This is a genomic window from Ralstonia pickettii, assembly GCF_001699815.1.
GTDB lineage: Bacteria > Pseudomonadota > Gammaproteobacteria > Burkholderiales > Burkholderiaceae > Ralstonia > Ralstonia thomasii.
On sequence record NZ_MCGB01000024.1, the window covers coordinates 1 to 46,047 of the forward strand.

At 64.6% G+C, this 46,047-nt stretch carries 40 protein-coding genes and 1 pseudogene; 19 read left to right on the top strand and 22 right to left on the bottom strand.

Annotated elements, in window-relative coordinates; translation table 11 throughout:
- Positions 1–58 precede the first annotated feature (58 nt).
- The gene (locus tag BEK68_RS02965) at positions 59–901 is read left to right on the top strand and encodes a class I SAM-dependent methyltransferase (RefSeq protein WP_024541783.1); all 843 of its coding nucleotides are present in this window, start codon (positions 59–61) and stop codon (positions 899–901) included.
- Between the two features lie 44 nt (positions 902–945).
- On the opposite strand, the gene BEK68_RS02970 is transcribed toward BEK68_RS02965, so the two are convergent.
- Entirely contained in the window at positions 946–2,418 is a 1,473-nt protein-coding gene (locus BEK68_RS02970) for a sensor domain-containing diguanylate cyclase (RefSeq protein WP_024541782.1), read from the bottom strand.
- A gap of 83 nt (positions 2,419–2,501) precedes the next feature.
- Complete coding sequence (locus BEK68_RS25675) at positions 2,502–2,690, bottom strand: hypothetical protein (RefSeq protein WP_161779849.1); 189 nt, start codon at positions 2,688–2,690, stop codon at positions 2,502–2,504.
- Between the two features lie 295 nt (positions 2,691–2,985).
- Between BEK68_RS25675 and BEK68_RS02975 the strand changes: the two genes are divergently transcribed.
- A complete protein-coding gene (locus tag BEK68_RS02975) occupies positions 2,986–5,226 on the top strand; it encodes a M1 family metallopeptidase (RefSeq protein ID WP_024541781.1) in 2,241 nt (746 codons plus the stop codon).
- 107 nt (positions 5,227–5,333) lie between these two features.
- Here BEK68_RS02975 and BEK68_RS02980 read toward each other — a convergent pair whose 3' ends face one another.
- From BEK68_RS02980 to BEK68_RS03010, 7 genes and pseudogenes are all read right to left on the bottom strand, one after another.
- Positions 5,334–5,657, bottom strand: a complete 324-nt coding sequence (locus BEK68_RS02980) for a P-II family nitrogen regulator (RefSeq protein WP_024541780.1) — start codon at positions 5,655–5,657, stop codon at positions 5,334–5,336.
- On the bottom strand, positions 5,654–8,803 hold the full coding sequence (locus BEK68_RS02985; protein ID WP_024541779.1) for an efflux RND transporter permease subunit: 3,150 nt from the start codon (positions 8,801–8,803) through the stop codon (positions 5,654–5,656). The genes BEK68_RS02980 and BEK68_RS02985 overlap by 4 nt, the downstream gene beginning before the upstream one ends.
- Positions 8,800–10,020 (bottom strand): efflux RND transporter periplasmic adaptor subunit, encoded by a 1,221-nt coding sequence (locus BEK68_RS02990; protein ID WP_024541778.1) that lies wholly within the window; start codon positions 10,018–10,020, stop codon positions 8,800–8,802. Before BEK68_RS02990 ends, BEK68_RS02985 begins: the two co-directional genes overlap by 4 nt.
- Positions 10,017–11,362, bottom strand: a pseudogene (locus BEK68_RS02995) (TolC family protein). The gene BEK68_RS02990 and the pseudogene BEK68_RS02995 overlap by 4 nt, the downstream one beginning before the upstream one ends.
- Positions 11,363–11,475: 113 nt before the next feature.
- Positions 11,476–12,003, bottom strand: a complete 528-nt coding sequence (locus BEK68_RS03000; RefSeq protein WP_024541776.1) for a hypothetical protein — start codon at positions 12,001–12,003, stop codon at positions 11,476–11,478.
- Positions 12,004–12,067: 64 nt separating this feature from the next.
- The gene (locus BEK68_RS03005; RefSeq protein ID WP_004631535.1) at positions 12,068–12,469 is read right to left on the bottom strand and encodes a winged helix-turn-helix transcriptional regulator; all 402 of its coding nucleotides are present in this window, start codon (positions 12,467–12,469) and stop codon (positions 12,068–12,070) included.
- A gap of 168 nt (positions 12,470–12,637) precedes the next feature.
- The gene (locus BEK68_RS03010; protein ID WP_024541775.1) at positions 12,638–13,726 is read right to left on the bottom strand and encodes a tartrate dehydrogenase; all 1,089 of its coding nucleotides are present in this window, start codon (positions 13,724–13,726) and stop codon (positions 12,638–12,640) included.
- A 283-nt stretch (positions 13,727–14,009) separates the two neighbouring features.
- Here BEK68_RS03010 and BEK68_RS03015 point away from each other — a divergent pair, with 283 nt between their 5' ends.
- From BEK68_RS03015 to BEK68_RS03030, 4 genes are all read left to right on the top strand, one after another.
- On the top strand, positions 14,010–14,339 hold the full coding sequence (locus BEK68_RS03015) for a DMT family transporter (protein WP_024541774.1): 330 nt from the start codon (positions 14,010–14,012) through the stop codon (positions 14,337–14,339).
- Positions 14,340–14,359: 20 nt separating this feature from the next.
- On the top strand, positions 14,360–15,196 hold the full coding sequence (locus BEK68_RS03020; RefSeq protein WP_024541773.1) for an FMN-dependent NADH-azoreductase: 837 nt from the start codon (positions 14,360–14,362) through the stop codon (positions 15,194–15,196).
- A complete protein-coding gene (locus tag BEK68_RS03025; protein WP_024541772.1) occupies positions 15,079–15,516 on the top strand; it encodes an Rrf2 family transcriptional regulator in 438 nt (145 codons plus the stop codon). Before BEK68_RS03020 ends, BEK68_RS03025 begins: the two co-directional genes overlap by 118 nt.
- Before the next feature lie 97 nt (positions 15,517–15,613).
- Positions 15,614–16,225, top strand: coding sequence for an NAD(P)-dependent oxidoreductase (locus BEK68_RS03030; protein ID WP_024541771.1), 612 nt, complete (start codon positions 15,614–15,616; stop codon positions 16,223–16,225).
- Between the two features lie 35 nt (positions 16,226–16,260).
- On the opposite strand, the gene BEK68_RS03035 is transcribed toward BEK68_RS03030, so the two are convergent.
- Positions 16,261–17,748: an ATP-binding protein gene (locus BEK68_RS03035; RefSeq protein ID WP_024541770.1), complete on the bottom strand. Its 1,488-nt coding sequence runs from the start codon at positions 17,746–17,748 to the stop codon at positions 16,261–16,263.
- Entirely contained in the window at positions 17,745–18,422 is a 678-nt protein-coding gene (locus BEK68_RS03040; protein ID WP_004631528.1) for a response regulator, read from the bottom strand. Before BEK68_RS03040 ends, BEK68_RS03035 begins: the two co-directional genes overlap by 4 nt.
- Before the next feature lie 233 nt (positions 18,423–18,655).
- On the opposite strand from BEK68_RS03040, the gene BEK68_RS03045 reads away from it, so the two are divergent.
- The 3 genes from BEK68_RS03045 to BEK68_RS03055 all read left to right on the top strand — a co-directional run bounded on the left by BEK68_RS03045 (position 18,656) and on the right by BEK68_RS03055 (position 22,402).
- On the top strand, positions 18,656–19,975 hold the full coding sequence (locus tag BEK68_RS03045) for an Nramp family divalent metal transporter (protein ID WP_024541769.1): 1,320 nt from the start codon (positions 18,656–18,658) through the stop codon (positions 19,973–19,975).
- Between the two features lie 142 nt (positions 19,976–20,117).
- Entirely contained in the window at positions 20,118–21,218 is a 1,101-nt protein-coding gene (locus BEK68_RS03050; RefSeq protein WP_024541768.1) for a GGDEF domain-containing protein, read from the top strand.
- A 53-nt stretch (positions 21,219–21,271) separates the two neighbouring features.
- On the top strand, positions 21,272–22,402 hold the full coding sequence (locus BEK68_RS03055; RefSeq protein ID WP_024541767.1) for a mechanosensitive ion channel family protein: 1,131 nt from the start codon (positions 21,272–21,274) through the stop codon (positions 22,400–22,402).
- Here BEK68_RS03055 and BEK68_RS03060 read toward each other — a convergent pair.
- The 8 genes from BEK68_RS03060 to BEK68_RS03095 form a co-directional block, all read right to left on the bottom strand.
- Positions 22,392–23,282: a hypothetical protein gene (locus BEK68_RS03060; RefSeq protein WP_024541766.1), complete on the bottom strand. Its 891-nt coding sequence runs from the start codon at positions 23,280–23,282 to the stop codon at positions 22,392–22,394. The two genes, BEK68_RS03055 and BEK68_RS03060, sit on opposite strands and share 11 nt — an antisense overlap.
- 3 nt (positions 23,283–23,285) lie before the next feature.
- Positions 23,286–25,004 carry a DUF2334 domain-containing protein gene (locus BEK68_RS03065; RefSeq protein ID WP_065851564.1) on the bottom strand — a complete coding sequence of 573 codons (1,719 nt, stop codon included), beginning with the start codon at positions 25,002–25,004 and terminating at the stop codon, positions 23,286–23,288.
- Between the two features lie 23 nt (positions 25,005–25,027).
- Positions 25,028–25,480, bottom strand: coding sequence for a hypothetical protein (locus BEK68_RS03070; protein WP_004631522.1), 453 nt, complete (start codon positions 25,478–25,480; stop codon positions 25,028–25,030).
- A gap of 9 nt (positions 25,481–25,489) precedes the next feature.
- Positions 25,490–26,749 (bottom strand): non-hydrolyzing UDP-N-acetylglucosamine 2-epimerase, encoded by a 1,260-nt coding sequence (gene wecB / locus BEK68_RS03075; protein ID WP_004631521.1) that lies wholly within the window; start codon positions 26,747–26,749, stop codon positions 25,490–25,492.
- 260 nt (positions 26,750–27,009) lie between these two features.
- Positions 27,010–28,743: a bacteriophage N4 adsorption protein A gene (locus BEK68_RS03080; protein ID WP_024541763.1), complete on the bottom strand. Its 1,734-nt coding sequence runs from the start codon at positions 28,741–28,743 to the stop codon at positions 27,010–27,012.
- Positions 28,740–30,851: a glycosyl transferase family protein gene (locus BEK68_RS03085; protein ID WP_024541762.1), complete on the bottom strand. Its 2,112-nt coding sequence runs from the start codon at positions 30,849–30,851 to the stop codon at positions 28,740–28,742. The genes BEK68_RS03080 and BEK68_RS03085 overlap by 4 nt, the downstream gene beginning before the upstream one ends.
- 740 nt (positions 30,852–31,591) lie before the next feature.
- Positions 31,592–33,430, bottom strand: coding sequence for a methyl-accepting chemotaxis protein (locus tag BEK68_RS03090; RefSeq protein WP_024541761.1), 1,839 nt, complete (start codon positions 33,428–33,430; stop codon positions 31,592–31,594).
- An 89-nt stretch (positions 33,431–33,519) separates the two neighbouring features.
- The gene (locus BEK68_RS03095; protein WP_024541760.1) at positions 33,520–34,233 is read right to left on the bottom strand and encodes a glycine zipper 2TM domain-containing protein; all 714 of its coding nucleotides are present in this window, start codon (positions 34,231–34,233) and stop codon (positions 33,520–33,522) included.
- A gap of 271 nt (positions 34,234–34,504) precedes the next feature.
- Here BEK68_RS03095 and BEK68_RS03100 point away from each other — a divergent pair, with 271 nt between their 5' ends.
- Positions 34,505–35,437, top strand: coding sequence for a 2-hydroxyacid dehydrogenase (locus BEK68_RS03100; protein WP_024541759.1), 933 nt, complete (start codon positions 34,505–34,507; stop codon positions 35,435–35,437).
- 23 nt (positions 35,438–35,460) lie between these two features.
- On the opposite strand, the gene BEK68_RS03105 is transcribed toward BEK68_RS03100, so the two are convergent.
- The gene (locus BEK68_RS03105) at positions 35,461–36,717 is read right to left on the bottom strand and encodes a branched-chain amino acid ABC transporter substrate-binding protein (RefSeq protein ID WP_004631515.1); all 1,257 of its coding nucleotides are present in this window, start codon (positions 36,715–36,717) and stop codon (positions 35,461–35,463) included.
- Positions 36,718–36,946: 229 nt separating this feature from the next.
- On the opposite strand from BEK68_RS03105, the gene BEK68_RS03110 reads away from it, so the two are divergent.
- From BEK68_RS03110 to BEK68_RS26070, 5 genes are all read left to right on the top strand, one after another.
- The gene (locus BEK68_RS03110) at positions 36,947–37,612 is read left to right on the top strand and encodes a TetR/AcrR family transcriptional regulator (protein WP_004631514.1); all 666 of its coding nucleotides are present in this window, start codon (positions 36,947–36,949) and stop codon (positions 37,610–37,612) included.
- Positions 37,613–37,653: 41 nt separating this feature from the next.
- Positions 37,654–39,099 carry an MFS transporter gene (locus BEK68_RS03115; protein ID WP_024541758.1) on the top strand — a complete coding sequence of 482 codons (1,446 nt, stop codon included), beginning with the start codon at positions 37,654–37,656 and terminating at the stop codon, positions 39,097–39,099.
- Positions 39,100–39,193: 94 nt separating this feature from the next.
- A complete protein-coding gene (locus tag BEK68_RS03120) occupies positions 39,194–39,628 on the top strand; it encodes an HIT family protein (RefSeq protein WP_004631512.1) in 435 nt (144 codons plus the stop codon).
- 91 nt (positions 39,629–39,719) lie between these two features.
- Complete coding sequence (locus tag BEK68_RS26065) at positions 39,720–39,899, top strand: ATP-binding protein (protein ID WP_004631511.1); 180 nt, start codon at positions 39,720–39,722, stop codon at positions 39,897–39,899.
- 21 nt (positions 39,900–39,920) lie between these two features.
- Positions 39,921–40,163: an ATP-binding protein gene (locus BEK68_RS26070; RefSeq protein WP_268747290.1), complete on the top strand. Its 243-nt coding sequence runs from the start codon at positions 39,921–39,923 to the stop codon at positions 40,161–40,163.
- 8 nt (positions 40,164–40,171) lie between these two features.
- On the opposite strand, the gene BEK68_RS03135 is transcribed toward BEK68_RS26070, so the two are convergent.
- A complete protein-coding gene (locus tag BEK68_RS03135) occupies positions 40,172–40,534 on the bottom strand; it encodes a DUF2917 domain-containing protein (protein WP_004631509.1) in 363 nt (120 codons plus the stop codon).
- 255 nt (positions 40,535–40,789) lie between these two features.
- Here BEK68_RS03135 and BEK68_RS03140 point away from each other — a divergent pair, with 255 nt between their 5' ends.
- The gene (locus tag BEK68_RS03140) at positions 40,790–41,746 is read left to right on the top strand and encodes a TauD/TfdA dioxygenase family protein (protein WP_027692993.1); all 957 of its coding nucleotides are present in this window, start codon (positions 40,790–40,792) and stop codon (positions 41,744–41,746) included.
- Between the two features lie 2 nt (positions 41,747–41,748).
- Here BEK68_RS03140 and BEK68_RS03145 read toward each other — a convergent pair whose 3' ends face one another.
- The gene (locus tag BEK68_RS03145; RefSeq protein ID WP_024542640.1) at positions 41,749–43,275 is read right to left on the bottom strand and encodes a M20 family peptidase; all 1,527 of its coding nucleotides are present in this window, start codon (positions 43,273–43,275) and stop codon (positions 41,749–41,751) included.
- 152 nt (positions 43,276–43,427) lie between these two features.
- Here BEK68_RS03145 and BEK68_RS03150 point away from each other — a divergent pair, with 152 nt between their 5' ends.
- From BEK68_RS03150 to BEK68_RS03160, 3 genes are read left to right on the top strand one after another with little or no spacing between them, the layout of a single operon-like run.
- Positions 43,428–44,237 (top strand): MetQ/NlpA family ABC transporter substrate-binding protein, encoded by an 810-nt coding sequence (locus BEK68_RS03150; RefSeq protein ID WP_024542641.1) that lies wholly within the window; start codon positions 43,428–43,430, stop codon positions 44,235–44,237.
- Positions 44,238–44,257: 20 nt separating this feature from the next.
- Positions 44,258–45,394, top strand: a complete 1,137-nt coding sequence (locus BEK68_RS03155; protein WP_024542642.1) for a methionine ABC transporter ATP-binding protein — start codon at positions 44,258–44,260, stop codon at positions 45,392–45,394.
- Positions 45,375–46,028: a methionine ABC transporter permease gene (locus BEK68_RS03160; protein ID WP_004631504.1), complete on the top strand. Its 654-nt coding sequence runs from the start codon at positions 45,375–45,377 to the stop codon at positions 46,026–46,028. The genes BEK68_RS03155 and BEK68_RS03160 overlap by 20 nt, the downstream gene beginning before the upstream one ends.
- Positions 46,029–46,047 lie beyond the last annotated feature (19 nt).

A 46,047-nucleotide genomic window follows, 5' to 3' on the forward strand; every position in this document is an offset into this window, starting at 1 on the left:
CTCCGCGCCGCCGCACCGATCCCATTCCGTGCGACATGTCGCCCAGGCTGTCCTGACGATGTCCAACAAGACCCACGAAATCCGCCCCAACCAGTCGATCGAGCTGCTCAAGGAACTGCACATCCTGACGCGCGACGGCAAGATGAACCAGGACAGCCGCCGCAAGCTCAAGCAGGTCTATCACCTGTTCCAGTTCATCGAACCGCTGATGGCCGACGTGCAGCAAACCAAGGGGCATGTCACGCTGGTCGACCACGGCGCAGGCAAGTCGTACCTCGGCTTCATCCTGTACGACCTGTTCTGCAAGGAGCAGCCGGGCGATGGCACCTCGCACATTTACGGCATTGAGACTCGCGAAGAACTGGTCGCCAAGTCGACCGAGCTTGCCGCGCGGCTGGGCTTCAAGGGGATGTCGTTCCTGAACCTGTCGGTGGCGGAGTCGATTACGTCTGAACAGCTGCCGGCCACGATCGACATCGTGACCGCACTGCATGCGTGCAATACCGCCACGGACGATGCGATCCGCTTTGCGCTCGAAAAGCATGCGCAATACATCGTGCTCGTGCCGTGCTGCCAGGCGGAGGTGGCCGGCGTGCTGCGCAAGAACAAGGGCAAGTCGCTCGGCAATGCGCTCACGGAAATCTGGCGCCACCCGCTGCACACGCGCGAATTCGGCAGCCAGGTCACCAACGTGCTGCGCTGCCTGCAGCTTGAAGCGCACGGCTATCAGGTCAGCGTGACGGAACTCGTCGGGTGGGAACACTCGATGAAAAACGAACTGATCATCGCGCAATACAAAGATCTGCCGCGTCGCCGCCCGACCGAGCGGCTGAACGAGGTGATCAGCACGCTGGGCCTGGAAGAGCTGCACGAGCGGTTCTTTGCACCGGCCGGCTCCTGAAGAGAGAAGAAGCAGTAGCGCACCCGACGCACAGATCTCCGCCGTTATGCCAGACGCCTGCCTTCGTGCTGCACCCGCTTGTCTTCGTACATCGCAACATCGGCCTCGCGCAGCGTTTCTTCCAGACGCCCGCCTTCGTGGCAGGTGGCGTAGCCCATGGAAAACCCAAGCTCCGCGCCCGGATAGAACTGGTTGTTGAGTTCGACCAACTTGCGCAGGCTTTCCACCAAGGCCGCACCGGCGTGTGCGTCGGCGCCGGGCAGCAACACGGCAAACTCGTCGCCGCCAATGCGCGCAGCGTGTGCAGGTTTGTCGATGGCCTTGCTGAGCACCTCGCCGGCGCGACGCAGCAGCGCGTCGCCTGCGGCGTGGCCGAGCTGGTCATTCACGCGCTTCAAGTCGTTCAGGTCGATCATGATGACCGTGACCGGGAACGGGCCCTTGCGCTCCAGCCGGTTGATCTCGTCTACGTAGAACGAGCGGTTCTTCAGCTTGGTGAGCACGTCGTGCTTGCCCAGATATTCCAGGTACGACTCGGCTTTCTTGCGCGCGGTGATGTCGGTCAGCGCCAGCAGCACCATGTCCCAATCCTGCTCGCGGCCGGGGAACACCGAAAACTGCAGGTGGATGTTCAGCGTGTTGCCATCCAGCCCGTAATTGACGACCTCGCGCTGCTGGAAGAGCTTGCCATCCCACAGGTCGATCAACTGCTCGCGAAAGTGCGGGCGCATGTCGTCGCGAAAGATTTCCGGCAAGCGGCCAAGCAAGTCGTTGCGGTTGCGCGCCTTGAACATCTCCAGCGTGAAGCCGTTCACGTCGAGCACCTGGATCTCCTGCATGCAGCGCTCGACAAACTCCGGATGCACATCGGTAAACGTGCGGAAATCGGTGATGCCCTGCATGCGCACTTCGTCCAGCAGCATCTTGATGGTGCTGAAGTTCTCCACCCACAGCGACACCGGTGCATGCTCGAACACGCCGCGCGCGTAAAGCTGGCTGGCGGCGGCTCGGCGGCGGGCGTCTTCGAGTTCGGTGATGTCGTCCACGGCCACCAGCACGCGGTCCCACGGCTGATCGTGGTCAGGCAGGACAACGCCCTTGAGCAGGATGTCGAGGCGGCGGCCGTCAAGCGTGTAGTTGACGCTGCGGCTTTCGAACCACGGCTCGCCAGACCAGAGCTGGACGAGTTCGCCCACGTGCGCTTCAAGCATGTCGTCGCGCAGCACGTCAGCCAGGCGCGCGGTGAGGGTTTCCGTATCCGGGGCGGCGTACATGGACAACGTGCGCCGGTTCACGCGCAGCACCTTGATACAGGCCGAACACGCCGCCACGCGAGATACGTCCTCTTCCAGAAAGCGCTGCAGGTCGGTTACGCCGGCGGCGCGCCACTGGGCAAAGAGGCGGTGCAGATCGCTGTAGTCCTCCAGCCACAATGACGTGGGGGTGACATCGAAGAAGTCGATCAGGTTGACACCCACAGCCGCCGGGCTGTTGACGCTATCGGACGCGGATTGCATGAATCGCTCTACGGAAAACAGAAAACACTTCGCAAACCTTGCGAGCGTACCGGTTTTGTGAAAAACCGCGCACAGCGTCCGTCTCATCCGGAAGGATTACCCCCATGCAGGCGATGCGCGGTCAGCTGCTGCAGCGCAACACCTCGTTGAATACCGGGAAAGTTCCCCGGCCAGATTTTCCGACGCTGCGCCGCATTTAGTTTTTCTTTATCTGACGTTGTAAAAATAGCCGCTTCGATTTTTAAGATATTTTCATGAAGCGGGGTATGCATTTCATTTTTTCAACGTGCCTTGCAGAAGTCGCCCATCGCTCGGGAAGGCGCCCGCAGCTTTGCGGATGCGCATACCAAAAACTGCAAATTCCGCTGCAGATTCTCTCGCGCGTGATTTAAAAAACTTCGTCTCGATTCGCAGGCCGTTTCCTCCAGAATCCGTGCATCCCGTGCGCGGGCAGTGATTTGCACCGCGCAAGAAGCGGGTAATTCCTTGTCCCGATTCTGCGGCCTGCCCCCCGATTTTCTTTTGAGCCCTGGGCCGCCGATTCGTTTCCACCCCAGGAGAAATGCAATGCGGGATTCGACAACCCACCGTCGTACGGCCACGACACACACCGGACGGGCCTCCAACGCCCGGACACGTCGCTCGTTCAAGCTGGCACTCGTGGCACAGGCTGCGGCCGCGCTGATTCTGGCCGCGTGCGGCGGCGGCGGAGATGACGCGCTCACGCCGGCCGGCGGCAAGCTGGACGCAAACGGCTCGCAGCAGCAGGGCAATACCAATACCGGCAACACGAATGCACCAGCGCCGGCAGTCGACGCAACGGTGCCGCCGGTGGAACTGCCGGACTACATCAGGCCGGTCAACTACAAGCTGTGGTTCCGCCCGAGCGCAGACCTGAACAGCTTCTCTGGCCGCGCCGACGTGGAGATCAAGGTCACCAAGCAGACCGGCGCCGTGACGCTGGCCGTGCGCGACCTGAAGCTCGACGCCTCGCGCCTGACACTCACGCCCACCTCGGGCGGCGGTGCATCGCGCGTGCTGGTGCCGATTCCACAATCGCAAGGCGCCTTCTACGACCTGCGCGACCCCATCGGAGACATCAAGCCCGGCAACTATGTGCTCCACATGGAGTGGACGGGCACGATCAACTTCACCAAGGCCGAGGGCATCTTCAAGCTGGGCCTGCAGGCGGCAACGGGTGAGAGTTCGGACGCCATCGTCACGCAAGGCGAATCGAACTTCGCGCGCGAGTGGTTCCCGAGCTGGGATGAACCGGCCTTCCGCAACACCTTCGAGGTGACGGCGGAAATTCCGGGCGACTGGAAGGCCGTGGCCAACGGCAGGCAGACGGGCGCCACCAAGCTGCCGGATGGCTATCAGCAGGTGTCGTTTGCCAAGACACCGTCGATGCCGGCGTACCTGCTGTTCTTCGGCGGCGGCAAGTTCGACATCCTGGAAGACCAGTTCACCAACCCGCTCGACGGCAGCAGCATGCGCCTGCGCTGGTGGGTGCCGCCCGGCGAGGCGCACTCGGCGGTCTCCGGCATGCAGTTCACCAAGGAAGCGCTGAACCACTACTACAACTACTTCCAGATCCCGCTGCCGTTCGACAAGATGGACACCATCGTCGCCAACGACAGCTACAACAACAAGAATGCCGGCTTTGGCGGCATGGAGAACTGGGGCGCCATCTTCGAGTTTGCCGACCAAGTGCTGGTGCCGCCCGATGGCGCACCGACAACGGTCCACTCGATGGGCAAGGCGCGCTCGTTCGTCGTGGTGTCGCATGAACTGGCGCACCAATGGTTTGGCGACCTCGTCACGCTGGACTGGTGGGACGATATCTGGCTGAACGAGTCCTTCGCCAACTGGTTCGAGAACGTCACCAAGATCGCGCTGCACCCCGAGTTCCAGGGCAACACGTGGGCCGACTATGCAGCCGTCAAGCAGCGCGTCTACACGTTGGACCTGCAGCCCACCGCCGTACCGGTACAGCACAACCTGAGCGATGCCGGCTCGATGGACTTCCTCGACCGCTTTGCCTACAACAAGGGCGGCCATGTCCTGCAGACGATCGAGAATTACGTCGGCAAGGACGCCATGCGCCGTGGCCTGCAGAGCTACCTGAACAAGTACAAGTTCGGTAACGGCACGCCGCCGCGCCTGTGGGCGGAGCTGGAAGCCGCCAGCGGCAAGCCCGTCGGCAAGGTGGGCGACAGCTTTGTGCGCCAGACCGGCGTGCCGCTTGTCACCATCGATGCACAGTGCAACCCGGCCACCAACCAGAACGTGCTGACGATCACGCAGAAGGCGTTCCCGAACAAGAACGTCTATTCCGGCTATCAGTGGAATATTCCGCTCACCATCGCCTATGGCGATGGGCTGGCGCAAACGCAAACGGTCGTGCTGGACCAGCAGACCGCGCAGGTCACCCTGCCGACGTGCTCGGCCGTGCTGGCGAACCCGACGGGCCTGGACTACTACGTGACCAACTACAGCCCGACGCTGTGGAGCGCGCTGCTGGCGCAGGCCGGTGCCATCAGCAACAAGGCGACAACGACCAACATCGCCGGCGATGCGACGCAGTTGTACAACGCGCAGATCATCGACAAGGCGCTGTATGACCAGATCGTCGGCATCCAGAACATGCAGCCGGCGGTGGCAACGCTGCGTGCCCAGGCTGTGACGCCGACGGGCTCGCTGCGTCCGCAAGCGGTGCAGTTGCAGGAAATGCAGTCGATGGATCGGCCGATCCACAAGTTCCGCTATGAAGGTCTCATGAAGCATCTGACCGACATCAAGCGGTAAGCACCAAAGCAAGCGGGCCGCGTCTTACGATGCGGCCCGCTGCAAGGGTGGCTCCTGATGTTCGGCGGACACAGTCCGCCGTTTTTCATGCGCGCATCACACGGTCCTCACCCGGTGCGATGCAGGAAGGTGGCCTGAACTACGTCGGTCATCCAAATAGCGCTTTCGCCGGTCTGGCCGTGCTCCAGCACCTTGACGGCGCTTTCGAACAGCACGCTGGCCAGCGCATCGGAAACGATGATCTCGATGCGCACGCGCGGCACAAACTCCGTCAGGTCTTCCTTGATGGAATGCGCGCCGGCCTGTGAAGCCGCTGGCGGATAGGCATTCACCTCACCCACCGTCATGCCCGGAAAACCTGGGCAACTGCGCAGCGCTTCATGCATGCGTTCCAGCAGTTGCGGGCGCACTACGATGCGGATTTCCTTCATGCCTTCGACTCCTCATCAAACCATTTGTACAGCGTGGGCAGCATCACCAGCGTCAGCAGCGTGCAGGTCAGCAGACCGCCGATCACCACGATGGCCAGCGGCCGTTGCACTTCCGAACCCGGCCCCGTGGCAAACAGGAACGGGATCAGGCCCAGCATGGCCACGGTGGCCGTCATCATCACGGGGCGGAAGCGCATGCGCGAACCCAGCCGCACGGATTCCTCCACCGACATGCCCTGCTCGCGCAGACTGCGGATCGTGCTGACCAGCACCACGCCGTTGAGCACGGCGATGCCCCATAGCGCCACAAAGCCGACCGATGCCGGCACGGAGAGGTATTCACCCGTGACGAACAGGCCGATGATCCCGCCCACCGAGGCGAACGGCAGCACCAGAATGATCAGCGTGGCATAGCGCACGGAGTTGAACAGCAGGAAGAGCAGGAAGAAGATGGCCGCCACCGTGATCGGCACGATCACCTTCAGGTGGCCCATGGCGCGTTCCATGTTCTGGAACTGACCGCCCCACTCCAGGTAATAGCCCTCGGGCAGCTTGACCTTCTGCGCGACAGCCGCCTGCAGCTCGGCCACGAAGCCGCCCAAGTCGCGGTCGCGCACATTCACGCCCACCACCACGCGGCGCTTGCCCAGCTCACGGCTGATCTGCGCGGGGCCGTCGGTCACATCGATGCGGGCGATGCTCTCCAGCGGCACCTGTGCGCCATTGGGGGCGGCCACGATCAGGTTGCGGATGGCCTCTACGCTGCCGCGATACGCGTCCGGCAGACGCACCACCGCGCTGAAGCGGCGCTCGCCTTCGAAGATTTCCGTGGCTTCCTTGCCGCCGATGGCGGTCTCGATCACGTTGTGCACGTCGGCGGCGTTCAGGCCGTGACGCGCAATGGCCTGGCGGTCGATCGCGATCTGCAGATACTGCTGGCCGGTGATCCGCTCCACGCGCATGTCCTGCGCACCCTGGATGCCCTGCGCGACCTTGGCGATCGCCTCGGCCTTCTCGCGCAGCGTGTTCAGGTCATCGCCAAACACCTTGATGGCCACATCGGAACGCACGCCGGTCACCATCTCGTCCACGCGATCGGAAATCGGCTGTGCCATGACGATCTGCACGCCGGGTAGCACCTGCAGCGCCTTGCGCATCGCCTCGGCAATGTCGTCCTGGTTCCAGCCCTTGGGCCATTCATTGCGCGGCTTGAGTGAGACGATCGGCGTCGATTCGTTCTGGCCCTGCGGGTCGGCCGGAGACTCGCCGCGGCCCACGCCCGAGACGGCCGACTTCACGCCCGGCACTTGCATCACCAGGCGCATGGCTTCCATCTCCATGCGGATCGACTCTTCCAGCGAGATGTTCGGCGCGCGGTTGATGCCGGGCACCACCGAGCCTTCCCTCATCTCCGGAATGAACGCGGTGCCCAGGAACGGCATCAGGGCACCGGTGGCCAGAAACACCGCCACCGCCACGATCACGGTCTTGCGGCCGTTGTTCAGACTCAGTTCCAGCAAGCGCAGATACGGCTTCTTCATCTTGCGGATCAGCCACGTGTCATGGGCGTCGTGCTCGGCGTGGGGGTCGTCGCTGTGTTGGCCTTCCACGTGCTTGTGCACCTTGGGCTTGAGCAGATACGACGACAACACCGGCGTCAGCGTGAGCGACAGCACCAGCGAGAAGAACAGCGCAATGGCAATCGTGAACGCCAGCGGCGCGAACATCTTGCCTTCCATGCCCTCCAGCGTCATCAGCGGCAGGAACACCAGGATGATGATGCCCACGCCAAAGATCACGGGCGTCGCCACCTCCGTCACGGCATGGAGGATGACGCGCGCGCGACTCTCGTTCGGGTCGCGCGGCTTGGCGAGGTGCGCGAACGCGTTTTCCACCACCACCACGGAGCCGTCGACCATCAAGCCGATGGCGATCGCCAACCCGCCGAGTGACATCAAATTGGCCGAAATGCCGAGCTTGTTCATCGCCATGAACGTGAGCAACGGCGTGAGGATCAGCGTGCCGACCACGATGAGCGATGAACGGATGTCGCCCAGGAACAGCAGCAGCACGATCACCACCAGCACCACACCTTCGGCCAGCACCTTGATGACGGTCTTCAGGGCCGAATCCACCAGCTCCGAGCGCTCGTAGTACGGCACGATCTTCAGGCCGTCGGGCAGCATGCCGTCGTTGTTGATGGCCTTCACGCGATCCTGGATGCGGGCGACCACTTCCTTCGCGTTGCCGCCGCGCATCATCATCACGACACCGCCGACGGATTCCGTCACACCGTTCTTGACCACCGCCCCCGCACGCACCGCCGTGCCGATCTTCACATCGGCCACGTCGCGAATCGTGAGTGGTGTGCCGTTGACCTCCTTGAGCACGATGGCGCCAATGTCGTTGGTGTCGCGCACCAAACCCACGCCGCGGATCAGGTACTGCTCCGCAAAGTGCGGCAGCACCCCGCCGCCCGAGTTGGCGTTGTTGGCGGCCAGCGCCTCGAACACCTGCTTGACGGTCACGTTGTGGTGGCGCAGGCGCTCCGGGTTGACGAGCACCTGGTACTGCTTCTCGTAACCGCCCTGCGAGTTGATCTCGGCCACGCCCGGAATGGAGCGCAGCAGCGGCCGCACCACCCAGTCCTGCGCAATGCCGCGCTGGGTGAGTTCCTCGACCGAGAGTTCCTTGTCGCCGTCATCCGGTTTGTCGAGCGTGTACTGATACACCTCCCCCAGGCCCGTGGATACGGGACCAAGCACTGGCGTCACGCCTGCGGGCATGCGCGACTGCACCTCGATCAACCGCTCCATCACAAGCTGGCGCGCAAAGTACACATCGGTCTCATCGGTGAAGACGAGTGTGATGAGCGACAGGCCCGGCTTGTTGAGCGAGCGCATCTCTGTCAGCGCCGGCAGACCCGTCATCGCCATTTCGACCGGCACAGTCACAAAGCGCTCGACCTCTTCCGGCGAGCGCCCCGGCGCTTCCGTAGCGATCTGCACCTGCACATTGGTCACGTCCGGAAACGCGTCAAGCGACAGCTTGCGTGCGGCGTCAAACCCGAAGAACAGCAGCACGGCGGCGATCACCGCCACTACGAGCCGTTGCTTGAGCGCGCCGCGAATCAATGCGTCGATCATGCGCCCTCCATCTCGGCGCGCTTGCGCTCGTTGTTCAGATGGAAGCCGCCTTCAACGACGATCGGCTGCCCGGCCTGCACGCCGGAGACGACCGGGCGCACCCCGTTCGATTCGTCGCCGAGCTTGACCGGCGTGAGCTGGTAGTTCGTGTCGCTGGCACGCACGAACACGTAGTCGCGGTTGTCTTCACGGACCACGGCGGACGTCGGCACCACCACGCGTTCTTCCGGGCGCGACTGGATGATCAGCGTGGCCAGCATCGACGGTTTGAGCGTGCGCTCCACGTTGTCCACTTCGGTGCGCACCGTGACCGTACGCGTCTGCGGGTCGACAATGTCCGACACCCAGATCAGCTTGCCGACAATGCGGTCGCCCGCGCCGGTATCGATCTCCACGGCCTGGCCGGCGCGCACGCCGGCGGCGGCGTTCTCTGGCACTTCGCCCACCACCCACACGCGCGACAGATCGGCCACGGTAAATAGCTCGTCGGCCGGCTGCACGACCTGACCGCGCGTCACCTTGCGCTCCACCACCGTGCCGCTGATGCTTGCCACCACGGGCGAGATCGACGACATGCCATCCGTGCGCTTCTTCGCCAGCGTGCCGGGCGACACGCCCATCACGCGCAGTTGGTCGACGGCCGCGCGCACTTCGGCATCGGCCATCGCCAGTTCGCTCTGCCGCTTCTGCAACTCGGCTGAGCCGATCACGTCGGCAGCCAGGAGCAGCTTCGCGCGTTCCAGCGCGCGGGCCTGCAAGTCACGCTGCGCGGCGGCCTTCTGGTAGGCGAGCTGCGCGGCGCCAAGCTCCGTGCTGTGCAGTCGCGCCAGGATGTCGCCTGCCTTCACGCTCTGCCCCGGCGTGGCGAGCAGCTCCGTCACACGGCCCGTGACAGTGGCACCGATACGCGCAACGCGCTGTTCGTCAAACGCAATCTGCCCGGGCACGCGCAAGTGCTCGGCAATCGGTTGCTTGCCCACGGGCGCCACTTTCAGGCGCTGCAACAGCGTGGGCTGTGCAACCACCAGGTTGGGGGCGACGGCCTGCTGTGCGGCCTTGGTGTCGTTGGCGGCGTCTTTGCCGCAGGCGCCCAGCAACAGCATCGCCGCCAGGGCAACACCGGCCAGCCGGATCGAAGAAGAGAAAGAAGAAGGTGCGGTCATGGTCTGGCTGGATTCGTAAGTTCGTGAGGCAACACGGCGACTCGGGCGTGTCATTGGGCCTCCGGGCGCAGGCGGTCGAGTTCGACGGCAGCCGTGCGCAGGTCCGCGCGTGCGGCAATCAGGTCGTTACGTGCTTGGCGAAAAACGCGCTGGGCATCGAGGTAATCGAGAATCCCGCGCTCGCCGTGGCGGTATGCGGCTTCGGCCACGCGCAGCGCCGATTCGGCCTGCTTGATGACGCCGGATTCCAGCGCGCTGACTTGCGACTCCGCAATCTCGTATTGGCGATAGGCCGATTCCACCGCTTGGCGCATGCGCAGTTCGCGGTCGCGCAACAGGGCGCGGGCACGTTCGCGGGCGGCCACGGCTTCACCAACGGGACCATCACGGCGGTCGAACAGCGGAATCGACATCACTAGGCCCACGCGGCTGTCTTGCAGATCGGGCTGGCGATCAACCGACCCTCGCAGCGCGACGACGGCCAACGCTGGCTGCGCTCGTGCGTCAGCCGGGCTTCGGCCTCGCGCACGGCGGCGCGGTCGGCTTCCAACTCCGGATGCGTGGCGAGGACCGTACTGACCAGATCTGCCAGAGGCGGCAGATGCGCCACGGAGGGCGTTTCCGCACCGGCATCGACATCGAACGTCTGCGGCAGATCGGCGCCAATGGCGCGGCGCAACTCAGCCAGCGCCTGCTGCACGCGCAGTGCAGCGGCCTGCTCGTTGCGCTGCGCATTGAGCAACTCTGCGTCGCCACGAATGAGTTCGTAACGCGGGGCTTCACCGGTTTCCACCCGCACGGCCACGCCACGGCGGATCTGCTCGACGAGCGTCACGTCTTCGCGCGCGTTGCGCTGCTCGGCCTCGCGGCGCACCACGTCGTAAAAACGCAGCTTGAGATCGGCCTCTACGTCGCGTGCCTGCGATCGGGCGGTGGCTTGCGACGCTTCGTACGCGGCGTCGGCGGCTTGCGTACGGGCGGCGCGCTGCCACGGCAAATCGAGCTTTTGCGTGATCGACACGCTATTGGTGCGGCCTTCCGCCGCACCCGACATGCGAGCACGCTGGCGGCCGGCCATGGCTTCTACCTCGGGGTTGGGCCAGGCGCGCGCGGTGGCGATGCCCGCCTGCGCCGCCTGCACCTGCGCCTGTGAAGCGGCGAGTGCCGGGTGGTTGGCGCGGGCCAGCTCAAGTAGCTGCTGCAAGGTGTAGCGGGGCTGCGCGGGCGCCTCATGAGCCCGGGCGGTGGAAGTCTGTGCGCCACGTTGCGAAGGTGCCGAGGGTGCGGCGTTGGCGTGGACGGCAATTGCAGCCAGCACTGCGGAAAGAACAGCACGTCGCGACACGCGCGCACCCGCTGCGGGGCGCGGGGTGGCCGCATCCTGATTGGACAACATCCGAAATCATCCTGAAAAAGAAGAACAGGCAAGCGCGAACGCCCAGCCGGTCAACGGGCCGGTTGGCGCAGCACTAGCAACTCAAGGGGATGGTTTCCGGCGAAAGCCGGAGATCAGGCGCGTGCGGGAGGACGCAGCATGGGGGCCGGCGTGGGGCCAGCCTGGAACGGGGGAAGACAGACACGGACGCGCGCGACACGCAAGCCGGGCGTCAACACCATAGGAGGCGGCGGGAGCCAGAGTTCCGGCGCGTCGCTGGGGTGGTCGGGGGCGGCGGCGCTGGTCGTAGGCGCATCGGGTGCATCGGATGCGTGCGCAACCCAATGTTCAACGCTGAAGCACTGGCCGGGCTGCTTGACCGCCTTGCCGAGCGCGACCTTGATGGCGCGCTCGAAACCCTTGCTAGGCTTGGCAACGGGCGGAGCATCGCCGGGCATGTCGTCGACCACGGCTTCGATTGCTTCCAGCGCGTCATCGGCGGCTTGGCCATCGGGGAAATGCGTGGCCGAGAACACCGAAACGGTGAACAACAAGCACCAGATCGTGACGATCCACCGTACGCCCCGCGCGCGCGACAGCGCGCCCCGCGCGGTCGCGCGAGACAACGTCGGCAAGGCGGAGGAAAGATTCGTCACAAACATGGGCCCGGAATACTATCGGAAAAATGCTGCATCTGCACACAACGTCTGGCAGATCGCGCGGATGTCAATCGGAATCGACCTGCGTTTTGCGGACCCGTTCCATTTCAGGCCAATGTGCGCGCACCCAGTCGTCCAGGCCGACGAGCGTGCGGTTGAGCGATTCGCCGAGCGGACTCAGACGATATTCGACGTGCGGCGGGACGCTGTCGTAGATGGTGCGCAGGATGAGGCCGTTGGCTTCCAGCTCGCGCAGCGTCTGCGTAAGCATTTTCTGCGAGATGCCGTCGCCCACGCGGCGCAGGAGTTCGTTGTTGCGCACGGGGCCGTTTTCCAGCGCCGGAAAGATGCGCAGCGCCCATTTGCCGGCGATCAGCTCGAGTGCGCGCATGGACGGGCAGGCGTCCACGGTGCCTTCAGGGAAATTTTTCGGCGTTGATGATGAGGACGGAGCCATGCTGTCGGCCATGGGGCCTCCGGAACACGATTGGGATACATGTGACCGTACCGCCAATCGTGCCGCCCTGTAACGCGCCTCGTCAGTCGAGTTGGCCCTGGCAGACGTACTTGGTGTGGAGGTAATCGTCCACGCAGGAGCCGCACTCCTCGTCCGCGTGATCGATCCAGTCAATGAAGATCAGTGAGCAGCAACGCGCGCGGCAATCGCCTCGCCCACCTGCGTGGTATTGGCGGTGCCGCCCAGGTCAGGCGTGCGCGGGCCGTCCTTGAGCACCGCTTCGATGGCCGCGACGATGGTGTCGTGCGCCGCCCGCCCCGCGCCCTGCCCTTGCGTCAGGAAATCCAGCATCAAGGCGCCTGACCAGATCATCGCGATCGGGTTGGCGATGTTCTTCCCGTAGATGTCCGGCGCCGAGCCGTGCACGGGCTCGAACAGCGACGGGAACGTGCGATCGGGGTTCAGGTTGGCGGAAGGCGCCAGGCCGATCGTGCCGGTGGTGGCGGGGCCAAGATCGGAAAGGATGTCGCCGAACAGGTTGGTGGCGGCCACCACATCGAAGCGATCCGGCTGCAGCACGAAGCGCGCGGTCAGGATGTCGATGTGCTGCTTGTCGAGCGTGACGCCCGGGTAGTTTTGCGCGACTTCCTCCGCGCACTTGTCCCACCACGGCATGCTGATGGCGATGCCGTTGCTCTTGGTGGCAAGCGTCACGTGTTTGCGCGGGCGGCTCTGTGCGAGGTCGAAGGCAAACTTCAGCAGGCGCTCTGCGCCCTTGCGCGAGTAGACCGATTCCTGGATCACGATCTCGCGGTCGGTGCCTTCGTACATGATGCCGCCGAGCGATGTGTACTCGCCCTCGGTGTTCTCACGCACGACGTAGTAATCAATGTCGCCGGGCTTGCGATTGGCGAGCGGGCACGGCACGCCTTCAAACAGGCGCACGGGGCGCAAGTTGATGTATTGATCGAACTCGCGGCGGAACTTGAGCAGCGAGCCCCACAGCGAAACGTGATCGGGCACCGTGGCCGGCCAGCCGACCGCGCCAAAGAAAATCGCGTCCATGCCATTGAGCTGCGCCTTCCAGTCGTCGGGCATCATCTGGCCGTGCTGCTGGTAGTAGTCGCAGCTGGCCCAATCGATGGGGTGGCACTCAAGCTGCAAGCCAAAGCGCTTGGCCGCTGCCTGGATGACGCGTAGGCCTTCTGGCATCACCTCGCGGCCGATGCCGTCTCCTGGAATGATCGCGATGCGGAATGCGGGAATCATGTCGTTCCTTTTGCTTCTCTGTTAGATGGAAACCGCCGCGGAATGGGCCGCCGTGCGGTCCCGCTCGTCAAGCCAGCCCGGGCGCAGTTCGGGCACCGAGTTGGCTGGTTGCTCGCAGTATGGATGATGCGGGCCACCACGATCAAAATCGGACGCCCATACCCACGCCGCCCATGGTGGTTACCTTCAGGTGCGTACTTGTTCCCGCACCGCACCGTCCTTACTCTGGGTGCATCGCAACGCATCCGCTTGCCAGCCCGGCAGCGGACACCTCGGAGGTTCCATGCTTCAAACCGCCTGGCTGTGGCTGCTGGCAGCCGGGGCTGTGGAGATCGCCATGGCGGTCTCGCTCAAATTTGCGCAGGGGTGGACGCGCCCGATCCCCAGCGTGCTCGGCATCGTGACGGCGCTTGCGAGCGTCTTCCTGCTCACGCATGCCATGCGCGGCCTGCCTGCCGGCACGGCCTACGCCATCTGGACGGGCATCGGCTCGGTGGGCGTGACGGTGCTGGGCATCGTGCTCTTTGGCGAGAGCATGCAGCCCGCGCGCCTGGCCTGCATCGGGCTGGTGATTGCCGGCACCGTCGGCCTCAACTTCTTCAACGCAGCGTAAAACCGCATCAGGAGTCCACCATGACCCGCCTGCTCCATATCGAAGCCTCACCCATGAAAACGCTGTCCCACTCCATCGACGTGGCGAAGCAGTTTCTCGACGCCTACCGTGCCGCACACCCCAACCACGAGATCGACACGATCGACTTGTGGAGCCAGAACATTGACCTGCCCGAATTCGACGCCGATATGATCGGCGCCAAGTTTGCCGTCCTGCGCACCCAGACCGCCACGCCGGAGCAGCGTGCGCAATGGCAGCGCGCCGTGGCGCTGTCGCAGCGCTTCAACGCGGCAGACCACTATCTTTTCTCCGTACCGATGTGGAATTTTGGCGTTCCCTATCGGCTCAAGCACTTCATTGATGTGGTGACACTGCCAGGGCAGAACTGGAACTGGTCGCCCGCCACGGGCTATCAGGCGCTGCTTTCGGGCAAGAAGGCGGCGCTTATCTACGCCAGCGCCGGGGCGTACGCCGCGCACACGGAAGGTGCCAGCGAATCGCCGGACGATTTCCAGAAGCCCTATCTGCGCCGTTGGCTGCGTTTTCTCGGCATTGAAGATGTGACGGAGATCAGCGCCGCGCCCACGCTGACGGCGCCCGATCTGCTCGCGGCGACCAAGGCCGATGCCAAAGCGCGGGCGGCGGCATTGGGCGCAGCCTTCTGGGATGCACGTCTGCCCGCGGGGTTGACCGCGAACCAAAGTGTATCTAACATGGTTACACTTTTGCGCCTAACCCCATGTCTACCAGCAGCCGCTTCGCCGTCGCCGTCCACATCCTCACCCTGCTTGCCAGCGCAGAGGGGCCGGTGCCGTCTTCGCTCATTGCGGGCAGCGTGGGAACGAACCCGGCGCTGATCCGGCGTCTGGTGGCGCAATTGGCGGATGCCGGTTTTGTCGCCTCGCAGATGGGCGCAGCGGGCGGCGCCACGCTGGCGCGGCCGGCAGAACGCATCACGCTGCTCGACGTCTTTCGTGTGGTGGAATCTCCGGTGCTGATTGCGCTGCCGCCCAATGCGCCCAATCCGGCGTGCGAGGTGGGCCGTGAGATCACCGGCGTGCTGGAGCGCGTGACGGAACGCGCGCAGGCCGCGCTGGAGGCCGAGCTGGCTGCGCAGACCATCGCCGGCATCCTCAGCGAGGTGGGGCACGCGCAGCGCCGCCGCCGTCGGGCCTAGTCGGGCCGCATGTCGGCCTATTTTTTTATTCCTATATGTAACTGCATTAATTACATATAACGTTTCAACCACCCAGACCAACCACAAGGAATTGACCATGAAGATCGCAATCATCGGCGCCACGGGCCGCGTGGGCACCCGCCTGATCGACGAAGCACTGCGCCGCGGCCACCAGGTGACGGCCATCGCGCGCACCGCCTCGAAGCTGCCGGAGCGTGCCGGCCTGACGACCAAGGATGTCGACGTGGCCGACCAGGCGGGGCTCGTGGCCGCGCTTGCCGGCAACGATGTGGTTTACAGCACCGTGCGTTTTCTGCAGGCGAATGCCGACCAGATTGTTGGAGCGGTGAAGAAGGCCGCCGTGCCGCGCCTGCTGGTCGTCGGTGGCGCCGGCAGCCTGGAAGTGGCACCGGGCGTCGCGCTGATCGACACGCCACAGTTCCCCAAGGAGTACTTTGAAGAAGCCTCGGCCGGCCGCGATTTCCTCAATGCGCTGCGCAAGGAAACCGAGCTGAACTGGACCTTCGTTTCGCCGTCGGCCATCTTCGAGCCGGGCGAGCGGACGGGGCACTTCCGCGTCGGCAAGGATTCGCTGCTGGTGGATGCAAACGGCAAACCCTGGATTTCGATGGAGGACTACGCCATCGCCTTCCTCGACGAAACGGAAAAGCCGGCACACCCGCGCCAGCGTTTCACGGTCGGTTACTGATCAGCGGCAGGTGGAAGGCACGGCCAGTGCGCCAATCAATGGCTGGGCGTGTCGGCCATGCCGGGAGGCGCATCGTCGGGCTCGATCGGCTCGGGCGCGGAATCCAGCGCCGGCAGGCGGATCACGATCGCGCAGCCCCTGCCCTCCGCATGCGTCAGGCCGTCTTCGATGGCCACCGAGCCATTCCCCAATTCAACGATACGGCGCACGATCGCCAGGCCCAGGCCACTGCCCTGCGACTGGCTGGTGCGCGGGCGGTAGAAACGCTCGAACACGCGATCGCGCTCGTCGGGCGGGATACCGGGGCCGGAATCTTCAATGCGCAGTTCGACCATCGGCACGCCCGCCTGCTCGATGCGCTTGACGGCCACGCGCACCTCGCCACCGTTGGGCGTTTCGCGCACGGCGTTGTCGAGCACGTTTTCCACCAGCGTCGCGGCGTCTTCATGCGATACCGAGACCCACGCCTGGTTGGCGCCGTCATACGACAGCGTGATGTTGCGACGCTCGGCGCGCGAGGCTTGCTGAATCACGCCGCTGCGCGCACAGCCGGCCAAGTCCGACAATGCGCCCTGCGCAAGTTGCGCCTCCACGCGGCGCGCGTCCAGCCGGGCAATGGCGAGCAGCTTGGCGAGCGACTGCGTTGCGCGCGAAATGCCACGATCAAATTCGCGCAGCGCGGTAGAACGGTCGTCTTCGCTGTCGGAATGCGACACGACATACGCCTGCGCCTGAATGGCCGCCAGCGGCGTGCGCAGTTCGTGCGCGGCATCGGCAAAGAAACGGCGATCTGCCTCGATGCCGCGACGCACGCGCGCAAACAGCCCGTTCAAGGCTTCGACCAGTGGCTTCAGCTCGGCATGCTCGACGCTTTGCACAGGGTCGAGGTCGGCAGAATCGCGCGCCTCAACCTGACGCGTGAGCGTGCGCAGAGGCTTGAGGCCCTGGTGCGCGGCCCAGCCGACCATCACCATCAGTGCGCTCGCCAGGATGGCCAGCGCCACCGCCACTTCCTGGAAAAGATCGCGGATGGCGCGCTCGTAGGCAGTCAGCGGCTGCGCCACCGTAGCGGAAATCTTGCCGTCGACGCTGTCGACCGTGTAGCTGCGCCACGGCTTGCCCTCCAGCATGATCTCGACGACGGTGCCGTGTGCCTTGCCGCATGGCATGGTGGGCGCACCGGGGAAGGCGGTGATGACGTTGCCGGCGCGATCGCACAGCACGTACCGGAATTCGCCAGGCAGGATGTTGGGCAGCGACAGGCCCAGCTTGATATCGGTAAGGCGGCGCAGGAATTCTTCGCGGCGCGGCACGTCATCCATGTTGAGCGTGGTGAGGTCCGCATAGGCCTGCGCCGACATGCGCAGATCGCTCACCACCTGGCGGCTGTTGGTGCGCGAGATTTCCAGATGCGCGATGACGAGCTGCACCAGCAGCATCAACACCAGCGCGAGCAGGATCAGCACATACAGGCGGAACGACAGCGAGCGAACCCGCAGGATGGCTGGAACCGCCAGCTTCATTGGGCGGCCCCGCGGTTGCCACCGATCATGTAACCGACACCGCGAATGGTCTGGATGGTTTCGTTGCCGAGCTTGCGGCGCAGGTGGTGGATGACGACCTCCAGCGCGTTGGCGCTCACGCTGTCGCCCTCACGATAGAGCGCGTCCATGAGCGTCTCGCGCGGTACCCACCGGTGGGCGCGGCGCACCAGTTCAAGCAGCAGCTGGTATTCGCGCGGCGTGAGTTCGATGACCTGCCCCTCTTGCGTCACGCGCTTCTGCGAGGGTTCCACCACCAGGTTGCCGACGTTCCACTGATTGGTGCTCTGCCCCGCATGGCGGCGCAGCACGGCGCGCAGACGGGCGATGAGTTCGTCCACGGGGAACGGCTTGACGAGAAAATCGTCCGCGCCGGAATCCAGGCCCTTGAGCCGTTCCGACAGCGCGTCGCGCGCGCTGGCGATGATGACGGGCACGTCGCTGTGCGCGGCACGCAGTTCTTCCAGGAAAGTATGGCCTTCACCATCGGGCAACCCGAGATCGAGCACGATGGCTTCGAACGTGTTGGTGGTGATCCATTTCTGCGCGTCGACAAGGCGGCGCACCCAGGTCGCGTTGTAGCCGGCCTGACGCAGCGCGCGGGCCAGCGCCGTGCCCAACGGCAAATCGTCTTCGATGAGGAGGATGGCGTTCATGCGCGGGAATCTCGGCGGCGGTAATGACGGTAAACGGACAACCGGCACCTGGAAAACAGGCGCCGGCGAAGGTCGAAATCTACCGCAACGGACTGAGCTTTACCTTAAATGTGTGGAGGCACGTGACGAAGAAGTCTCCTCGCCAATACATACCGGGCGCGGGCTCGGGCATGCAACGTGGCGTTTAGCTATCATTCCGAAATTCCGATTGCATTTTCCTTAAGCCGCCGAGCATGTTCCGCCTGCCCACCACCGCCACCGCGCCGTTCTGCCCGTCCGAGGTGCGCGGCACCGTTGCCGTCCCGCCCGGCCTGCCCCTGTGGAAAAAGCTGCTGCGCTTTGCGGGGCCGGGGTTGCTGGTGTCGGTCGGTTATATGGACCCGGGCAACTGGGCGACCGACATCGAAGCCGGTTCGCGCTACGGCTACGCGTTGCTGTTCGTGGTAGGGCTCTCGAGCCTGGCGGCAATGGTGCTGCAGTGCCTGTCGGCGCGGCTTGGCATCGTCACCGGTATGGATCTGGCACGTGCCTCGCGCAACCGCTATCAGCCCGGCCCGTTACGCGTGCAGTGGCTGATGGCGGAGCTGTCCATCATTGCGTGCGACCTGGCTGAGGTGCTTGGTTGCGCGCTGGCCTTCCACTTGCTGCTCGGTGTGCCGATCCTGTGGGGCGTGGCGCTCACCGCGCTGGACACGCTGATCGTGCTGGGCCTGAAGGGCAAGAACTTCCGCCAGCTGGAAGCCATCGTGCTGGGGCTCATCCTCACGATCGGGCTGTGCTATTTCGTTGAACTCGTGCTCATCAAGCCGCATTGGCCGTCGGTGGCTGCAGGGCTGATGCCCTCGTGGCAGGCCGTGAGCCAGCGCGAGCCGCTGTACCTGGCGATCGGCATCCTGGGCGCGACGGTGATGCCGCACAACCTGTACCTGCATTCATCCATCGTGCAGACCCGCATGACGGCCAGCACCGAAGCCGCCAAGCGCGAGGCCATCGGCCTGTCGCGGCTGGACACCATCGTGTCGCTGGGGCTGGCGCTGCTCGTGAACGGTGCAATCCTGATCCTGGCCGCAGCGGCATTCAACGCGCACGGCCACCAGAACGTGGCCGACATCGAGGATGCCTACCACCTGCTGGAGCCCATCGTCGGGACGGCGCTGGCCGGGCTGCTGTTTGGCATCGCGTTGCTGGCGGCGGGGCAAAGCTCGACCTTTACCGGCACCATCGCGGGGCAAATCCTGATGGAGGGCTTCCTCGATTTGCGCATGCCCTGCTGGCAGCGGCGGTTGATCACGCGGGCGCTGGCGCTGATCCCGGCGTTCATTGGCGTGGCGATGCTGGGCGACCACGCCATCGGCAAACTGCTTGTCATCAGTCAGGTGGTACTCGGCCTGCAGTTGCCGTTTGCGATGTTTCCGCTGATCCGCATGACAGGCGATCGCACCTTGATGGGCGTCTTTGTTAACAGCCGATTCACGTCGTGGCTGGCGTGGGGCCTGTTCGTCGTCATCGGCGTCGCCAATATGTGGCTGGTATGGCAGGTACTGGCGGGCTGATACGCACATTGCGGGATTTCCCCCACTAAAAATCCGCGCACGGGGCTGCCCGCCGCCATTAGAATGCGCGCTTTGTTGCGCAATCCGGCCACGCCCGCGCCCGCATCATCCCGTCGCGCCCGAAGGCCTTTCTTGTCCTGCCTTGAGCGCGAACCTGCCTACCGCCTCCGACCTGCCCGACGCCCGCACGCCCTCGCTCGACTATCAGGCGCGCCATTTCGTGCCGATGATCCTCGCGCTGAGCAAATGCGGCGTGCTCGGTTACGGCTTCGCGATCATGCTGGGCTGGTCGGTCGGGCTGCTGCATCGGCCCGAGCCGTTGCTTGGACTGCTGCTTTTGCTGATGGCAATCGTGGTGACGGCGCAGCGGCATCGGCATACCGGCCTGTGGGGGCTGCTGGCGCTCACGCACCTGTTTGCCGAAGAGGTGGCCATCATCGCGTTCGGTTATCAGGCCGGGCTCCAATGGGTGCTCCCGGCGTTCTATCTGATGCCGCTTGCCACCAGCCCCGCGTGGCTCACCCGGCGCGATTTCTGCATTGCCATGGTGATGTGCGCCGCCGGGCCGCTCGTCGCGCTGCTCATCGCGCCGGAACCGGCCACGGCAATCCGCCACGGCTGGCTCGGTCTGGTGCTTTATCTGCCGATCTGCATTGCCGCAGCGGCGGTCATTCACCACTACCTGCTGCGCGCCATGGCCCGGCACTTTGCGGCCGAACGCAGCCTCGCCGATCGCGCCAACACGGACCACCTGACCGGCATGCTCGCGCGGCAGCGCTTCTTTGAACTCGGCAGCTTTGCGGTCGAGCGCGCGCAGCATCATGCCGAGCCGTTGTGCGCGTTGTACCTCGACGTCGATCACTTCAAATCCATCAACGATACGTGGGGACACGCCGCCGGCGACGAAGCGCTCGTCGCGCTCTCCGATGCGCTGGCGGGTGTGCTGCGCCCCGCCGATCTCTTCGGCCGCCTGGGCGGGGACGAGTTTGCCGTGCTGCTGCCGGGCTGCGGCCTGACGGGCGCGCTTGCGGTGGTCGAACGGCTCAAGACTGCCGTGGCCCGCACGCAAACGCCCGTCGGGCCCCTGACGGTGAGCGTTGGCGCCGCGGCGCTGCGCCCCGGGCAAGACCTTGCGCGCCTGCTGGCCGATGCCGATCTCGGCCTGATGGAAGCCAAGCGTCAGGGCCGCAACCGCGTGTGTGTATCGACTGACGCCGACCCCGCGGCAACGCTGCGGCCGTAGCGCAGGCACGCTATGTGCGGCGCAGCATCCGTGTTTTCTGCACGGAGAAACCCATGGAGTGGCTCAACGCCCACACCTTCCTGCGCGTGCCGGCCCGCGATTGGGCCGCCGCCACATTGACTGTCATCGCCGCGTATGCAGTGCTGTCAAGCGTATTGCGCCTCATCTGCAACCGGCTTGATGCGCGCGCGCGCCGTACCGGCCATCGCTTTGACATTCTCATCACCGCAGTGCTGCGCGATACGCATCCGCTCTTCATTGCACTGGCCGCATTGCTTGCCGGGTCGTACTTCATCGATCTGCCCACGCGCATTGCCAACAAGCTTGACCACATCTGGTTCGTCATCATCGGGTTCCAGATTGCGCTGTGGCTCAACCGCGGCGTGAAGCTGTGGGCGCGCGATCGGCTGTCGACGCAAACCCACGCCACACGCAATCCGGTCATCACATCAATGATCGCCTGGGTGCTGCGGTTTGCGCTGTGGTCAATGCTGCTGCTGGCCATTCTGGCCAACGTGGGCGTGAACATCACGGCCTTCGTCGCCAGCCTGGGGGTGGGCGGTGTGGCGGTGGCGCTGGCGGTGCAGAGCATCCTGAGCGACTTGTTTGCCTCGCTCGCCATCGGGCTGGACAAGCCGTTCGAGATTGGCGACTTCATCGTCTTCGAATCGATTGCCGGCACTGTGCAGCACGTGGGCCTCAAGACGACGCGCATCCGCAGCCTGTCGGGCGAAGAGATCGTCGCATCCAACACGGCGCTGCTCAAGAGCACGATTCATAATTACAAACGGATGTCGGAACGACGCATCGTCTTCGCCTTTGGGGTGACCTACGATGCGCGCGCCGCGCAACTGCAGAAAATTCCGGACATCGTGCGCCGTGCGGTGGAGGCCGTCGGCAACACGCGTTTCGATCGTGCGCACTTCAAGGAGTTTGGCGAGAACGCGCTGAACTTCGAGGTCGTGTATTTCGTGACCGATCCGGATTTCAATCTGTACATGGATATCCAGCAGCGCATCAACCTGACGATCCTGGAAGGGCTGGAAAATCTGGGCACCTCGTTCGCCCTGCCCACGCGTACGATCCAGCTGGTGCGCCGTGACGGCGAACCTGTTGGCCCGGAAGACCTCGCCGACCGCTCACCCGCCAGCACTCAGCGTGTGAGCGCGCGGGCTAGCGGTTGACCACTGCGGGCATGCTGAGAAACGCCGCATCGAGGCTGCGCCACAGCGGTCTTGAACGCGGCACCATGTCTTGCCGGAAATACCACCAAAAGTAGCCGCCGACAAAGCGAGGATGCGTGACTGCGAGCCCGTAATAGTGGGCAACGAGCGCCGTCTTGCGTGCGGCATGGCGCGTACCGACTTCTCCAAAGCCCAGTGCGGCGTGCGGAAACAGATCGCCCAAGCGGCTGAACACGGCGTTCCAGTCGGGTGGCGCGATCTTGCAGTCGTCTTCATAGAAGCTGATGAACACGTAGTCGAGCCCATCGCGCAGCCGTAGCGGCACATTGCGCTGCGTCCAATCAAACATGGCGCGTGATGGCTGCTCGGCGCAGCCCTCGTTGTAGTACAGCGTGAGCGCCGTGCGGCCGCCGCCGGCCTTGATGACCTCATAGGCTGCCATGGTCTTGTCGATCACGTCGCGTGTGGGGCCTGTCCACTCGCCGTTGATCTCATTGCCGATTTCCCAGACATCGACGTTGCCGGCGAGCGTGTGCAGATAAGCCGCGGCACGCTGGCGCAGTTGCGGGGTCGTGTACTGCTTGAGCGTGGAGGAATCGGCCAGCTCACCCATCACGTAAGCCACGTCCCGGATGGCGGCCACGGGCCCGACGTAATGCGGTGCGTCCATGCCTTCATCAAAGACGACGCGCACGGTGGGTGTGCGCGAGAGGTGCGACAGTGCGTCGACCACGGCGGGCACGTTGTCCACCGCATCGACGGTCACGCCATACAACGGCACAGGGCCGGAAGGCATCGCGCCCACCGGCCCTGCTGCTGCGGTGGATGCGCTCAAGACCAGCATGGCTGCCGCCACCAGTACCGAGCGCATCCGCAGCATCGCCTACTGCGCCGTGCTGGCATCCACCCAGGTAAAGCCCAGCGCGGTGATGCCGTTGATGATGGTTTGGAAATCCGCATAGCCCGGCGTGCCGATCTCCGGCTCAAGCCAGAACGGGTGGAAGAAGAACGAGGCAAAGCCGTCTCGCACCACCTGCGCATACGTCGCATTGGTCAGAATGTCCTGTGCGGTGTAGGTCAGGCACGACGACGGATCGATATTGCAGATGTTGTACTCCACGTTGCCCAGGTTTTCCGGAATGATGCGCTGGTTGTAGTAGTCCTTCTGAATGATGTACGGGAAGAACTGGCCAACCGAAAAATCATGACCCGGCGTCGAGGCATTCAGCGTCTGCGGATTGTCGGAGGTGTAGTACACCACGCGCTGATACGTGGTCTTGAAGTACTGGGGTACCGCCTTGATGGCTAGCGGAGACGACTGATAGTGCGGCGCCTCCCAGGCGAACGGCGCGTAGCCGTTGAGCTGGAACTCCAGCAGCCCCGACGACAATCGCCCTGCTGCCCATTGCGTTGAATCTTCGTTCACGGGCCGGTTCTGCGTGGCGAACCAGAACTCGAAGTCGTTCGCGCTGACGGCGTTGATGAGGTTCGGGATGTTGCTGTACTGGTGGGTGTAGCCGTGCATCAGGATCTTCCCCCCCCGCGCCAGTGCGTGGTTCAGTGCCGACTTGAGCCCCGTTGCATTGACGAGATGGATCGTCTGCGCAACGCCGCCGTTGTAGACACCGTTCGGGTCCTTGTACAGCGGGATGGTGGCAAGCGAGAACGGAATCTTGTTGCTGTACAGATAATCCGTGAGGGTATTGATGGACGTCACCGTGTTGGTGGCGTTGATGTCTTCCAGACGCACGAGCGCACGGTGCAGCGTCGGCGCATTGGTTCCCAGGATGTCATGCAGCATGTCGCATATCACCAAGTAGCGGTCGCGCGGTCCGATGTACGAGAACGGCATGTCGGCGAAGTACCAGAAGTTGCCTGAGCGGATCACATACGGAGCCGTCGCCTTGGTCACCGAGTTGGTGATCGTGACCAGGCTCGTCGCCTTGGTGGCATCGGCCACCGCCGTCACGCCAATGTCGGGGTCTGCGGAAATCGCCCCGGTCGTGGCGTTGAAGGCGTAGTACTTCGTCATCGTCTGGTTCTTGTAGGTGACCGTGTCAAAGAAGCCAGGGTTCGGTGCGCTGGCTGACGGTGCCGCGTTCATGCCCGCCAAGTTGGAGAACGAAATGCCGTAGCGCGAGGTAAACGGATACGCCGTATTCCAGGCAAGTTCCCACAGGTTGTACTTGAACCAGACCACGGTCTTCTGCGTGGTCGTCACATCCGACAGGAACGCTGCCGGTATGGGATTGTTGTAGTAACTCCCCATGTAGAAGATAGCGGTGTACTGCTCGGTCATGCCCGCCGTGTAGTTCTGCACGGGCAGCAGCGTGATGGTGGTGTTGAAGTGCGCGAGCAGGTTGTACAGCATGATCGCGTACGACTTGCCGAGGTTGGTGTACTGGTCGTTTGGCGGAGCGTCGTACAGCACGAGCATCGGGGCTGGCGCGGTCTGGGCCGATGCAGATCCACCAATGGTCACGCAGATGGGCCCAAGCCCAATTGTGCAGGTGGCGGCCTGCACTGGCGCTGTCAGCGAGACCCCGAGCATGCCGCCCGCAAAGACGAGCGCGCACAGAAACTTTCGTAGCAATGTCTTCATGATGACTCTCCGACTCATGGCAATCATGGGCGATAGACCGAGCCGTCCGCTTGGCGGTAGAGCCCGAGGTTGAAATTGGGGCCACGGTCGTGGCCACGTTCAGTGCCTGTCGTTTCGTTTTCCGGCATGCCGGGGCGGACTTCGGTCACGACGGCCGGGCGCGGCGGTGGGATGACCTGTCCGTTCTCGTCCATGACGCCGTAGCCGTAGGCGCGCGCGCCTCCGGTCACGGGCCTGGGCGTTGCTGCTGCCACAACGGTGGGCTGCATGGGTTGCGCAGCCATGGCCGTCGCCTTCGAAGACGCGGGCGGTGGGGCCTTCTTGTTCGTGCCGGCGCCGGGGGTGCCCTGGTCTGTCGCGCCGGTCACAATGGCAGGCACACCACCATCACCGCCCCCCGGTGGCGCGACGATCAACCAACCGGCGACAAGTGCGGAGGCAACCAACACGCCGCCCCCGATTTGCTTCGCTTTCATCAAAGCCTCCTAACCGTTCAGGCGGTGCTGTGTTGACGACCCTTGCGCGGTGGCACGCGCCGCTTCCAGATCGATGATTTCGGCCTCGGTGGCCGGTTTGCGAATGAGTTGCGGGCCGCGCGCTGCCTGCTTCGGCTGCGTGGTGAAGGCGTTCTTCAGCGCATCGACAATGCGCCGGCAGGCCTGGCCGTCGCCATAGGGGTTGTGCGCCTGTGCCATGCGTTCGTATTCGGCGGCGTTGTTAAGCAGCGTTTCTGCCTCGTCGACGATGCGTTGCGTATCGGTGCCGACCAGCCGTGCGGTGCCCGATGCCACAGCCTCCGGTCGCTCGGTCGTGTCGCGCGTTACCAGTACCGGTTTGCCAAGAGCGGGCGCCTCTTCCTGAATGCCACCGGAATCGGTGACGATCAGGTAGGCGCGGTCCATCAGGTAGACGAACGGCAGGTAGTCCTGTGGCGCAATCAGATGAACGTTGCCGTGGCCGGAAAGGATGGCGCTGACCGGCTGCTGCACGTTCGGGTTCAGGTGCACCGGATAGACGACCTGCACGTCCGGATGTCGCGCCGCCAGCAGGCGCAGCGCCACGCAGAAGTTCTCGAACGGCTCGCCGAAGTTCTCGCGGCGATGGCCTGTCACCAGGATCATCCGACGCCCAGCCGCCAGGAACGGATAGCGCGCCGCCAACTGCGCTGACAGCGCGGCATCGCTGTCCAGCCGTTGCTTCACGGCCAGCAACGCATCGATGACGGTGTTGCCGGTAAGCGTGACCTGCTCGGGGTCGATGCCCTCGTCCAGCAGGTTCTGGCGTGATTCGGCCGTAGGCGCGAAGTGCCAAGTGGTCACGGAATCGGTCACGCGCCGGTTCAACTCTTCCGGCCATGGCGACCAGATGTTGCCGGTACGCAAACCCGCCTCCACATGCCCGACCGGAATGCGCCGGTAGAACGCTGCGAGGCTCGCCGCCAGCGTGGTCGTCGTATCGCCGTGGACCAGCACGGCATCGGGCTTGTAGGCGTCTAGCACGCCGTCGATGCCGCTCAATACGTTGGATGTGATATCGGACAGCGTCTGCCCGGGCCGCATCAGGTTGAGGTCAAACTCCGGCACGATGCCGAAGAGCTCCAGCACTTGATCCAGCATCTGCCGGTGCTGCGCGCTCACGCACACTGCCGACGCAAAGCCTGCCTCGGCCTGCAATGCCTGCACCAGCGGCGCCATCTTGATGGCCTCTGGGCGCGTGCCGAACACGGTCAAGATCTTCCCCATCATCACTGCACTCCCCTGTCGTCTGCTCCGGCGCGCCTGCAAAGCACGACGGGCGCGAAGACGCGCGTGTCGCTTCTGACGCCGGGCAGACCTCGCTACTGAGCGAAGGCCGTGCCATGCGTCCTGCTTTGACCCACCATGGCGCTGCGACGCCATCCTGTGGACGCCGCTGCCAAGTCTCTTTGTTACCCGTTTCCCTCGGCGGTCAAAAACGTTTCATCTGCGACACCTCTGACTGGGGTCTGCTTGAATCCGGGGTTGCCCTAGAACCAAAGAATGGCTCGCGCGACCACCCCCTTTGCTCGATCCGCGTGCGTCAACGGCAAGCGGTATTGCACGGTCAAGTCCAGCCAACTGGCCGGCGCCGCGTAGTGCGACTCGCGAAACCAATAGCGGAAGTTGATGCCTGGGCCGACACCCAGCGCAAGCTGGTGGTCGATCGCCTTGTTGTCGTGATCGCCCGCCAGCACGATGTGCGGGTAGACCGTGAGCCGATCGCTGACGGAGTTCAGTAGCCACGTGTGTCCGTAGCGCATTTCCGTGCTGATGATCATCCGGCCCTGGTTGAGGAAATAGGCGCCCTCGCCATACACCTGCCAGGTCTGCCAGCGCGGCTTGGTGACCTGCAGGTCGAGCCCCTGGTCGGTCGAGAACCCGATGCGCAGCAGCGTGTCGTTGGTGGTCAGTTGCCCAATGCGGAAAAGGCGCTCGGCGGTGAACACCAGGTTGATGTCCTTGATCGGCTTGTAGCGCGCGCCCACCGAGCCCTGCGCGGTCGGGAGGCCTGTGTGGCCATTGCGGTCGTACACGTTGTCATAGCCGCGCGCAAAGACCTGGAAGATGCTGCCGTCCCGATACCCGATGCCGGGCGGCTGCCAGTACACCTCCGCGCCCGCTTGGCCCACGCTCACGGTGTTGGGCAAACCGAACGCCGAAGTTTGATATGCGCCCGAGACGACCATGCCGAAGTTACGCTGCATCTGCTCGACTTCGCGCCGGTAGCCGAAGCGGCGGTCGGGTGGAAGGCGGTCGTCGCCATTGCTGCCGCTGTCGCCCTTGGCATCGGCATCGGCGCGGTCGAGACTTTGCCGGAAAAGCCCGATGGCGGTCGGGTTGTCGCCCAGGCGCTTGGCCGCGTAGGCGGCATCGGCGTAGTGCGTCCAGCTGCCTTGGCCGGAGGCAAAGCCGCGCTGGAAGGCTGCCAGCGCGGCACGATCGTCACGCGCGCGCAGGTGACTGTAGGCATCGTTCAACTCACGCTGGCCGATCACGCGCGGGTCATTGGCGGACGTGGTTTCGCCCTGCGCTTCAGGTGCCATCGCCTGGGCAAGCAGCGCCTTGGCGTAGCGCTGGCGCGCCGGGTCCGTCGCGTGTTCGGCTGCCAGCGTGGCGGCCTGAGACGCACCATCGCGGTCGCCCAATTGCAGGCGAGATTGCGCGAGACGCAGTTGCACGTCGGCGTCGGGTTCGTCCTTCATGCCGCTCAGCGCATCGAGGGCGGCTTGCGGGTGCTTGGCCGAATATGCGCTGTCCGACCAGGCCAGATGCAGATTGCGCTGCTCCTGCGGCGTCCAGTCGGTGCCTTGCACAGCGTGTGCAAAGTCCTGTTCGGCCACGGCGGGATCGTTCGCTTTCTGCGCGAGGAACCCGTGCTGTGCAAAGACACGGGGCTCGTCGGGATACTTCCGCAGCAGCGCATCAGCCTGCGCGCGCGCCGCATCCAACTGGCCCTTGCGCGTCAGCACATCCAGCAGCAGCAGGTTCAGTTGCAGGCTGTCTGGCTGCGCGGCCAACGCCGCACGCGTGGCGGCTTCCGCATCGTCGAGCTTGTTGGCGTCGATGGCGCGATAGGCGCGGTCGGCGCGAAAATAGGCGTCGGGCTGCAACGGCGCGGGCGGCTCCGCCAGGGATACGCCATGACAGAGCGCCCACACTGCCGCGGCAATCGGCCAGCGCAAACGGCGCACGGTTAGACGAATGGCTCTCTCGTGTGTCATGCCACACCTCCCGCAACAGATGGGTTGGGCCGCGGCTCTGATCCGGGGGGCAGATCCGGCGGCACAGGAATCGGGGGGATGGTGGAAGCCTCGGATGCGGGTGCCGTGCCGGCTGCAATGCCTGGGCCGGCGCCCGTCATGGATTCGACGGCCAACATGGCCGAATGCGCCGACGGTCCGAATACGACCGTGGCACGGCGGTTAGGGTCGGCCATCTGCGCCAGCTCGGCCGACATCTCGTGGTCGCACGCCATGAAGCAGGCGACCTTGCGGCCCGCAGCGCGGGCCAGCTCTTCCAGCACTTCGCCCTCGGGCAACTCAGACACGGCGATGTTGAGCGACCCGTCTTCGCCAATCGAGAACGGCACCACGTGATGCCGCACGGCCAGGTCTCGCGGCAGGCAATCGGCCAGCGCTCCGAGCACGACGTTGGTCAGGCTCACGCGCGGCAGGTCGACCTGCTCGGCCAGCGCATCGGCCAGCGTGTCGGGCGTGACCAGCCCCTGCTCGACCAGCACTTGCCCAAGCCGGTGCCCGCTCTGGCGCTGGATGGCGAGTGCTGCATCCAATTGCTCCTGCGTGAGCACTTCCCACTTGACGAGCGTCTCGCCAAGCTTGCAGCGCGTACGGCCCAGCGCGTCGTTCGACAGATAGGTGTGCTGCGTCTTGTCCCAGGCGATGGGCTTACCTGTCAGGCAGTAGATCAGGAAGATCTTCCACGCCCGGCACACCGAGAAGAAGTTGATGAAGTTGTTCACCACCAGCCTGGGCAGGCACAACACGCCCTGCAACGGGCCGTTGAGCCGACCGACAAAGTACACGCGCTGCGCCAGCCGGTTAAAGAGCAGCGCCGCGTTGATGGCCAGCAGGTCCTGCATCCAGATGCTGCCGACCACGAACGTGCCATCGGGGATCGTGATCACGCCTTTGAACATCAGCGCGCCCAGCGCCAGATAGTTCAGCGACAGCACATAGGCCAGGATGGAGAACAGCGCCGTAAGCACGCCTTTTCGATCCCGGAAGAACATGTAGCGGGTAACGAGGTTGCCATTCCACCCCATCTGCAACCAGCCCTGGAACGCGATACCGAGCACCCAGCGCGCGCGCTGCCGATACGCCGTGCGGAAGGTGCTCGGAAAGTACTCCCGCGTGGCCAGCAGTTGCGGGCGGGTTCCCTTGCGCCGCCCAAAGCGCCAGCGTGTGCGCGTCTTGCCCTCGGCATCCTCGGTTGGTTCTGCGTTCTCGCAGATCGGGAAATGCACGAATGCTTCGCGCATGCCCAGTTCGCGCAGGCGAAAACTGAAGTCATAGTCTTCCGTGAGCGTGCTGGTGTTGAAGGGCGAATCGCCGCGCACCTTCATCACGGCTTCGATGGCACGGCGGCTGTAACAGAGCGCGACGCCAGCACCGGGCACCGTGCCGGTCAGCGCCTGGCGCGCCACCAGGTCTTTCTGGTGCGTCTCGGAAAAATCATCCATGTACGTGCCGGCCACCCACTCATACCACTTGCGCTCAAGCGAGAGCACCGGAAGTTGCACCAGATCCTGATCAAGGATGAAGTAGTTGAAGTACTTCAGCTCCAGCGGGTGGATCACGTCTTCACAGTCGTGCATGATCACGCCCGCAAAGCGGATACCGTGCCCAGCCTCGTGCCGGATGATGGTCTGGATGATGGTGTTCAGGCAGTCGGCCTTGCACGTCGGGCCATCGTGCGTGACCGCCGCGCGCACCACACGGCCGGGGTAGCGGCGCACCATGCGTTCGACTTCGGTGGTGGTTTCCGCATCGTTGCGGTACGCGCCGGCAAAGATAATGAAGCGCGTGTACTCCATCGTCGCCAGGGTGTTCTCAACCATCTTGGCGATGACGTCGTACTCCTTCCAGGCCGGCACCATGATGGCGAGCCATTGCTCTTCGCGCTCGCGCAACGATTGCGCCGAAATCGTGACCGGCGTGCGGCCACGCTGCGGCCAGAGCCACAGCTCCCGCACCCAGTAGAAGGCGTCCAGGAAGAAGTCGTCGGCGGTGCTGATGAAGATGACGAGCGTGGTCGCTACCGTCAAGGTGTTGAGCAACGCCAGGTAAAGCTCCCATGGCAAATCGCTCACGGCTGCTCCCCTGCCCCGGCCTTGCGGGCGCGTTGCGAGTGTCCGGCGTACCCCCCGCCTTGCGCAGTGGCGCTCATGCTTCCCCCAAGGTCTTTTCGACGTGCGACGCAACCGCTTTGCGCCATGGCATCCGACCCAATCTGCCACCGCCGATCGGGTTGACGCGTCGCCCTCTGGCCTGCTTCTCGTGAAGGGGAACGCGAGGACCATACCAACGCCCGCCAAAGCGCACAGTTATGCGGTGCAGCACATCACATGCGCCTTCAGACACGTGCCGGATAGCCCGGGTTGTTGCATGCGTGAACGCAGGAAACGGGCGGTGGCGGTGGCGGGATCAACGCCACGGCATACAACGCCATCTGATATGGGGGGGACATTCGTCCGGCAGCCAACAAGGCCTCCCTACAAACGACGGAGGCGCTGCCCGATCAAATGCAGGCGGTTTGGCTTAGGCGAGCGGGGAGCACCCCTGACCGGCGTGGGCGCGTGTTACCGCATGAACTAATGCGCGCAACTGGGCGCAGGTTGCAAAGTCTTATGCGCAAAGGCTCTGCCCGATGAATCGCGCGGCAAAACGCGACCGACCTCGCGGTCCGGCGTTGCGTTGGCGACGCCGCAACGCAAATCGTCGGCCGGATCAACAACCTCGGCCCAAGCAGTTCTGCAAATCGGTTGCAGCGCTGAAACACAAAGCCGCGCTCAGGGCGCGGCTTGTCGGGATGGACGTGTCGGCGGGTGCGTCAGAACTGTTCCCAGTCGTCGGCATCGTGCGAGACCGCGGCCAAGGCAAGCTTGCCGGGCTTGGGTTCAACTGCCACGGCAGGCGCTGCCTTCACGTCCTGAGCGGGCACAACAGCCGGTTTGACTGGCGCGGCCAAGCGCTTGCGTGCCGCACGCGCCGTCGCAACGGCAGGTTTGCGTGCCACCGGTTTGGCGACCGGGCCGGGGTTGCTGGACACGGCCGATGCAGCCGAACCAGCATGCGCCGCCTTTGGAGCTACGGGCGCCAGCACAGGTTCAACGTGTACACCCGCCGCCGGCAAGCGGAACGACGCGACCGCCTCGCGCAGCACACCGGCCTGCTCTTCCAGCGATTGGGCCGCAGCCGCAGCCTCTTCCACCAGCGCGGCGTTCTGCTGGGTCACTTCGTCCATTTGCGTGACGGCCTGGTTGACTTGCTCGATACCCGCGCTCTGTTCGTCCGATGCGGAGCTGATCTCGCCCATGATGTCCGTCACGCGCTTGACGGCCACCACCACTTCGTCGATCACCGCGCCGGCTTCGGTCACCAGCGTCGAGCCGTTCTCAACACGGCCCACCGAATCGCTGATCAATTCCTTGATTTCCTTCGCTGCCGTGGCGGAGCGTTGCGCCAGACTGCGCACCTCACCCGCCACCACCGCAAACCCCCGGCCCTGTTCGCCTGCGCGCGCAGCTTCCACTGCGGCATTCAACGCAAGGATGTTCGTCTGGAACGCAATGCCTTCGATCACGCCGATGATGTCGGCGATCTTCTTGCTGCTGTCGTTGATGCCCGACATCGTCTCGATCACGCGGCCCACCACTTCACCGCCCTTCACGGCGATGTCCGACGCGTTGCCGGCAAGCTGGCTGGCCTGACGTGCGTTGTCGGCGTTCTGGCGCACGATGCTCGTCAGCTCTTCCATGCTCGACGCAGTTTCTTCCAGTGACGAAGCCTGTTCCTCCGTACGCTGCGACAGGTCCATGTTGCCGGCCGCAATCTGCTTGGTGGCGCTGGCGATGGATTCGCTGCCGCCGCGCATTGTCACGATGGTGCGGATCAGGCCGCGCTGCATGTCGATGAGACCTTGCGTGAGCGCGCCCATTTCGTCCTTGCTGCCGACAGTGATGCGCTCGGTCAGGTTGCCGTTCGAGATCGCGCTGAAGTGGCCCAGCATCTTTGACAACGGCACCGAAATTGCCCGGTGCAGGCCAAATGCGCACCCCAGCGCCGCCGCAATGCCCACCCCGATGGCGCCGATGATCAGCATCAGGAACGCGTGCGATCGAGCCGCTGCGCTTTCGTAGGCTGCCTTGGCCTGTTCGACCTGGCTGCGATCCAGCGCATCGGCTGCCGCAGACAGCGCCACGGACAGCGGCGGAATCACGTTCATCACCACCTTGTCGACGGTCGCGGCATCGCGGGCACGCAATGCGGTCATCAGCGGCTCGATGCCGTCACGGAAGAATGCGTTGCGCTTGGTCTCCATGTCGGCGGCCAGACGGCTTTCGTCCGCGTTCATGGGCAGGGTCTTGTATTGCTTCCAGGCGTCGTCAGACTTCGTACGGTAGCCGTTGGCCTTGTCCAGGATGGCCGGCACGTCGGCGGCATCCGGATGGAAGACCGCGCGATCGAGCGTCGTGCGCACGATCGCCGCATTCAGCTGCGCCTTGCCGACCAGCGAGGTCGAAGCGAGCTGATTGGTGTAGATCTCGTTGATGTTCGCGTCGGACGCGCGCATTCCGATCACGCCAATGGTGCCGGTAATGGCGAGCAGCAAGGCCAGCAGCGTCAGCGCTGCATTGAGACGGAAACGGATGGAAAGTCGATTGAGCATGGGAATCACCGCGGGGTTATTGCCTCCGCTATATCGGTCGGCCCGCACCGTTTCTGAAGCCGGCGCGGGCGCTCCCATGCAGGAAGTGGCTAGTACGGCACTGCCATGTTGTTTTCGATGCGGGCGCGATTCCCCACGCGCAGGCCGTTGGGGTTGTTCTGGGTGAGCGTGACACGCGAGTTGTCGTTCAGCCGCATGGTCACGCGGTAGGTCTGGCCGACCACCGTGTTGCCTTCCACAGCGTTGCCCGCCATGGCACCCGCCACCGCGCCGCCGATGGTGGCCACGGTATTGCCGCGCCCGCCGCCAACCTGGTGGCCAAGCAAGCCGCCCACCACGCCGCCGAGCACGGCACCCACGCCGCTCGACTGGCCGCGCACGGGCACCGCTTCGACGTATTCGACAACGCCGTAGCGGTTATCCGCTGGCGCTTGATAAGACGGGTCGCCGTTGTTCGGATACGGCGAATAGTTCGGTTGCGAATATGTCGGCTGGGGCTGCGAATACGCCGGCGCCGGCTGCTGCGGATACGGCTGCGGCGCATTCGCGTCATAGCTGCCATAGCCGTTGCTGTACGTGTTGTCGTACCCGCTGGCATAGCCGCTGCTGTAGGTGGTCGGGGCGATGCTGTTGCCGTAAGCATTGCTGCCCGCGGCATAGCCTGCCCCATAACCGGCGCCGTAACCGGGGTACGCCGGCGCCGTCACGCAGCCCGTCAGCCCTGCTGCCACGGCGGCCAATGCGGCCACAGCCACCCAACGCGCTGCGCGCCCTGCACGGTCTAACTTGTTCGTTGCTCGCATGATGAATCCCGTCTGGTAAGCGAGGCATCTGGGCCGGACCGGCAGTCTGTTCTGCGGCCCGCGGCCATGCGCCTCCTGCCGCAAAGTCTATGCCGCGGCCCTGCAAACCCGTGCAACCAAACCTGCTCTTCGGTAACGGCGTGTAACCGCATGGCGCGCGTGGCTTTCCGCGTGGCGTTGGAGCGCGCGTTATCATCGCCAGGCGCTGCGCGACGCACCTCTTTGCCGGGTCTCGCCCCCATTCATGCGGCCCGTCTCCTCTTCCTACCCCATGCAACCGACCCTGCTGCTCCTCATTGCGATGACGCCCGAGAACATGGCGCAGATCGCTGAACATTTCCGCGTCATCCATGCACCCACCCGCGCCGAACGCGACGCCGCCATCGCGCGCGATGGGCGCGATGTCCGCATCGTGCTCACCAATGGCTCGACGGGCCTGACCGGCGCGGAGATCGCCGCGATGCCCAAGCTGGAACTCGCCTGCGCGCTGGGCGCCGGCTACGAGAACATCGACGTGGAGGCCGCCCACGCGCGTGGCGTGGCCGTAGCCAACGGTGCAGGCACCAACGATGCCTGCGTGGCCGACCACGCGTTTGGCTTGCTGCTGGCCACCGTGCGCGGCATTCCCAAGCTGGATCGGTCCACACGCAACGGTATCTGGCGCGACGACATTCCGCTGCAGCCCGGTGTATGCGGCAAGCGCCTGGGCATCGTCGGCCTTGGCACCATCGGCCTGCAGATCGCGCGCCGCGCAGCCGGTTTCGACATGCAGATCGGCTATCACAATCGCAAGCCGCGCGACGGGGTGTCGTACCGCTACTTCGATGTGCTGAAGGACATGGCCGCGTGGGCCGACTTCCTGATCGTTGCCACGCCGGGCGGTGCGCAGACGAAGCATCTGGTCAACCAGACGATCCTGGAAGCGCTGGGCCCGCGCGGCTACGTGGTCAACATTGCGCGCGGCAGCGTGGTGGATACGGCGGCGCTGGAAGCGGCCATCCGTTCAGGAAAGCTGGGCGGCGCGGGGCTGGATGTATATGAGAGCGAGCCCAAGCCGCCGGCCGGGCTGCTGGACCTGGAGCAGGTCGTGCTGACGCCGCACATTGCCGGCTGGTCGCCGGAATCGGTGCAGGCGACGGTGGATCGCTTTCTGGAGAACGCCCGCGGACACCTGGCGGGCACAGGCGTGGTGTCCCCGGTCTAAGCCAGGGACACCTGCACGCTACGTTACGACGCCGGACGCTTCATCTGGCACGACGTCGGCTGGGCCGCCAGGTGCGGTTCCAGCGTGACGTCGGTACGCCAGCCGTAGCCAGTGTTTTCCTGGTCGTACTTGATCTTCTTGCCGTCGGCCTTCACCCAGGTCGTCACGTACAGCGTCTGCTGCGCCTGGTGATCGGTCTTGCGCATCTCGATCGGGCCGTTGAGCCCATCGACCGTCATGCCTTCCATCACCTTGGCCACCTTGGCCGGCTCAGCCGAACCGCTGGTCTTGATGGCCTTGGCCAGGAAGGCGATGCCGGTGTAAACATCGGCGTTGAAGAAATCGTCGTTGTACTTCTTCTTGAAGCCGTCGAGCACAGCGCTCGTCTTCGCGTTGCCGTCGTTCGGCGCGAAGTAGCTGATGACCTTCACGCGGTCGGCGCCTGATGCGCCCATCGCCGTGGGCACACCGGTGGTGCCAGCGTAGTACGTATAGAAGTTGGTGGTGAGGCCCGCATCCTTCGATGCGCGGATCAGCAGTGCCAGATCGCTCCCCCAGTTACCGGTGATGACCGTATCCGCGCCCGAAGCACGAATCTTCGCGACATACGGCGAGAAGTCCTTCACCTGCGCGAGCGGGTGCAGATCCTCACCCACCACCTGGATGTCCGGGCGCTTGCGCTTGAGGTACTCCTTCGCCGCGCGCGCCACCTGGTGGCCGAACGAGTAGTTCTGGTTCAGCAGGTAGACCTTCTTGATGCTCTGGTCCTTGGCGAGATAGCTCGTCAGGGCCTCCATCTTCATGTCGGAGTTGGCGTCCAGGCGGAAGTGCCAGTAGTTGCACTTGCTGTTGGTCATGTCCGGATCGACCGCGGCGTAGTTCAGATAGATGATCTCCTTGCCCGGGTTGCGGTCGTTGTACTTGGCGATCGCGTCCTGCAGCGCCATGCCCACGCTGGAACCGTCGCCCTGCGCGACGTAGCGGATGCCCTGGTCGGTGATCTGCTTGAGGATGGTCAGGCTCTCTTGCGGCGACACCTTGTTGTCAAAGCCGACGACTTCAAACTTGGTGCCGTTGCCGCTCCAGTTCTGCTGGTTGGCCAGATCGGCCGCGTATTGCCAGCTGCGCAACTGGTTCTGGCCCAGCGCGCCCATCAGCCCGGACAGCGGATCGATCCACGCGATCTTGACGGTCTCGGCGTGGACGATGCTCGGGCACAATGCGCCCGCGAATGTGCCAACTGCTGCCGCCGCGCACAGCGCGAGTCGGAATGCCTTCATGCAAATGTCTCCTGATGTCTTATCGTTTGACGCCGTGCAGAAGGCATCGTCGAGCATGGTTCTTGTACTAAACCGCAAACCGAGGCTTACGGTAGCTCGATCCTTCCATACACAAACGTATGTGCATGGTAGGAGCGCGTTTGTTGCCGTGTCAACCCGCGCAAACCAGGGGGCCTCAGCACGATTTAAGCGCTGGACAGACCTGTTAGCGGGACTAGAATCCGCCTTCATGCCCAAGCCTTCCCTGCTGCTCGACAAACACGACGACACCGTCGACGTCGGTGCCGATTCCGCCTCCCCTGCCGCGCCGCGTGCACAGCTCACGCCCGACGACTGGGTGCGCGCCGCCACCGATCTGCTCGTCACCAAGAGCATCGATGCGGTGCGCGTGGATGTACTCGCCAAGCAGTTGGACGTGACGCGTGGCAGCTTCTACTGGCACTTCAAGAACCGCGACGACCTGCTGCACCAGGTGCTGCAGGACTGGAGCGAGCGCACGCGCGTGGGCCCCAAGCTGGAGCGGCAGAACCCGTCGGTGCAGGGGCTCGTCCGCGATCTGCTGGCACTGCCGTTTCGCGGTCGCAGCGCGCGACGCACGGCCATGATCGAATTCGCCATCCGCGCCTGGGCGCGGCGTGACCCGATGGCGCAAGAAGCCGTTGAAGCTGTCGACGAGCATCGCATGGACTACTACGTCCAGCATTTCCAGGCGATCGGCTTTGCGCGCAAAGACGCCAAGACGCGCGCCTTCATGCTGTACGCCTACCAGCTATCGGAAGCCACGCTCTGGCACCAGGGCAGCAAGCCCGATAAGGACGCGCGCCGCCGCTTCTTTGAAGACACGCTGCTCGCGGGCGCACCGCAAGACGGTTCGGCCGCGCCTTCGCGGGAATAAATCGTGCTGCATCGTGCGCAATCGTCTCCGGGTGCGCCGCGATGCCCGAATCGCCAGCCTTTCACACATCAGACCTGCCCAGCCGGCTCGATCGCCTGCCCTGGAGCCGCTTTCACACGCGCGTGGTCATTGCACTGGGCATTACGTGGTTGCTCGACGGCCTGGAGGTGACGCTGGCCGGCGCGGTGGCGGGCGCGCTCAAGCAAAGCCCTGCCCTGCATCTCACCAACGCGCAGGTTGGCATTGCCAGCAGCGCGTATCTGATCGGGGCAGTGTTCGGCGCGCTGTTGTTCGGCTGGATGACCGATCGGCTCGGCCGCCGCAAGCTGTTCTTCATCACGTTGGGGGTGTACATCCTCGCCACGCTCGCCACGGCGTTTTCGTGGAGCTTTGCCAGCCTGGTCGTATTTCGCGTGCTCACCGGCGCGGGGATCGGCGGCGAATATGCGGCCATCAATTCGACGATCCAGGAGCTGACGCCGGCACGCGTGCGCGGCTGGACGGACCTCGCCATCAACGGCACGTTCTGGGTCGGAGCGGCGTTGGGCGCTGGCGCATCGTTGTGGTTGCTGGACCCCGCGCACATGAGCGTCGATACCGGCTGGCGGCTGTGCTTCTTCATCGGCGCCCTGCTGGGGCTCATCATTCTGGTGATGCGTTTCTGGATTCCGGAAAGCCCGCGCTGGCTCATCACGCGCGGTCGCCACGAAGAGGCGCAGACCATCGTGCAGGACATCGAAAGCGAGATCGCCACGCGTGGCCATCGCTTCGATTCCGCGCCGCTGCCGGCATTGCGCATGCGCAGCCGCGGCCATCCCCGATTGATGGAAGTCGCACGGGTGCTGTTCGTGCAGCACCGGCAACGTGCGTTGGTGGGCCTCGCGCTGATGGCCGCACAGGCGTTTTTCTACAACGCGATCTTCTTCACGTACGCGCTGGTGCTGACGGATTTCTACGATGTGCCCGCGACGAAGGTCGGCACCTACCTGCTGCCGTTCGCGCTGGGCAATTTTCTCGGGCCCCTGCTGCTCGGGCGGATGTTTGACGTGGTGGGCCGGCGCACGATGATTGCCGCCACGTATGCGATCAGCGGTCTGCTGTTGCTCGTGAGTGGCGCACTGTTCAAGGCGGGTGTGCTAGACAGCGCCACGCAGACGATCGCGTGGACCGTCGTGTTCTTCTTTGCATCGGCCGCTGCCAGCTCGGCCTATCTGACGGTGAGCGAAACCTTCCCGCTGGAAGTGCGCGCGCTGGCCATCGCGCTGTTCTATGCCGTGGGCACCGGGCTGGGCGGCGTGGCCGGGCCTGCGCTCTTCGGCTGGCTGATCGATACGCACTCGCGCGGTGCCGTGTTCGGCGGCTATGCGTTCGGCGCGGTGCTGATGCTGCTTGCGGCCGCGGTGCAGGCGTACTGGGGGACGGCCGCTGAGCGCAAACCGCTCGAACACGTGGCTGCGCCACTGTCGGTGGACGACAGCCCCGCTTGATCTGCGCCAAACCTGCGCGACGCGCGTCGCCAACGGTCGCCTATATACTTCGCGCAGCGCTTTCCTGTGCCTTTTCCGCTTACTGGAGACACCCATGCCTGACGCGACTTACGACAACCAGAACATCTTCGCCAAGATCCTGCGCGGCGAGCTGCCCTGCATCAAGGTGTACGAAGACGACCACACCGTCGCTTTCATGGACATCATGCCGCAGGCCGACGGCCACGTGCTGGTGCTGCCCAAGGAAGGCGCGGCAGAGCTGTTCGACCTGTCCGACGATGCCGCATCGGCTGCCATCCGCACCACGCGCAAATTGGCGCGCGCCGTGCGGGCTGCGTTCACGCCGCCGGGCATCGCCATCTTCCAACTCAACGGCAGCGCCGCCGGGCAGACGGTGCCGCACGTGCACTTTCACGTGCTGCCGCGCTACAGCGATACCCCGCTGCAACCGCACGCCCGCGTGCAGGCCGACAGCGACAAGCTCAAGGCTCAGGCCGAGAAGATCATCGCCGCACTGCAGGCCGAATAAGCGCCACCGTTACGGCGCGGCGGATGGCGCCGCCGAATCTGCCCGCGCCGTAATGCCTTCCCGCTCTTCCTCCCGTCGATAGGCCAGCCCAGTGCAGGTGCTGGTCGACTACTTCGACGCAGTGGCCGCCGATCGCAACATCACCATCGACGTGCAGGGCGATGCGCAACTACGCGCAGATGCCACGTTGCTGCGCCGGGCGATCAACAACCTGCTCGACAACGCACTGGGTCACACCCCCACCGGCGAGCGCATCGACGTGACGATCTAGACAGCGCCGCAGAGGGTCGCCATCGCCGTGCGCAACCCAGGACCGGGCATTCCGCCCGCCGCCCTGCCGCTGCTGTTCGAGCGGTTCTACCGCGGCACCCCCTCGCGGGCGCAATCCGGCACGCAGTCTGGTGCGCAGTCGAGCCAGTCCACCGGGTTGGGACTGGCCATCGTCAAAACCATCATGGACCTGCACGGCGGTAGCGTGCAGGCCAGCAGCCCGCCGGGTGGGCGGACCGAGTTCCGGCTCGTGTTTCCGGCTTGACGCAAGGCTTACGTACCGATCCGCTGTGCCGACGGCGTACGCGCTGCATCCTGCCCGTCGTCGCGCAGAATCTGCCGATACGCGGCCATCACCACCAAACCGATGAAGCGCAGCAGGCGGCGCGGGGCGTTGATGTCTTCGGTCACGGCAAAGCGCGCCGGCGTGCCTTCGACCGGCTCACCGGACAACCAGAACCGCACGCCCGCCGGCACGTCGATCGATTGGCCCGGCTTGAGCCAGATGTCCTGGCGCTGATGCTCCTGCGTGACCCACAACAGCCCGGCTTGTGCGGCGATGGTTTGGGCCCGTGCCGACCGCCAGCTCACCGGCACGCCCGGCCGGTCCAGTTCGAATATTCTGATTTCGCGCATGATTGAGACTCCTGTGCCGGGGTTAGTGGTGGATGATTTTTATGGGGACTGCGGATCGGCACGGTTCCATCTTGCGCGGCAGCGCAACCGGTTGACATGAACAGTTGTGAACAGTTTGGCTGAACTGTTCAGCATCTTTCGCGAACAGTTCATCGGCATGACCGACAGAACTGCATTTGGATATGTCAAACCGTTCGTTTTCCGCCGGGCACCGGGTGGCTAGCATGATCCATCGCCATTCCTGCCGGAGCCGCCATGCCAGACGATCACAACGCCGCCATCGACACCACGTTCGGCACCTTGCGCGTACGCCGCGTGGCCGGACATATCGGCGGGGAGGTGCTCGACCTCAAGCTTGGTGCCGACTTGGCGGAAGACACGTTCGCGAGCCTGTATGCGGCGCTGCTCAAGTACAAGGTGTTGTTCTTTCGCGACCAGCAGCATCTGGACGATGACCGGCACCAGGCCTTCGGCAAACGCTTCGGCCGCATCGTCGCCCACCCGACCGTGCCGGCGCCCACCGGCACGCAACTGTTTGAACTCGACGCATCAAAGGGCGGCGGCCGTGCCGACTCGTGGCACACCGACGTGACGTTTCTCGATGCGTTTCCGAAGGTGTCGATCCTGCGCGCGGTGACGATTCCCGCTTACGGCGGCGACACGGTCTGGGCCAACACGGCCCGCGCCTACGAGCAATTGCCGGATACGCTCAAGCAGCTTGCCGAGCAACTCTGGGCCGTGCACACCAACGACTACGACTACGGCGCCGAGCGCACGCAGATCGACGGCGCACGTCTGCGGCATCACCGCGAGGTGTTTACCGCGTCGGTGTATGAAGCCTCGCACCCCGTGGTGCATGTGCATCCGGAGACCAGCGAACGCGCCCTGCTGCTCGGGCATTTCGTCAAGCGCTTCACCGGCCTGCCGGGAAGCGAATCGACGCGGCTGTTCGAACTGCTGCAGAACCGCGTGACGCGCCTGGACAACACCGTGCGCTGGCAATGGCGCCAGCACGACGTCGCCATCTGGGACAACCGCGCCACGCAGCACTACGCCATCAACGATTACGGCAACCAGCCGCGCCTGGTACGCCGCGTGACCGTGCACGGCGACGCGGCCATCTCGGTGGATGGCAGCCGCAGCACGCAACTGCGCCGCCCCGAAGCCACCAACGACGCGCACATCGACACGCTGGTGGCGGCCTCACACTGAGATCAGGCCCCGGCCGCCTGCTGCACCAACCGGTGGTAGAAGCGGATCAGCTCCACCAGGTTGGCTTCGGTGATCCGCTCGTTGGTACCGTGAAAGCGCGGCAGGTCTTCCGGCTTGGCGCGCACCGGCGAGAACCGATACACATGGTCGGCAATCTCGATCATGTGGCGCGAATCCGTCGCACCGATCATCAGCCCGGGCGCCACGACCGTGCCCGGGAACAGCTCGCGCACCGTCTTGTTGATCAACTGATACGACGCCGATTGCGTGGGCGACACCGGCGAGGCCTCGCTCGAACCGGGCAGCCGGCTCAACTCGAACTTGCCTTTAGGTGCAGCGGCCTTGGCGGCGTCTTCCACATGCGCGGTGACGGAGGCGATGGTGTCGCCGGGCAGCAGCCGGAAGTTGACCGTGGCCTCGGCGCGGCCGGGCAGCACGTTGTCCTTGTTGCCGGCTTGCACGATGGTCAGCGCGGTGGTGGTGCGAAGCATGGCGTTGGAGCTGCCCGATGCCTCCAATTGCTTCTGGAGCAGCGGCCCGAACAGCCACAGGTTCGACAGTGCCACGCGGCTGAAACCCTGCATCTCGGGCGCCAGCGTCGTAAACATCTCCTGCGCAACGCCCCTAATGCCCGCGGGCAATTGATCGTCATCCAGCCGCTTGAGCGTGGCGCTCATCATGGCGATGGCGCTCTGCCCTTGCGGGGGCGGCATCGACGAATGTCCGGGCGTAGCGCCCACCTTGAGCTGCACGGAGAGGAAGCCCTTCTCTGCCACGCCGATCAGCGCCGCAGGTTTGGTGAGCCCCGGCAGCACGCCTTCGGTAATCAGCAGACCTTCGTCGATCACGAAGTCGAGCCGTTCGCCGCGCGATTTCAGCAGCGCGGCGATCTGCTTGGCACCGCGCTCGCCGCCCACTTCCTCGTCGGCGCCAAAGGCCAGGTGGATGGTGCGGCGCGGCTTGAAACCGCTGGCAGCCAGCAATTCGATGGCTTCCATCTGCGAGATCAGGTTGCCCTTGTCGTCCCACGCACCGCGCCCCCAGACCATGCCGTCTTTGACGACGCCGTCGAAGGGCGGCTGCGTCCAGTCGCCTTCGGTGCCGGGGGCGATGGGTACGACGTCCTGGTGGGCCATCAGCATGATGGGCTTCAGCGACGGGTCAGCGCCCTTCCAGGTGTAGAGCAACGCAAAGTCGCCCACTTGCTCACGCTGCAGCACGGCGTGCGCCTTGGGGTAGCGCGCCTCGAGCATGGCGTGCAACTGGCGGAACTGGTTGGCGTTCAGTTGCGCATCGGCGGCGCTCGACACGGTGCGTGCGCGCACGGCTTCGGCCAGGTGGGCCGCAGCGGCGGGGCCATCCACCGCGACCGGCGTGACGGCAGGCACATCCAGCTGGCGCGAGTTGTGCCGCCACGTATTGACGCCCACAACCGCCGCAAGGGCCACCAGGATGACAGCGATTGCCAACAGCAATCGCCCCACCACCCGCCCCGCCGTCGCTCGGCGAAGTTTGAAAGATGCATGCATCGAAGAGTCCCCTCCTTGTGATTGAACTGCCACGGTCGTCCGCAAGTATCGCCCTAACCCAGACCGAGTAACCATCTAAGCAAATATTCGTGGGAATGGAGCCGGTTGCCATGCTGGAATCACCGCATGTTCCTTTTGCGGTAACCATGCCCATGAAACTGACCCAACGACTCGCCCTGGCACTCAGTGCCCTCACCGTTGCCGCTACCGCTCATGCAGCGCCACTGCGTATCGGCGTCACGCCTGGTGCGCTGGCCGACTCCGTGGAGGTGGCCGCCGCCGAAGCCCGCAAGCAGGGGCTCGACGTCAAGGTGGTGGAGTTGACCGACTGGACCACCCCCAACGTCGCACTCGCCTCGGGCGACCTGGATCTCAATTACTTCCAGCACCAGGCCTTTCTCGACAACGCGATCAAGGAACGTGGCTATGCCTTCAAGAGCGTCGGCATCGGCGTGCTGGGCAACATCGGCCTGTATTCCAACAAGATCAAACGCCTGAGCGATTTGAAGGACGGCGCGCGCGTGGCCGTGGCCAATGACCCCGTCAACCAAGGCCGCGGCCTGTTGCTGCTGCAGAAGGCGGGGCTGATCAAACTGCGCGATGGCGTGGGTGCACGCGGCACGCTCAACGACGTGGTCGCCAATCCGAAGAAGCTGAAGTTTGTCGAAATCGAGGGCCCGCAGCTCGTACGCGCGCTGGATGACGTCGACCTTGCACAGGGCTACCCCGCGCACTTCGTCAACGCCGGCAAACCGGACGTTGCAAGCGCTGGCTTGCTGTACTCGGGCATCGACGACGAGTACTTCGCTATCCGCTTCGTTGCCCGCAACGACAATGCCAACGACCCGCGCATCGCCCGCTTCATCAAGCTGTATCAGGACTCGCCAGCCGTGCGCCAGCAGGTGCGCACGTCCTATGCCAACGACGACAAGCTCTTCACTCTGCCCTGGGTGAAACGGTGACACGGTGACACGCTAAGGCCATGACCACACTCGTCTCAAACCCCGCACACATCTGGACCGACGCGATCGCGCCGCATGCCAGACACGCCGATGCCGCGGTCTCCACGCCCACCGCCGGCACCATCACGTTTCGCAACGTCGGCAAGACGTACCGCGCGGCGGCGGGCGATGTGCATGCACTGCAAGGCATCGACCTCGACATCCCGGCTGGGGGCATCTTCGGCATCATCGGGCGCAGCGGTGCGGGCAAATCCAGCCTGCTGCGCACCATCAACGGACTCGAACACCCCACCAGCGGGCAGGTGCTGGTGGACGGCGTCGATGTCGGCACGCTCGGCAGGGCCGCACTGGTGGGGCTGCGCCGGCGCATCGGCATGATCTTCCAGCACTTCAACCTGCTTTCTGCCAAGACGGTCTGGGAAAACGTCGCGCTGCCGCTGAAGGTGGCAGGCGTGCCACCGGCCGAGATCGCGGAGCGCGTGGATGCGCTGTTGGCGCTGGTCGGGCTGGAGGGCAAGCAGCACGTGTATCCCGGGCGCCTGTCCGGCGGGCAAAAGCAGCGCGTGGGGATTGCGCGCGCACTCGTGCATCGCCCCGAAATTCTGTTGTGCGATGAGGCCACCTCCGCGCTCGACCCCGAAACGACCGACGCCATCCTCGCCCTGCTGCGCGACATCAACCGCCGGCTGGGTCTGACGATCGTGCTCATCACGCATGAGATGGGCGTGATTCGCGATATCTGCGACAACGTGCTCGTGCTCGAAGCCGGTCGCATTGCCGAGCAAGGCCCCGTATGGCGCGTCTTTGGCGACCCGCAGCACGACGCCACACGGGCGTTGCTCGAACCGCTACGCGGCGGCCTGCCTGAAGACGTGGCCCTGCGTTTGCGGCCCACGCCGCCCGCGCGCGCACCGTTCGAGCAACTGATCGAACTCAGCTACACCGGCACCGCCGCCGTGCCGGAACTCGCGCAGATTGCCCGGGCACTGCACCAACCCACACGCCTGCTGCGCGCCGACCTTGACCGCATCCAGGGCCGCACGCAAGGGCGCCTGCTGGTCGCGGCGGCGGGTAGCACGCTCTCGGCCGACGCGCTCGCCGCGCTGCAATTGTCCCAACACACCCGGAGCCTCGGCTATGTCGCCGCTCACGATTGACCGCATCTGGCAGGGCTTGCTCGACACGCTCACGATGGTGTCGGCCTCCGCGCTGATCGCCGTCCTGGCCGGTATTCCGCTGGCGCTCATCCTGGTGCTGACGGCGCCGGGCAACGCGCTGGAATCGCCGCGCGTGCACCGCGTGCTGGGCGCACTCATCAACGGCTTTCGGGCCACGCCGTTCATCATCCTGCTGGTGGCGCTGCTGCCGTTCACGCGGCTGGTGGTGGGCGCGACGATTGGCGTGTGGGCGGCCGTGGTGCCGCTGTCGATCAGCGCCACACCGTTCTTCGCGCGCATTGCCGAGATCAGCCTGCGCGAGGTCGACCGCGGCCTGATGGAAGCCGCGCAGGCCATGGGCTGCGAACGCCGCCACATCGTCTGGCACGTGCTGCTGCCAGAGGCACTGCCCGGCATCATCGGCGGCTTTACGCTGACGGTGGTGTCGTTGATTGGCGCATCGGCCATGGCGGGTGCCGTCGGCGCAGGCGGGCTGGGCGACATTGCCATCCGCTACGGCTATCAGCGCTTCGACACCACCGTCATGGCGGTGGTGATCGTGGTGCTGATCGGGCTGGTGAGCCTCGTGCAGTGGGTGGGGGATGTCTCGGTGCGGCGGCTGAAGGCGCGTTGAGAGCTCGTTGATTTTTTTT

Bases quoted from the DNA above. Each gene is read 5' to 3' on its own strand.
- BEK68_RS02965 (WP_024541783.1), top strand. From the start codon at position 59: ATGTCCAACAAGACCCACGAAATCCGCCCCAACCAGTCGATCGAGCTG.
- BEK68_RS02970 (WP_024541782.1), bottom strand. From the start codon at position 2,418: ATGCAATCCGCGTCCGATAGCGTCAACAGCCCGGCGGCTGTGGGTGTC.
- BEK68_RS25675 (WP_161779849.1), bottom strand. From the start codon at position 2,690: ATGCATACCCCGCTTCATGAAAATATCTTAAAAATCGAAGCGGCTATT.
- BEK68_RS02975 (WP_024541781.1), top strand. From the start codon at position 2,986: ATGCGGGATTCGACAACCCACCGTCGTACGGCCACGACACACACCGGA.
- BEK68_RS02980 (WP_024541780.1), bottom strand. From the start codon at position 5,657: ATGAAGGAAATCCGCATCGTAGTGCGCCCGCAACTGCTGGAACGCATG.
- BEK68_RS02985 (WP_024541779.1), bottom strand. From the start codon at position 8,803: ATGATCGACGCATTGATTCGCGGCGCGCTCAAGCAACGGCTCGTAGTG.
- BEK68_RS02990 (WP_024541778.1), bottom strand. From the start codon at position 10,020: ATGACACGCCCGAGTCGCCGTGTTGCCTCACGAACTTACGAATCCAGC.
- BEK68_RS03000 (WP_024541776.1), bottom strand. From the start codon at position 12,003: ATGTTTGTGACGAATCTTTCCTCCGCCTTGCCGACGTTGTCTCGCGCG.
- BEK68_RS03005 (WP_004631535.1), bottom strand. From the start codon at position 12,469: ATGGCCGACAGCATGGCTCCGTCCTCATCATCAACGCCGAAAAATTTC.
- BEK68_RS03010 (WP_024541775.1), bottom strand. From the start codon at position 13,726: ATGATTCCCGCATTCCGCATCGCGATCATTCCAGGAGACGGCATCGGC.
- BEK68_RS03015 (WP_024541774.1), top strand. From the start codon at position 14,010: ATGCTTCAAACCGCCTGGCTGTGGCTGCTGGCAGCCGGGGCTGTGGAG.
- BEK68_RS03020 (WP_024541773.1), top strand. From the start codon at position 14,360: ATGACCCGCCTGCTCCATATCGAAGCCTCACCCATGAAAACGCTGTCC.
- BEK68_RS03025 (WP_024541772.1), top strand. From the start codon at position 15,079: ATGTCTACCAGCAGCCGCTTCGCCGTCGCCGTCCACATCCTCACCCTG.
- BEK68_RS03030 (WP_024541771.1), top strand. From the start codon at position 15,614: ATGAAGATCGCAATCATCGGCGCCACGGGCCGCGTGGGCACCCGCCTG.
- BEK68_RS03035 (WP_024541770.1), bottom strand. From the start codon at position 17,748: ATGAAGCTGGCGGTTCCAGCCATCCTGCGGGTTCGCTCGCTGTCGTTC.
- BEK68_RS03040 (WP_004631528.1), bottom strand. From the start codon at position 18,422: ATGAACGCCATCCTCCTCATCGAAGACGATTTGCCGTTGGGCACGGCG.
- BEK68_RS03045 (WP_024541769.1), top strand. From the start codon at position 18,656: ATGTTCCGCCTGCCCACCACCGCCACCGCGCCGTTCTGCCCGTCCGAG.
- BEK68_RS03055 (WP_024541767.1), top strand. From the start codon at position 21,272: ATGGAGTGGCTCAACGCCCACACCTTCCTGCGCGTGCCGGCCCGCGAT.
- BEK68_RS03060 (WP_024541766.1), bottom strand. From the start codon at position 23,282: ATGCTGCGGATGCGCTCGGTACTGGTGGCGGCAGCCATGCTGGTCTTG.
- BEK68_RS03065 (WP_065851564.1), bottom strand. From the start codon at position 25,004: ATGAAGACATTGCTACGAAAGTTTCTGTGCGCGCTCGTCTTTGCGGGC.
- BEK68_RS03070 (WP_004631522.1), bottom strand. From the start codon at position 25,480: ATGAAAGCGAAGCAAATCGGGGGCGGCGTGTTGGTTGCCTCCGCACTT.
- wecB (WP_004631521.1), bottom strand. From the start codon at position 26,749: ATGATGGGGAAGATCTTGACCGTGTTCGGCACGCGCCCAGAGGCCATC.
- BEK68_RS03080 (WP_024541763.1), bottom strand. From the start codon at position 28,743: ATGACACACGAGAGAGCCATTCGTCTAACCGTGCGCCGTTTGCGCTGG.
- BEK68_RS03090 (WP_024541761.1), bottom strand. From the start codon at position 33,430: ATGCTCAATCGACTTTCCATCCGTTTCCGTCTCAATGCAGCGCTGACG.
- BEK68_RS03095 (WP_024541760.1), bottom strand. From the start codon at position 34,233: ATGCGAGCAACGAACAAGTTAGACCGTGCAGGGCGCGCAGCGCGTTGG.
- BEK68_RS03100 (WP_024541759.1), top strand. From the start codon at position 34,505: ATGCAACCGACCCTGCTGCTCCTCATTGCGATGACGCCCGAGAACATG.
- BEK68_RS03105 (WP_004631515.1), bottom strand. From the start codon at position 36,717: ATGAAGGCATTCCGACTCGCGCTGTGCGCGGCGGCAGCAGTTGGCACA.
- BEK68_RS03110 (WP_004631514.1), top strand. From the start codon at position 36,947: ATGCCCAAGCCTTCCCTGCTGCTCGACAAACACGACGACACCGTCGAC.
- BEK68_RS03115 (WP_024541758.1), top strand. From the start codon at position 37,654: ATGCCCGAATCGCCAGCCTTTCACACATCAGACCTGCCCAGCCGGCTC.
- BEK68_RS03120 (WP_004631512.1), top strand. From the start codon at position 39,194: ATGCCTGACGCGACTTACGACAACCAGAACATCTTCGCCAAGATCCTG.
- BEK68_RS03135 (WP_004631509.1), bottom strand. From the start codon at position 40,534: ATGCGCGAAATCAGAATATTCGAACTGGACCGGCCGGGCGTGCCGGTG.
- BEK68_RS03140 (WP_027692993.1), top strand. From the start codon at position 40,790: ATGCCAGACGATCACAACGCCGCCATCGACACCACGTTCGGCACCTTG.
- BEK68_RS03145 (WP_024542640.1), bottom strand. From the start codon at position 43,275: ATGCATGCATCTTTCAAACTTCGCCGAGCGACGGCGGGGCGGGTGGTG.
- BEK68_RS03150 (WP_024542641.1), top strand. From the start codon at position 43,428: ATGAAACTGACCCAACGACTCGCCCTGGCACTCAGTGCCCTCACCGTT.
- BEK68_RS03155 (WP_024542642.1), top strand. From the start codon at position 44,258: ATGACCACACTCGTCTCAAACCCCGCACACATCTGGACCGACGCGATC.
- BEK68_RS03160 (WP_004631504.1), top strand. From the start codon at position 45,375: ATGTCGCCGCTCACGATTGACCGCATCTGGCAGGGCTTGCTCGACACG.